The organism is Ruegeria sp. HKCCA4812, assembly GCF_013034245.1.
Taxonomy (GTDB): Bacteria; Pseudomonadota; Alphaproteobacteria; order Rhodobacterales; family Rhodobacteraceae; genus Ruegeria.
On sequence record NZ_WQFQ01000006.1, the window covers coordinates 173,014 to 229,902 of the forward strand.

Annotated in this window: 53 protein-coding genes and 1 pseudogene (1 of these 54 only partly in view); 32 read left to right on the forward strand and 22 right to left on the reverse strand. The window is 58.9% G+C overall.

Going from position 1 to position 56,889, the window contains the following annotated elements:
* Positions 1–1,257 carry the 5' portion of an FAD-dependent oxidoreductase gene (locus GOW04_RS16570; protein WP_171233303.1) on the reverse strand. It extends 777 nt beyond the left edge of the window, so only the first 1,257 of its 2,034 coding nucleotides appear in the window; the start codon lies at positions 1,255–1,257; its stop codon lies beyond the left edge, outside the window.
* A gap of 103 nt (positions 1,258–1,360) precedes the next feature.
* Here GOW04_RS16570 and paaG point away from each other — a divergent pair, with 103 nt between their 5' ends.
* From paaG to GOW04_RS16590, 4 genes are read left to right on the forward strand one after another with little or no spacing between them, the layout of a single operon-like run.
* The gene (gene paaG / locus GOW04_RS16575; RefSeq protein ID WP_152460574.1) at positions 1,361–2,146 is read left to right on the forward strand and encodes a 2-(1,2-epoxy-1,2-dihydrophenyl)acetyl-CoA isomerase PaaG; all 786 of its coding nucleotides are present in this window, start codon (positions 1,361–1,363) and stop codon (positions 2,144–2,146) included.
* Positions 2,147–2,148: 2 nt separating this feature from the next.
* Entirely contained in the window at positions 2,149–2,574 is a 426-nt protein-coding gene (paaI, locus tag GOW04_RS16580) for a hydroxyphenylacetyl-CoA thioesterase PaaI (RefSeq protein WP_171170296.1), read from the forward strand.
* 24 nt (positions 2,575–2,598) lie between these two features.
* Positions 2,599–3,909, forward strand: coding sequence for a phenylacetate--CoA ligase PaaK (gene paaK, locus GOW04_RS16585; RefSeq protein WP_152460575.1), 1,311 nt, complete (start codon positions 2,599–2,601; stop codon positions 3,907–3,909).
* A 3-nt stretch (positions 3,910–3,912) separates the two neighbouring features.
* Positions 3,913–4,509, forward strand: a complete 597-nt coding sequence (locus tag GOW04_RS16590; protein WP_152460576.1) for a TetR/AcrR family transcriptional regulator — start codon at positions 3,913–3,915, stop codon at positions 4,507–4,509.
* A gap of 99 nt (positions 4,510–4,608) precedes the next feature.
* Here the strand turns inward: GOW04_RS16590 and GOW04_RS16595 are convergent, their stop codons facing one another.
* The 7 genes from GOW04_RS16595 to GOW04_RS16625 are packed head-to-tail and all read right to left on the reverse strand — an operon-like array spanning position 4,609 to position 11,587.
* A complete protein-coding gene (locus GOW04_RS16595) occupies positions 4,609–5,664 on the reverse strand; it encodes an aldolase/citrate lyase family protein (protein WP_171233304.1) in 1,056 nt (351 codons plus the stop codon).
* A gap of 11 nt (positions 5,665–5,675) precedes the next feature.
* The gene (gene hpaH, locus GOW04_RS16600) at positions 5,676–6,476 is read right to left on the reverse strand and encodes a 2-oxo-hept-4-ene-1,7-dioate hydratase (protein ID WP_171233305.1); all 801 of its coding nucleotides are present in this window, start codon (positions 6,474–6,476) and stop codon (positions 5,676–5,678) included.
* Positions 6,473–7,327, reverse strand: coding sequence for a fumarylacetoacetate hydrolase family protein (locus tag GOW04_RS16605; RefSeq protein WP_171233306.1), 855 nt, complete (start codon positions 7,325–7,327; stop codon positions 6,473–6,475). Before GOW04_RS16605 ends, hpaH begins: the two co-directional genes overlap by 4 nt.
* Positions 7,324–8,721 (reverse strand): pyridoxal-dependent decarboxylase, encoded by a 1,398-nt coding sequence (locus GOW04_RS16610; RefSeq protein WP_171233307.1) that lies wholly within the window; start codon positions 8,719–8,721, stop codon positions 7,324–7,326. The genes GOW04_RS16605 and GOW04_RS16610 overlap by 4 nt, the downstream gene beginning before the upstream one ends.
* Positions 8,722–8,779: 58 nt before the next feature.
* Positions 8,780–9,622: a 3,4-dihydroxyphenylacetate 2,3-dioxygenase gene (gene hpaD, locus GOW04_RS16615; RefSeq protein WP_171118157.1), complete on the reverse strand. Its 843-nt coding sequence runs from the start codon at positions 9,620–9,622 to the stop codon at positions 8,780–8,782.
* A 54-nt stretch (positions 9,623–9,676) separates the two neighbouring features.
* A complete protein-coding gene (hpaE, locus tag GOW04_RS16620; RefSeq protein ID WP_171233308.1) occupies positions 9,677–11,185 on the reverse strand; it encodes a 5-carboxymethyl-2-hydroxymuconate semialdehyde dehydrogenase in 1,509 nt (502 codons plus the stop codon).
* Between the two features lie 3 nt (positions 11,186–11,188).
* Positions 11,189–11,587, reverse strand: coding sequence for a 5-carboxymethyl-2-hydroxymuconate Delta-isomerase (locus GOW04_RS16625; protein WP_171229363.1), 399 nt, complete (start codon positions 11,585–11,587; stop codon positions 11,189–11,191).
* Positions 11,588–11,692: 105 nt separating this feature from the next.
* On the opposite strand from GOW04_RS16625, the gene hpaR reads away from it, so the two are divergent.
* The gene (gene hpaR / locus GOW04_RS16630; RefSeq protein WP_171233309.1) at positions 11,693–12,133 is read left to right on the forward strand and encodes a homoprotocatechuate degradation operon regulator HpaR; all 441 of its coding nucleotides are present in this window, start codon (positions 11,693–11,695) and stop codon (positions 12,131–12,133) included.
* A 33-nt stretch (positions 12,134–12,166) separates the two neighbouring features.
* Here hpaR and GOW04_RS16635 read toward each other — a convergent pair whose 3' ends face one another.
* Complete coding sequence (locus GOW04_RS16635; RefSeq protein ID WP_152460585.1) at positions 12,167–13,519, reverse strand: aminotransferase class III-fold pyridoxal phosphate-dependent enzyme; 1,353 nt, start codon at positions 13,517–13,519, stop codon at positions 12,167–12,169.
* Positions 13,520–13,553: 34 nt separating this feature from the next.
* The gene (locus GOW04_RS16640) at positions 13,554–14,333 is read right to left on the reverse strand and encodes an IclR family transcriptional regulator (protein ID WP_171233310.1); all 780 of its coding nucleotides are present in this window, start codon (positions 14,331–14,333) and stop codon (positions 13,554–13,556) included.
* A 108-nt stretch (positions 14,334–14,441) separates the two neighbouring features.
* Here GOW04_RS16640 and GOW04_RS16645 point away from each other — a divergent pair, with 108 nt between their 5' ends.
* From GOW04_RS16645 to GOW04_RS16675, 7 genes are all read left to right on the forward strand, one after another.
* On the forward strand, positions 14,442–15,371 hold the full coding sequence (locus tag GOW04_RS16645) for a tripartite tricarboxylate transporter substrate binding protein (RefSeq protein ID WP_152460587.1): 930 nt from the start codon (positions 14,442–14,444) through the stop codon (positions 15,369–15,371).
* A 63-nt stretch (positions 15,372–15,434) separates the two neighbouring features.
* Positions 15,435–15,971 carry a tripartite tricarboxylate transporter TctB family protein gene (locus GOW04_RS16650; protein WP_171170060.1) on the forward strand — a complete coding sequence of 179 codons (537 nt, stop codon included), beginning with the start codon at positions 15,435–15,437 and terminating at the stop codon, positions 15,969–15,971.
* 7 nt (positions 15,972–15,978) lie between these two features.
* The gene (locus GOW04_RS16655) at positions 15,979–17,499 is read left to right on the forward strand and encodes a tripartite tricarboxylate transporter permease (RefSeq protein WP_152460589.1); all 1,521 of its coding nucleotides are present in this window, start codon (positions 15,979–15,981) and stop codon (positions 17,497–17,499) included.
* Between the two features lie 4 nt (positions 17,500–17,503).
* A complete protein-coding gene (locus GOW04_RS16660) occupies positions 17,504–18,988 on the forward strand; it encodes an aldehyde dehydrogenase (RefSeq protein WP_171233311.1) in 1,485 nt (494 codons plus the stop codon).
* Positions 18,989–19,003: 15 nt separating this feature from the next.
* Positions 19,004–20,299, forward strand: coding sequence for an aspartate aminotransferase family protein (locus GOW04_RS16665; RefSeq protein ID WP_171233312.1), 1,296 nt, complete (start codon positions 19,004–19,006; stop codon positions 20,297–20,299).
* Positions 20,296–21,237, forward strand: a complete 942-nt coding sequence (locus GOW04_RS16670; protein WP_171233313.1) for a phosphotransferase enzyme family protein — start codon at positions 20,296–20,298, stop codon at positions 21,235–21,237. The genes GOW04_RS16665 and GOW04_RS16670 overlap by 4 nt, the downstream gene beginning before the upstream one ends.
* 13 nt (positions 21,238–21,250) lie before the next feature.
* The gene (locus tag GOW04_RS16675) at positions 21,251–22,477 is read left to right on the forward strand and encodes a Tm-1-like ATP-binding domain-containing protein (protein WP_171233314.1); all 1,227 of its coding nucleotides are present in this window, start codon (positions 21,251–21,253) and stop codon (positions 22,475–22,477) included.
* Between the two features lie 57 nt (positions 22,478–22,534).
* On the opposite strand, the gene GOW04_RS16680 is transcribed toward GOW04_RS16675, so the two are convergent.
* Complete coding sequence (locus GOW04_RS16680) at positions 22,535–22,810, reverse strand: hypothetical protein (RefSeq protein ID WP_171233315.1); 276 nt, start codon at positions 22,808–22,810, stop codon at positions 22,535–22,537.
* Positions 22,811–22,917: 107 nt separating this feature from the next.
* Here GOW04_RS16680 and GOW04_RS16685 point away from each other — a divergent pair, with 107 nt between their 5' ends.
* The 13 genes from GOW04_RS16685 (at position 22,918) to GOW04_RS16745 (ending at position 35,543) form a co-directional block, all read left to right on the forward strand.
* Positions 22,918–23,718 (forward strand): transporter substrate-binding domain-containing protein, encoded by an 801-nt coding sequence (locus GOW04_RS16685; protein WP_152460594.1) that lies wholly within the window; start codon positions 22,918–22,920, stop codon positions 23,716–23,718.
* 70 nt (positions 23,719–23,788) lie between these two features.
* Positions 23,789–24,451, forward strand: coding sequence for an amino acid ABC transporter permease (locus tag GOW04_RS16690; RefSeq protein ID WP_171233316.1), 663 nt, complete (start codon positions 23,789–23,791; stop codon positions 24,449–24,451).
* A gap of 11 nt (positions 24,452–24,462) precedes the next feature.
* The gene (locus tag GOW04_RS16695) at positions 24,463–25,125 is read left to right on the forward strand and encodes an amino acid ABC transporter permease (RefSeq protein ID WP_171233317.1); all 663 of its coding nucleotides are present in this window, start codon (positions 24,463–24,465) and stop codon (positions 25,123–25,125) included.
* Positions 25,122–25,844, forward strand: a complete 723-nt coding sequence (locus tag GOW04_RS16700; RefSeq protein WP_152460597.1) for an amino acid ABC transporter ATP-binding protein — start codon at positions 25,122–25,124, stop codon at positions 25,842–25,844. Before GOW04_RS16695 ends, GOW04_RS16700 begins: the two co-directional genes overlap by 4 nt.
* 39 nt (positions 25,845–25,883) lie before the next feature.
* Entirely contained in the window at positions 25,884–26,843 is a 960-nt protein-coding gene (locus GOW04_RS16705; protein ID WP_171118193.1) for a dihydrodipicolinate synthase family protein, read from the forward strand.
* On the forward strand, positions 26,834–27,766 hold the full coding sequence (locus tag GOW04_RS16710; protein ID WP_152460599.1) for a proline racemase family protein: 933 nt from the start codon (positions 26,834–26,836) through the stop codon (positions 27,764–27,766). The genes GOW04_RS16705 and GOW04_RS16710 overlap by 10 nt, the downstream gene beginning before the upstream one ends.
* Before the next feature lie 66 nt (positions 27,767–27,832).
* On the forward strand, positions 27,833–29,083 hold the full coding sequence (locus GOW04_RS16715) for an FAD-binding oxidoreductase (protein WP_171233318.1): 1,251 nt from the start codon (positions 27,833–27,835) through the stop codon (positions 29,081–29,083).
* 15 nt (positions 29,084–29,098) lie between these two features.
* Positions 29,099–30,202, forward strand: coding sequence for a cis-3-hydroxy-L-proline dehydratase (locus GOW04_RS16720; protein WP_171233319.1), 1,104 nt, complete (start codon positions 29,099–29,101; stop codon positions 30,200–30,202).
* A 7-nt stretch (positions 30,203–30,209) separates the two neighbouring features.
* Positions 30,210–31,235: a proline racemase family protein gene (locus GOW04_RS16725; protein WP_171233320.1), complete on the forward strand. Its 1,026-nt coding sequence runs from the start codon at positions 30,210–30,212 to the stop codon at positions 31,233–31,235.
* A gap of 190 nt (positions 31,236–31,425) precedes the next feature.
* A complete protein-coding gene (locus GOW04_RS16730) occupies positions 31,426–32,106 on the forward strand; it encodes a GntR family transcriptional regulator (RefSeq protein ID WP_171233321.1) in 681 nt (226 codons plus the stop codon).
* 72 nt (positions 32,107–32,178) lie between these two features.
* Positions 32,179–33,693, forward strand: a complete 1,515-nt coding sequence (locus tag GOW04_RS16735; protein WP_171233322.1) for an aldehyde dehydrogenase (NADP(+)) — start codon at positions 32,179–32,181, stop codon at positions 33,691–33,693.
* A gap of 84 nt (positions 33,694–33,777) precedes the next feature.
* Complete coding sequence (locus GOW04_RS22290) at positions 33,778–34,020, forward strand: hypothetical protein (RefSeq protein WP_171233323.1); 243 nt, start codon at positions 33,778–33,780, stop codon at positions 34,018–34,020.
* A 5-nt stretch (positions 34,021–34,025) separates the two neighbouring features.
* Positions 34,026–35,543, forward strand: a complete 1,518-nt coding sequence (locus GOW04_RS16745; RefSeq protein ID WP_171233324.1) for a malonyl-CoA synthase — start codon at positions 34,026–34,028, stop codon at positions 35,541–35,543.
* 84 nt (positions 35,544–35,627) lie between these two features.
* Here the strand turns inward: GOW04_RS16745 and katG are convergent, their stop codons facing one another.
* A complete protein-coding gene (gene katG, locus GOW04_RS16750; protein ID WP_171233325.1) occupies positions 35,628–37,808 on the reverse strand; it encodes a catalase/peroxidase HPI in 2,181 nt (726 codons plus the stop codon).
* Positions 37,809–37,915: 107 nt separating this feature from the next.
* Between katG and GOW04_RS16755 the strand changes: the two genes are divergently transcribed.
* Positions 37,916–38,848, forward strand: coding sequence for a hydrogen peroxide-inducible genes activator (locus GOW04_RS16755; RefSeq protein ID WP_171233326.1), 933 nt, complete (start codon positions 37,916–37,918; stop codon positions 38,846–38,848).
* A gap of 51 nt (positions 38,849–38,899) precedes the next feature.
* Here the strand turns inward: GOW04_RS16755 and GOW04_RS16760 are convergent, their stop codons facing one another.
* On the reverse strand, positions 38,900–39,481 hold the full coding sequence (locus tag GOW04_RS16760) for a carboxymuconolactone decarboxylase family protein (protein WP_171233327.1): 582 nt from the start codon (positions 39,479–39,481) through the stop codon (positions 38,900–38,902).
* 154 nt (positions 39,482–39,635) lie between these two features.
* On the opposite strand from GOW04_RS16760, the gene GOW04_RS16765 reads away from it, so the two are divergent.
* Complete coding sequence (locus tag GOW04_RS16765) at positions 39,636–40,739, forward strand: hypothetical protein (RefSeq protein WP_171233328.1); 1,104 nt, start codon at positions 39,636–39,638, stop codon at positions 40,737–40,739.
* A gap of 3 nt (positions 40,740–40,742) precedes the next feature.
* Here the strand turns inward: GOW04_RS16765 and GOW04_RS16770 are convergent, their stop codons facing one another.
* The 4 genes from GOW04_RS16770 to GOW04_RS16785 are packed head-to-tail and all read right to left on the reverse strand — an operon-like array spanning position 40,743 to position 43,653.
* Positions 40,743–41,792, reverse strand: a complete 1,050-nt coding sequence (locus GOW04_RS16770; protein WP_171233329.1) for an aromatic ring-hydroxylating dioxygenase subunit alpha — start codon at positions 41,790–41,792, stop codon at positions 40,743–40,745.
* A gap of 5 nt (positions 41,793–41,797) precedes the next feature.
* Positions 41,798–42,133: a carboxymuconolactone decarboxylase family protein gene (locus tag GOW04_RS16775; RefSeq protein ID WP_171233330.1), complete on the reverse strand. Its 336-nt coding sequence runs from the start codon at positions 42,131–42,133 to the stop codon at positions 41,798–41,800.
* Positions 42,134–42,144: 11 nt separating this feature from the next.
* Complete coding sequence (locus GOW04_RS16780; RefSeq protein ID WP_171118222.1) at positions 42,145–42,903, reverse strand: amino acid ABC transporter permease; 759 nt, start codon at positions 42,901–42,903, stop codon at positions 42,145–42,147.
* A gap of 9 nt (positions 42,904–42,912) precedes the next feature.
* On the reverse strand, positions 42,913–43,653 hold the full coding sequence (locus GOW04_RS16785; protein WP_171118224.1) for an amino acid ABC transporter ATP-binding protein: 741 nt from the start codon (positions 43,651–43,653) through the stop codon (positions 42,913–42,915).
* A 121-nt stretch (positions 43,654–43,774) separates the two neighbouring features.
* Between GOW04_RS16785 and GOW04_RS16790 the strand changes: the two genes are divergently transcribed.
* Complete coding sequence (locus GOW04_RS16790) at positions 43,775–44,545, forward strand: transporter substrate-binding domain-containing protein (RefSeq protein WP_170345137.1); 771 nt, start codon at positions 43,775–43,777, stop codon at positions 44,543–44,545.
* 54 nt (positions 44,546–44,599) lie between these two features.
* Here the strand turns inward: GOW04_RS16790 and GOW04_RS16795 are convergent, their stop codons facing one another.
* The 3 genes from GOW04_RS16795 to GOW04_RS22015 all read right to left on the reverse strand — a co-directional run bounded on the left by GOW04_RS16795 (position 44,600) and on the right by GOW04_RS22015 (position 46,964).
* Positions 44,600–45,208, reverse strand: a complete 609-nt coding sequence (locus GOW04_RS16795) for a helix-turn-helix domain-containing protein (RefSeq protein ID WP_171233331.1) — start codon at positions 45,206–45,208, stop codon at positions 44,600–44,602.
* 78 nt (positions 45,209–45,286) lie between these two features.
* Complete coding sequence (locus GOW04_RS16800) at positions 45,287–46,426, reverse strand: aminotransferase class I/II-fold pyridoxal phosphate-dependent enzyme (RefSeq protein WP_171233332.1); 1,140 nt, start codon at positions 46,424–46,426, stop codon at positions 45,287–45,289.
* A gap of 40 nt (positions 46,427–46,466) precedes the next feature.
* Entirely contained in the window at positions 46,467–46,964 is a 498-nt protein-coding gene (locus GOW04_RS22015; protein ID WP_371814413.1) for a DnaA N-terminal domain-containing protein, read from the reverse strand.
* A gap of 669 nt (positions 46,965–47,633) precedes the next feature.
* On the opposite strand from GOW04_RS22015, the gene GOW04_RS16810 reads away from it, so the two are divergent.
* The 3 genes and pseudogenes from GOW04_RS16810 to GOW04_RS16820 all read left to right on the forward strand — a co-directional run.
* Positions 47,634–48,941, forward strand: coding sequence for an AAA family ATPase (locus GOW04_RS16810; RefSeq protein WP_171118234.1), 1,308 nt, complete (start codon positions 47,634–47,636; stop codon positions 48,939–48,941).
* On the forward strand, positions 48,938–50,047 hold the full coding sequence (locus tag GOW04_RS16815; RefSeq protein WP_171233333.1) for a ParB N-terminal domain-containing protein: 1,110 nt from the start codon (positions 48,938–48,940) through the stop codon (positions 50,045–50,047). Before GOW04_RS16810 ends, GOW04_RS16815 begins: the two co-directional genes overlap by 4 nt.
* A 619-nt stretch (positions 50,048–50,666) precedes the next feature.
* Positions 50,667–50,892: pseudogene (locus tag GOW04_RS16820) on the forward strand (IS6 family transposase); the annotation flags it as partial.
* Here GOW04_RS16820 and GOW04_RS16825 read toward each other — a convergent pair.
* Together GOW04_RS16825 and GOW04_RS16830 are read right to left on the reverse strand one after the other, a co-directional pair.
* Positions 50,864–55,330: a protein kinase gene (locus GOW04_RS16825; protein WP_171233334.1), complete on the reverse strand. Its 4,467-nt coding sequence runs from the start codon at positions 55,328–55,330 to the stop codon at positions 50,864–50,866. The pseudogene GOW04_RS16820 and the gene GOW04_RS16825 sit on opposite strands and share 29 nt — an antisense overlap.
* 13 nt (positions 55,331–55,343) lie before the next feature.
* Positions 55,344–55,799, reverse strand: a complete 456-nt coding sequence (locus GOW04_RS16830; RefSeq protein ID WP_171233335.1) for a hypothetical protein — start codon at positions 55,797–55,799, stop codon at positions 55,344–55,346.
* A gap of 126 nt (positions 55,800–55,925) precedes the next feature.
* Here GOW04_RS16830 and GOW04_RS16835 point away from each other — a divergent pair, with 126 nt between their 5' ends.
* Positions 55,926–56,816 carry an adenylate/guanylate cyclase domain-containing protein gene (locus GOW04_RS16835; protein WP_171233336.1) on the forward strand — a complete coding sequence of 297 codons (891 nt, stop codon included), beginning with the start codon at positions 55,926–55,928 and terminating at the stop codon, positions 56,814–56,816.
* The last annotated feature ends 73 nt before the right edge of the window (positions 56,817–56,889 follow it).

Genomic DNA, 56,889 nt, shown 5'->3' on the forward strand with positions numbered 1-56,889 from the left:
GATGCATCGGGCCTGATTGCCGACGCCCGCGAAAATCTCGCGCGGGTCCAGGTAGGATGTGTTCGTTGCCAAAATCGCATCGCTGCTCATATGTCTGACCAGCTCGTCAAATACCTGCTGCTTGACGGACAGGTCTTCAAAGACGGCCTCGATCGCCAGTTCGGCATCCGCAGCGTCTGCATAACTGTTCACCGCACGAAACGCAGCAAGGCGATCCCGAAGCTGCGCCTCGGACATCTTGCCTCTCTTGACCGCGCCTTGCAGCAGACCCTCGACCCGATTGCGCGCTGCGGCCGCGGCGTCGGCGTCTCGCTCGATCAACGTCACGGACAGCCCGCCGTTCAGGGCCGCAGTTGCGATCCCTGCCCCCATCAACCCACCTCCGACAACGGCGATCCGTGTTATGTCACGGGCGGCCACGTCTTTGATCAACGAAGGTTTGGACACGGCACGTTCAGCAAAAAAAGCGTAGCGCAAAGCGCGGCTTTCCGGGCTTTGGCGCAACTCCAGATGGCGCGCGCGCTCTTTCGGTTGTGCGGTGGCAAATGGCTCAACCGACCAACCAAGCGCCGTCAGGTTTTCCAACGGCGATTTCTGACCCTTGGCGCGTTTTTTCAAAGCCTCGCGGCTCGCCTCCAACAGATCCGGCGCAAACTCCGCCACAGCACGCTGGCTGACAGGTATTGGGCGTTCGGGAAGGTCGGCAACCAATTCCAGGACAGCAGCCCTGGGGTCTTCGGCGACGCGGTCGACGCCGCCAAGCTCGGCCAGTGTCTCTGCCTTGAGAATTTTGCCCGAACAAGCCATGTCAATTGCAGCCTGCATCCCGACTAGACGCGGCAATCGTTGTGTGCCGCCTGCCCCGGGGATCAAACCCACATTGACTTCCGGCAGGCCAAAACCCGTTCCCGGCGCCGCGATCCGCCACGCACAGGCCATGGCGATTTCGAACCCGCCGCCCAGCACGTTGCCATGCATGCAGGCAATGAACGGAACCTCGCTGTCTTCGATTTTCTGAACCACGTCGGGCAAGTGCGGCTCGACCGGCGGCGCATCGAACTCGGACATGTCGCCGCCTGCGACAAAGGTTTTTCCAGCGCAACACAGCACCGCCACGCGCGCGCCCTTGACCGCATCAACCGCGTCAGACAGCCCTTGCCGAACACCTGTCGACGTCGCGTTTACCGGCGGGTTGTCAATGGTGACCCACGCCACGTCGCCCTCAAATTCAACGCTCACCAGCGACGACTGCGACATTTGCAATCCCTTTGATCGGTTCAGATTCGGTTTGGGTTTATATATTGACCAACCGTTCGGTTAATGCAATGATTAAGTTGAAACGAGACCAGATGAGACAGTCATGAGCGATACGATTCTTGTACAAGACAACGGGAACTGGGCCGAAATCACCCTGAACCGCCCGGACAAGCTGAACTCGTTCAATGAAGAAATGCACCTGGCGCTTCAGGATGCGCTGAAAGCCGCGCGCGACGGCGGGGCCCGCGCGATATTGCTGACCGGTGCCGGACGAGGCTTTTGTGCCGGTCAGGACCTCGGCGATCGCGACCCGTCGAAAATGGATGGCCCGCCGGATCTAAGCAAAACGGTACGCAGGTTCTATGCCCCTCTTGTCCGGTTGATCCGGTCGATGAATATCCCGGTGATCTGCGCCGTGAACGGAGTGGCCGCCGGGGCGGGTGCAAATCTGGCGCTGGCCTGTGATATGGTTCTGGCCGCGGAAAGTGCGAAATTCATTCAGAGCTTTTCCAAGGTGGGTCTGATTCCCGACACGGGCGGCAGTTGGCACTTGCCGCGCCTGTTGGGCGAGGCGCGCGCCAAGGGGCTGGCCCTGACAGCCCAACCCCTTCCGGCCAAGCAAGCCGAAGATTGGGGGCTGATCTGGAAGGCGGTGGCCGATGATCAATTGATGACCGAAGCGCGCGCACTTGCCGCGCAATTGGCAAACGGCCCCACCCTCGGGCTCGGGCTGACAAAACAGTGCATTCAAACGGCTGCCACCACGTCGCTCTCGGATCAGCTCGAGATCGAAGCAGACGCAATGAAGACCTGCGGGGAAAGCGCGGATTACGCCGAGGGCGTATCCAGTTTTCTTGAAAAGCGGGCACCGAATTTCCAGGGACGCTGATGATGACACCCAAAGAACGTGCCACGAAATCCGCTGAAGCGATGTGGGCGAATGACCAAGCCAGCAAATGGTTCGGGATGGATCTGGTCGAAGTCGACGAAGGCCGTGCAGTTCTGACCCTGACAGTCGGGGACCATCACTGCAACGGGCACGGCATTTGCCACGGGGGCGTCACTCATGCCCTGGCCGACAGCGCCTTTGCCTTCGCCTGTAACAGCCGCAACGTGGCAACCGTCGGCCAGCATACGATGATGAGCTACCTCGCGCCCGGAAAAAAAGGGGACCATCTGACCGCAATCGCGTCAGAGGTTGCCGTCACCGGCCGCAGTGGCATCTATGACGTCCGCGTCACCAACCAAGACAACACCCTGATCGCCGAGTTTCGCGGAATGTCCCGCGCGGTCGGCGGGCAGAATTTTCAGGAATAGCTTCGCGACTGGAGGAGTGACGCGATGGAAGACCTTTCCCCAAACAAAGCGGATCTGGACCCGATCGAGATCGCCTCAATCGACGAAATCCGCGCGACGCAGCTTGAACGCCTCAAATGGTCCGTTCGCCACGCCTATGAGAACGTTCCGATGTACAAGCAACGGTTTGACGAATCCGGTGTGCATCCCGACGATCTTCAGCAGCTTTCGGATCTGGCGAAGTTTCCGTTCACGTACAAGAATGATCTGCGTGACAACTATCCCTTCGGCCTGTTCGCCGTTCCACGCAGCCAGATCATTCGCCTGCACGCCTCGTCCGGTACGACGGGCAAGCCGACGGTGGTGGGCTACACGAAAAACGACATCGACAATTGGGCGGATCTGGGCGCAAGGTCCCTGCGCGCATCGGGGTTGCGCAAAGGTGACATGGTGCACAATGCCTATGGTTACGGGTTGTTCACCGGCGGTCTTGGTGCACATTACGGGATCGAGCGGCTTGGCGCGACCGTCGTCCCCATGTCCGGTGGGCAAACCGAAAAGCAAGTCAACCTGATCAACGATTTCCGGCCCGACGGGATCATGGTTACGCCTTCCTATATGCTCAATATCCTTGAACAGTTCCACAAGGCGGGGCTCGACCCGCGTGAAAGCTCGCTGAAGGTTGGCGTGTTCGGTGCCGAGCCCTGGACAGACGCCATGCGCGCCGAAGTCGAGGATGCGTTTGATATGCATGCGGTCGACATCTATGGCCTGTCCGAAATCATGGGGCCCGGGGTGGCCAATGAATGCGTTGAAACCAAGGATGGCCCGGTGATCTGGGAAGATCACTTCCTGCCTGAAATCATTGATCCCGCGACCGGAGAGGTCCTGCCCGATGGCGAAACTGGCGAGTTGGTGTTCACGACCCTGACCAAGGAAGGTTTGCCGATGATCCGCTATCGCACGCGCGATCTTACCTGCCTGTTGCCGGGGACAGCACGGTCCATGCGCCGGATGGCCAAGATCACCGGTCGCAGCGACGACATGATGATCCTGCGCGGCGTCAACGTCTTTCCCAGCCAGATCGAAGAACAGGTCATGGCGACGGGGGGCCTTGCCCCTTATTATCAGATCGAGCTGTACAAATCCGGCCGCATGGACGCCATGCGGGTTTATGTTGAATCGTCCCCGGATTCCACCGACGAACTGTCCAAGACGGCCGCGGCACGGATGCTGACCAAGCGGATCAAGGACGTCGTTGGCGTCTCAACGGAAATTGTTGTAGGTGACCCCGGCGACGTCGAACGCTCTCAGGGCAAGGCGAAGCGCGTCGTCGACAATCGCGATAAGGAATAAGCCGTGGCCCGTACAATCGCCAAAGATCACGACCAGAAGCGGAAGCAAATCCTGAAAACGGCCGCCAAAGTGTTCGCCGACCAAGGGTTTGATCGCGCCTCGATGACCCTGTTGGCAAAAGAGTGCGGGATTTCCAAGGCAAACATATACCACTATTATGACAGCAAGGATGCCATCTTGTATGACATCCTTGAAACCTACCTGCGCGAGCTTCGCGACCGTATCTGCAATGTGGATCTGAACGGTCTTACGTCTGAACATAAGCTGCGGAAAGCGGTGCGCGAAATCCTGTTTGCCTACCAAGGCGCAGATGATGAACACCGGGTGCAGATCAGCGGCATGAGCGCCTTGACCGAGGAACAGCAGAAGCTTCTGCGCGGGTATCAGCTGGAATTGGTGAATTTTGTGCGCGACATCCTGAAAGAGCTGGCGCCGACAGCCTTCAACAATGACAAGGACAAGCTGCGCGGCACCACGATGTCAGTTTTTGGGATGCTGAACTGGTATTACATGTGGAACAGCGGAGCAGGGCCCAAGGCCCGCGAAGACTATGCCGATCTGGTCAGCACTCTGACCGTCCATGGTATCCAAAAGCTCTAACTGAGGCCTTTCGGGCAAAACCGTTCCAAGTCCAACACAGGGGTGCCTGCCCTTGACCCGTTGCCACAGTGGCAGGTTCAGGGCCGCAACGTGTTTTCCTCATCCTGACCAATTAATGCGGAACTCTTCCCGAAACGCAAAACGCGCCAGATGAGCCTCGATGACCTGTTGCCATCGGGCCAGATCACCGCGCGCCCGGGTGGCGGCGGTTACGGTCAGGCTGGTGTCGCCTGCCGAAAGGGTGACGCGGTTCCCGTCCGGAAAGCTCACGCTGCCTTGCGTTTCATCGAACGTTACCTGAGCCTTGCGCGACCAGTGTTTGCAAAGCTGTTGCAGGTATTTCGACGCCGCGCCTGTCTGCGCGATTCCCGAAGCCACCTGATCGGGCAGCAGGTTGAGCCCATCAGCCGCAGCGGCCCGGATTGCCTTGGCGAACAAAGTCACATCGATGTCCGTGGCCACGAATGTTGCCCCCAGATCCAGGCATTTTCGCTGCATGACCGGGTCCAGCGACAATATCCCTGCCGGCTTGCCTGCCGCAACGATGCGCCGGATCGCATCAAGAACGGCCTCGATCACGTCCGGGTGCCCGGCATCGCCGATATGGCCCATATCTGCGGCCAGATCCGACGGGCCGACGAACACCCCATCGACGTCGGTCGCCAGGATGTCGTCCAGCGCCTCCAGCCCAAGCCTGTTTTCGACCTGCACCAAAAGACAGATCTGCTCGTCCGCCGTTTTCAGATAATCCGGGATAGCCGCAAAACGCGAGGCCCGCGCCAAAGCGGAACCTACGCCCCGAACGCCACGGGGTGGATACTGCACGGCCCGCACCAGTTCGCGCGCCTGATCGCCGCTTTCGACCATCGGCACCAGAATGTTCTGCACACCGGCATCAAGATATTGCTTGATCATCCAGGTCTCGCCAATCGGCAGGCGTGCGACAGGGGTACTGCCAGATCCTTCAATCACCCTCACCTGCTCGAGGATCGAGCGCAGATCGTTTGGCGCATGCTCACCGTCGACCAGCAGCCAGTCAAACTGCGCGGTTGCGGCGATCTCGGCGGTGTAGGCATTGGCCAAGCCGATCCAACACCCGATCAAAGGGGTTCCAGACGTCAGCGCGGCCTTGAACGAATTGATTGGCGCAGGCATTGGCGCTCCTTTCAGGCGAAATTGATATCGACTGAGCCGAACGGCCCGAAATCCGCGTGGATTTCTGTTCCCGGGGGGCATTCGACCGGGCGGATAAAGCTGCCGGACAGAACAACCTGGCCCGGCGCGATGCTCTGACCGTATTGCGCCATGCGACGCGCCAGCCACACGACGCTTTCGACCGGATCGTTCAGCACCCCCGCGCCCAGACCGGTTTCCTCGATCTCGCCATTGCGGAAGGTCAGCGCGCCAACCCATCGCAGATCAAAGGCATCCACCCTGTGGCGATCGTTGCCCAAAACGATACCGGCATTGGCGGCATTGTCACTGATCGTGTCAAAAACAGTGCGGGCCTTGCCGGTTTCGGGATCCACCCGTTGAATCCGCGTATCCAGAATTTCGATGGACGGCGCGACGTAATCCGTCGCCGCGATGATATCTGCGCGGGACACGTTTTCCCCGCCTATGGCCGATTTCATGACAAAGGCAATTTCGGCCTCGATCCGGGGCTGGATGAAGCGCCCGGCCGGAACGGTGGCACCCTGTGCAAACACCATGTCGTCAAACAGAATTCCACTGTCAGGAATGTCGATGTTCAACGCGTATTGCATGGCTTTCGAAGTCAGGCCGATCTTCCACCCGATCACCTTGCGCCCTTCGGACAGTTTCTGGCGACAGATGGCGTTCTGCACCTCGTAAGCGTCATCCATGCGCATCTCGGGGTGGCGCAGGCTGAGCAGGCCAATCTGCTGATGCGTTCGTTCCGCCTGCAACAGGTCAGCGGCCGCGCGCACATGGTCTTCGGGCGTCATACTTTTTCATCCTCAACCGTGTTTCGCAAAGTACCGATACCGTCGACCGAGACCTCTACCACGTCACCGGGTGCCAGGTATTTCGGCGGATCGAACCGCGCGCCCGCCCCGGTCGGTGTACCGGTCACAATGATATCGCCGGGCTGAAGCGTCATGAAAGTCGAGATATATTCGATCTCGCGCCGGATCGGGAACATCATGCGGTTCAGCGTATCATCCTGCCGCAGCTCGCCATTCACACGGGTTTGAAGACGCGCCTCATCCAGCTGAGCCGCATCCGTGAACGGAACCAGCCACGGGCCGATCGCCCCGGACTTGTCCCAGTTCTTGCCTTGTGTGACATTGAACTTGGCGTGCCGAACCCAGTCGCGAATGGTTCCCTCATTGCACAACGTCAGCGCGGCGATGTGATCATACGCGTCCTGCTGCGGAATGCGGCGGCCCGCCTTGCCAATCACGATGGCCACTTCGCCTTCGTAATCCAGCGTGTGGTTTTCCGGCGGGCGGATCAGAGGCCGGTCATGGCCGGTAAAGCCACTGGCGAAACGCGGGAACAGGGACATGTGTTCGGGCTGCGCGCTGCCATCTTTGTATTCTGCGTTCCGGTCAGGAAAGTTCACCCCGACGCAAAGGATACGTCGCGCATCCGGCATTACCATGTCATAGGCGAAATCAGGATGGGTGACAGGTTTGCCCTCGGCCGCCTCTGCCAGCTGATCAAACGCCCCGGCCGCGATCACCTCATAAAGGCTGTCGTGTTCCGGGAATTCCTGGTTCAAGGCAATGGCACCACCGTCGGTGATTGCCCCGAAGAAACGTTCTTCGCCCGAAACGAAAGTGGCAAACTTCATTTCATGGTCTCCCACACGTCCCGGATCACGTCCGCCGCCATCAGCACGTCATCGCGGGTGGTATCGAACTGCCCGACCTGAAAGCGGATGATCTTGCGGCCGTCGAACATGCCCTGCGTCAGGTAAATCCGGCCGTCGTCATTCAGCGCGTCCACCAGACGCTGCTGCTGAGCATCGTCCCCCGGGCAGCGGAAGGAAAACAGGCTGAGGATCGGGCCGGTTGTAATCTCGAACCCCTCGATCGCACCAATCTTTTTCGCCAGTTCGCCGGCCCATGCCACATGGTTGCGGATGCGTTCGCGCAATCCCTCCAACCCATACGACCGCAACAGGAACCAGATTTTCAACGCCCGGAACCTGCGGCCCAGCGGGATGGTCCACTCCGAGTAATTCGTCACCTCGGCTCCGGTCGTCTTGAGGTATTCCGGTTCGATTTTCAGCGTATCAAGCTGCGGCGTGGCGTCCCTCAGGAACTGGATCGCACAATCGAATTGCGCGCCCATCCACTTATGCGGGTTGAAGACGATGCTGTCATAGCGGTCGGCGCCCTGCCACAGAGCCCTGCGGAATTCGGGGCAGATCATGGCCGAACCAGCCCAGGCGGCGTCAAGATGGGTGTAGAGGTCGTATTTTTGCGCAATATCAGCCACGGCCATCAGATCATCGCAGGCCCCCACACCTGTGCCACCGGTAACCGCAACGATCCCGGCCGGGACATGTCCGGCGGCGATGTCATTCTGAATGGCGGCCTCAAGCGCCGAGGGGACAATTCCGAAATTCGGCCCCTGCGTGGGCAACTTGACCAGATTGTCCTGACCGATCCCGGCAACCCAGCATGCCCGGTCAATCGACGAATGCACCTGATCGGAACAATAGATCCGCAACGCTCCCTTCGCGTTCAGGCCCTCCCGGTTGCCGGTAAAGCCGGTGGCCCGTTCCCGCATGGTCAGTACCGCCGACAAGGTGGCCGAAGAGGCGCTGTCCTGTATGACGCCGGTCATACCCTCGGGCAATCCGAGGGCCTGCCGCAGCCAGTCGACCATGACGCCCTCGACCTCGGTCGCGGCAGGCGAGGTCTGCCACAACATGCATTGGGCCGCGATGGTCGTCACCAGCATCTCGGCCAACATGGACGGGGGCGCAGCGTTGGCCGGGAAATACGCAAAAAAACGCGGATGCTGCCAATGGGTGATGCCCGGCATCACGATCCGTTCGAAATCGGCCATGATGGCGTCCATCGGCTCGCCTGTCTCGGGTGGCGTTGCAACAAGCTGTGCCGCGATTTCCCCCGGCGCGGTCTGGGCCCGCACGGGACGTTCAGCAAGTGTCCTGTGATAATCCGCCGCCCATTTCGAGATGTGCTGACCCCAATACGAAAACGTGTCCCAGTTCATCTACTGACTTTCCTTTGTGACAGGATCACCGCCAAACCCTTTTGTTCCGTTGCGTGCGTCACACCGAAAAGCTGACATTGGCCTGACCGGTGCCAGAGCTGCCGAAATACGGGGTGTAAATGTCGATCTCACCCTTGTAGCTTCCCCACCCCAACGCACCAAACAGCAAAGCGGTGTCATTCATGGCGCATTCACCGGTGCATTTTTTTGCATAGTCCGGCAGCATTTCCAGAAACTCTTCAAATCGGCCCTGCTGCCACAGCTCCAGAACGCGCATGTCCATCTGGCGGTTGAACTCGCCATTCACGGCATTCAGCCCGTCGACCGAGCGTTCATTCGGCGTAAAGTCGTGGCTGAGCGAGCCGGACGCCAGAATGGATACATTGCGGTCCGAACGTCGGATACCCTCGGCAATGGCCTCGCCCCAGGCCCGGTTTTCCGCAATCGACGAGAATTGATTGACCGCCACCGGCAAAACCCGGGCATTCACGCCATCATTGATGAAATGCATCGGCAGGAGGGTGCCGTATTCCATGCCCATATCGGGGTGCGAATGGCCCAGCGCCCGCTCTCCCCGTTCGCGCAGAACGTCAAGGATGGTTTCCCCAAGTTCATGATCGCCGCGATAGTCGAACTCCATATCCGCCAACATATGCGGCAATTCGTGACTTATGAACCGGCCCTTGTGATGTTCCTTCGTGTTCAGGTGAAACCCTTGATTGGTGATCCAATGGGTGTCGAAAACGATGAACGTCTCGACCCCGCGGTCGATCGCGTCCTGACGCAGGCGTGCATATCCATCAATGGCGGATTGCCGGATGCCTTTGTACTTTGGCATCGTGTGGGACATCCAGATGCTGGGTACATGCGTGATCTTTGCGGCCTGTACTATCTTTCCCATGGCAATTCCTCCTCGTGTAATGGGCTTGCCCCGGCCGGGGTCGGCCTGCGTAATCTATTTACCCAACTGCATGATGTCGTGCTGACCGGTGGCAAAGCCGATATGTTTCTGTTCCATATAGAATTCAAAGCTCCAGTCGCCGCCATCCCGGCCGATGCCGGACGCCTTGACCCCACCGAACGGCGTGGGCAGGTGACGCACGTTCTCGGAATTCACCCAGATCATTCCAGCCTCCAGCCTGTCTGTAAACCGAAGCGCGCGGGTCAGATCATTGGTCCAGACATAGCCGGTCAGGCCATATGGCGTGTCGTTGGCGATCTCCAGCGCCTCATCCTCGGTCGAGAACGGGATCGAGGTCAGGACAGGGCCAAATATCTCCTCACGCGCGATGCGCATCTGGTTGGTGGCATTGGTGAACAGGGTCGGCCGGACGAAATAGCCCGCATCCCCCACCGTGACGCCGCCAGCGGCGACAGTTGCGCCATCTTCCTTGGCGATGTCGAAATAGCTCGTAACCTTGTTGTAGTGTTCTTCGGTCACCAACGGCCCGATCTCGGTCTCGGGGTCCAAGGGGTGGCCCACCTTGATGTTGTTGACGCGTTCAACCAGTCTGGCTTCGAAGTCTTCCTTGATCGTGTCCTGCACCAAAAGCCGCGAAGACGAGGTGCAGCGCTCGCCATTGATCGAATAGATCATGAAGATCACGGCATCCAAAGCACGCTCCAGATCCGCATCATCAAACACGACAACCGGGTTTTTTCCACCCAGTTCCAGATGGTTGCGCTTATGGGTATCTGCGCCTTGCTTGACGATCAGACTGCCGGTACGGCTTTCGCCCACAAAGGCAATGGCCTTGATCAGCGCATGCTCGCACAAAGCCTTGCCAGCGTCGGGTCCAAACCCGTTGACCGTGTTCAGCACACCTTTGGGCAGCCCTGCCTGTTCGGCGATTTCCACCAGAAGGCGGGCCGTCAGAGGGGAATCCTCGGCGGGTTTGTGAACCACCGTGCAACCCGCAGCCAGGGCCGGCGCGATCTTCCAGGTCGACAGCATGAACGGCGTGTTCCATGGGGTGATCACGCCGACCGGGCCAATCGGCACACGGGTCGTCAGATTCATCAGCGTCGGAGACTTCAGGTGCTGCCCATCCCGCGCCTGAATCACCTGATCCGCGAAATACCGGAAGTTCTCTGCCCCGCGCAAAGCTGCCTTTGACATGAAGCGCAGGGTCTGCCCCGTGTCCCAACACTCGCACAGTGCGATTTCCTCGGCGCGCGCTTCAATGGCATCAGCCACATTCAACAAGATGCGACGGCGTTGGGTGGCGGGCATGTCTCTCCACTCTGCAAAGGCTGCGTAGGCGGCCTTGGCTGCCGCGTCGATGTCATCGGCCGTGCCATGGGCAACATCACAGATCACGGATTTATCGACGGGCGAGACCGACTGAAACACACCGGCAGATCCGTCCCGGTCTTCACCCGCGATACGGTTGCGGATGCCCGTTTCCCGGAACCGGCCCAGAAAGCCGTTCAGCTTTTCGATGTTTGTGTCCAGTGCGCTCATGCGTCAGGTCTCCTGCGTGGTCGCCGACAGGTGGTCGCGGATCGTACCGGCCTTGGGCGACAGCTTGGGGTCGATGTCACGCATCTCAAGCGAGAGCGCGATGGAATGCTGTGAAAAAACCGGCGCCAGGTATGTTTTGACCGCCTCGAATATGCGCTGTGTCGCATCTTCTTTGACATCCGCGGATCGGCCCGCCCGCAGGCGGATCGAGATATCAATGAACCCGTGCGCCGGGTTGCCGTCCGCTATGGCGTAATGATCGACCCGTGTCGCGCGCACACGAATACCGGGCATGGGAAAGGTCTCGATTCCAGCCGCCGTTGACCGAATGCACTCGCACAGGCCATCCATGTCGATCCTGTCTTCAAGATTGCCGGAATATTCGACATGGAAGTGAGGCATGGTCTCTCCTTTATTAGTTAACATGTTTAGTTTTTAATGCACCCCCTGTCAAGAGATTGCTTTGTTAATCTTTGCAATTCACGGAACGGCGTTCTAGAAGGCCGCATGAACACTCAAAGCCATTCCAAAAGCACTGCCCGGTCCCTTCCGATCGCGTTGTTGCGTGCCCGTGAAACCGTCATGGCTCCGATCCGGGATATGCTGCAAGGCATCCAACTGACCGAGCAGAAATGGCGCATCCTGCGCGTTCTGGACGAGTTGGGCGAAGTGGAGCAAAGCACCATCGCGCACGAGGCGTGCCTGCTGCTGCCCAGCGTGACCCGCATTTTGCGCACGATGGAGGCCGACGGCCAGATCACCCGCCGTCAGGACAGCAACGACAAACGCCGCACCATGGTCAAGATCACCGAAGCAGGAAGCGCCATCCTCAGGGAAAACCTGGCCACTTCACTTGCGATCTCCAGCAATATCGAAGCGCAGATGGGCAAGGAGAAGCTGGATCAGCTGCTGGATCTGCTCGAGGAGCTGCAAGCCATCAAAGTCTGACCCCGCCAGGTTCCGACGGGGTCGGTTGACCGCCTACAAAGTGGCAAGACCGGTATCCAGCGCCGACAGAATTTTGGCCACATCTTCCGAAGTGACGATCAGCGGCGGCGACAGAATGATGTTGTTGCCAGACACACGCACCATCACGCCATCTTCATATGCGGCTTTCTGAACCTGAAGCGGCAGGTGTTTTGCGACAGGCGCCTTGGTCGCCCGGTCCGAAACCAGTTCCAATGCACACATCAGTCCCTCGCCGCCCCGCACGTCCCCGATCGCGTCATGCTTGTCGGCCAGCTTTTGCAACCCGGCAAACAACTCGTCCCCGCGCGCAGCAGCATTTTCCCAGATCCTCAGCCGGTTGATCTCGGACAGGGCGGCCAAGGCCGCGGCCGCCCCGACCGGATGGCCAGAATAGGTGTACCCCTGATCCACGGACGCCAGGCCCGTGGTGTCACTTTCAAACACCTCTGCGACCGCACCGGAAATCATGGCCGCGCCAAAAGGGAAATACCCGTTGGTGATCGCCTTGGCCGTCGTCATGATGTCGGGCTGAACACCCCAGTGCCGCGCACCGCTCTCGCTGCCGGTACGACCAAAGGCGGTGATGATCTCGTCCGAGATCAGCAGGATGCCGTGTTTCGAACAGACCTCGCGCACCATGGGCATGAAGCTCTTGTGCGGCGGGATCACCCCCCCGGCCCCCAGCACCGGCTCCATGATGAAGGCCGCCACAGTGTTTGCACCCTGAAAAGCGATCTCGGCCTCAAGCGCCTTGACGCAAAGCTGCGCCAGACGCTCGGGGTCGGTTTCGTCAAACGGGTTGCGATAGGTCCACGGCGCAGGCACGTGAAAACAGCCGGGCATCATCGGCTCATACACCGCGCGGAATTTCTGGTTGCCGTTGACCGAGGCGGCAGCAAAATGGGTGCCGTGATAACCCTGCTTCAGGCTGATGAACTTGGTGCGCCCTGCTTCACCCCGGACCTTGTGATATTGACGCGCAAGCTTCAGCGCAATTTCGACCGAATCCGACCCGCCCGACGTAAAGAATGAACGGGTCAGCCCGTCGGCCTCGAAGAACTGGGCCAGCTCATAGGACAGCTCGATCGCCTTGTCGTTGCTGGTGCCGCGAAAGGTCGAGTAATAGGGCAACGCGTTCAGCTGATCCGCTATGGCCTGTTTCACCGGTTCACAGGAATAGCCCAGATTGACGTTCCACAACCCCCCCACGGCGTCCAGCGCCGTGTGGCCATCGACATCAGTGATGTTGACCCCTTCACCACCGCTGAGAATGGTCGGTGGGTTCTTCCGGCTGTCGGCAGGGTGCGCCATCGGGTGCCAGAAGTACCGGGCGTTGTTTTCCTTCAGAAAGTTGGAGTCTTTCATGTCGCGAGTCTCCGAGTGTTGAATCCGCCCCGGGTCACGGGTGGAATCCGGTTGGAAAGGAGTCGGGCAACTGGCCGCCAAAACCAGCAGTCAGATCAGCCGAAAGTGAATGCAACGTGGACAGTATTGCCGGAAGGCGGTCGCCGGTTGCCCGGGTTTCCGGGACAGCTATCGCGATGGTACCCAATGCGACCTGATCGATGCCGAAGATCGGCGCGGCATATCCAAAAACACCTTCTTCGTAACTGCCACGGCTGTCGGCCCAGCCTGAAACTCTGATCTTTGCGACCCGCTCCTTGATAAGCTTCGGATCAGTAAGCGTGGCTTGTGTAAACCGTGCCTGCGCGTGCTGATCCAACTGCTCCAAGAGGTGAGCCGGCCCGAAACTGAGCATGCAAAGACCTGATGCCGTCGCATTGAGCGGAAGCATCTCGCTGGGATCCAGGCTGACACGGACACTGTGCAGCGTTGTTTCCACCACAAGCGCCGTCTGCAACCCCGATTTCTCCAGCAAAGACAGATGCAGGGATTCGCCGACCACCTGCATGGCGGCCTGCATCTTTTGGCGCGCGCCCTCGATGCCGGGCCTGGCTATCTCTCGCAGCGCGGCCAAACGCAAAGCCGCCGGCCCGATCGCATAGGATTTCGTCATCGGATTCTGTTCGATCAACCCGAACTCCTCGAGCGCGCGCAGGTGACGCAATGCCGTTGCTTTGTTCAGCCCGGACAACCGCGCAAGGTGACTCAGCCCGATCTCTGGGCGGGCATTGGAAAAGTAGTCCAGCATTTTTAGGGCGTTAAGGGCTGTACCCATGTGCGTGTGGTCCTCTTGCTCAGGTAATACTTGACAGAACTAACTTAACAAAGCAACATTATTATTGTTAACGCGGTTCAAATAATGAACCACTATCGGGAGGTGTCAATGAAGAAATTTCTAACAGCCGCCGCTTTTGCGGCTTCGGCCACTGCCGCACTGGCTGAATACCCTGAAAAGCCGGTAAGTTTTGTCGTCCCCTGGCCTCCGGGTGATCTGGAAGATGTCCTTACCCGGATGATCGCCGACGAATTCCAGGCCATGTATGGTGTGCCTGCCGCTGTGGTGAACAAACCCGGCGGCGGAGGCGGCCCATTCCCCGGCGCGGTCGAGGTGGCAACCGCTCCGGCGGATGGCTACACCATCGGCTCATTCGTCATCGGCGTACCTGTCATCGGTCCCGAAATCGGAATTCCCGAACTCAACCCGAATCCTTTTGATCCAATTGGCATCTTCCTGACCTATCCCTTCGTCATCGCGGCCAGCAAAGACGCGCCGTTTTCAAATTGGGAAGAACTGGCCGACTACGGCAAGGAAAATGACGTGGCGCTTGGCCATTTCGGATCGGTTCTGCCCCCCACTCAGGTCACATTTGCGGCTGCGGTCAGCAGCGGGTTCGACTTTGCCAGCGAAGCGGCTTTCGACGCCCTGGATTGCAACACGCTGGCCTCAGGCGACGTGGATGTCATCAATACGACGCTACAGCTTATCCTTCCCTGCCTTGATCAGGTGAACGTCCTTGCCAGCATCGGCGGCGAGCGGATTTCACTGGTTCCGGATACGCCGACGATCGTGGAGCTCAATCCGGATCTGCCATTGGCCCTTTGGAACGGGCTGTTCGTGCACAAGGACACGCCTGCCGACGCGCGTGAAAAGATCTCGGCTGCCGCGCAGAAAGCGTTGTCCTCGGACAAGGCCAAGAAGCTGGCTGAGGAAACCGGCGCCCTGATCTACTGGCAGGACCCGGACGCTTCGAATGCTCAGATCGAGCAGGACAAAGCCTCTTTCGCCAAGATCGAAGAGATTCTGGGCGAATAATCCGAAACAGGCCCGGCCAGATCGAACAACGCCGGGTCTGTTTGATTCAAACAGGAGGCCAAAATGATAGCAAAGACGCTGCAAGACATGTTCCGACGGTATCGACGTCCTGGCGATATTGTCTTTGCTTTCCTTTTCTTCGGCTTCTCCCTGTTCCTTCTCAGCCAGATCGGCGCTGAGACTCAAGCCGTCAAACGAACCAAGTGGTTTGCGCAACCCGCCCTGTGGCCCAAGATCGCGATCTGGGGCATGGTTTTGTTCAGCGGCCTCCACTTGCTGGGCTCCTTCCTGTCCCCACGCATTCCCGGACGGCTGCGAGAGGTGACGTTCTGGCTGATGTCCCTCGAATACGTTGCCTATTTTCTGATCTATGTCGTGGCGGTTCCGTGGCTTGGATACCTGCCATCGACCATGCTTTTTGCAGCCCTGCTGACGATACGATTGGGGTTTCGATTGCCTGGGGCTTTTTGCGTTGCACTTGCCTTCGGCGCGGTCGTTGCAGTCGTTTTCCGCGCGTTGCTTCAGGTGAACATTCCTGCCGGTCGGATATACGAATACCTGCCCGACGGGCTGCGCGCCTTTGCGCTGACCTACTTGTGAGGCCAAGATGGACAATCTGATTTCCGGCTTTGCAATTCTGGCGCAGTGGCAGGTCGTCGTGGCACTGGTCATCGGATCGGTGGGCGGGGTCATCATCGGCGCATTGCCCGGCGTCGGCGCTGCTGTCGCAATTGCCATCCTGCTGCCCGCCACCTTCGCGTTCGAGCCCATCGTCGGCCTGACCCTTCTGTTGGGCATCTACGGGTCGTCCATGTATGGCGGCGCAATCCCCGCCATCCTGATCAACACGCCCGGTACCGCCGTCAATGCACTGACCACCTATGACGGCTATCCCATGACCAAGCGCGGCGAGGGCCACCGGGCCCTGTCGCTGGCCTATTCGGCGTCGTTTTTCGGCGGCATTTTCTCGATCCTCTGTCTGATCATCCTGTCACCCGTATTGGCCTGGGTTGCCCCGCATTTCGGCAGCCGCGAGATTTTTCTGGCCGCACTCATGGGCATCCTTCTGGTGATCCTGGCCCATCGCGGGCAAACCTTCTCGGCCGCGATGCTGGCATTCTTCGGCATCTTCCTCAGCACCGTCGGTCTGGAACCCGTCAAATACACCAAACGTTTCACCTTTGACCAAACCTGGCTTTCGTCAGGTGTCGATCTGATCGTGGTGGTTCTTGGACTGTTCGCCATCAGTCAGGCGCTGCTGTTGCTGGTCGACAAAGAACACGCGCCGGGCGAAGCCCATGTGCGCGGCAGCATTTTCGCGGGCCTCAAAGAGCTGCTGGGACTGAAACGCATCGCGACGGTTTCGTCATCGCTGGGTGTGCTCATGGGCATGATACCGGGTACAGGCGAATTCACATCACAGTTCCTGTCATACACATACGCACAGAAAACCTCTGAGGACCCGGACAAATTCGGCGATGGGTCACCCGAAGGTCTGGTGGCGTCCGAGGCGGCCAACAATGCCGTTCCCGGGGCTGCGATGATTCCACTGCTGGCGCTGGGTATTCCGGGCGAGGCGCTGACCGCGATGATGCTGTCGGTCTTCTATGTTCACAATGTGATCCCCGGACCGCAGCTTTTCGCCGATCAGATGGATTTTGTCATGGCGCTGTACATGTCGCTGATCCTGCTCAACGTGATCGTTCTGGTCTTTCTTTTGTTCTCGACCAACCTGCTGCTGAAGATCATTCAGATCCCGACGCGCTTTCTGGGGATCATGATCCTGACGCTGTCCTTTGTCGGTGTATTCAGCCTGCGCAACTCAGTCACGGACTGCGCCATTGCCGCCGGGTTCGGCGTGTTCGGGCTGATCCTGAAGCGCCTGAACCTGCCCATTGTTCCGATCATTCTGGGCATGGTTCTGGGCGGGATCATGGAAGTCAAACTGCGCAGCGCCATGGCGCGGGTGAAGTCACCACTTGATTTCATCGACCGACCGATTGCCGCAATTCTTTTCATCATGATCCTCGGGATCCTTCTGCTGCACGTTCGCTCGCTGATCAAGGAACACAAGGAACGTATCAGACCGCAGCCGGTTCTCGACGAAGACTCAACTCAGCAAGGATAACCCCATGGACCAATCCTCGATTGATGCGCTGCGTGCGCAGGACATTGCTCCGCGCGGGCATTTCATAAACGGCCACAGTCAGGATGGCGAAACCGGGGCCCGGCATCAGGTTCTGTCTCCGATCAACGGCCAACCTCTGGCGCTGATCGCCGAAGGCACACCGGCCGATGTCGACATGGCCGTGCGCGCGGCGCGCGATGCTTTCGAGGACGGGCGATGGTCGCGCATGGCCCCTGCCGGCCACAAGAAAGTGCTGTTGAAGCTGGCTGATCTGATTGAAGGCCGCGCGCTTGAACTGGCCGTGTTGGGCGTGCGCGACAACGGAACCGAGATCACCATGGCCTACAAGGCCGAGGCGCTCTCGGCGGCGGCCACTTTCCGGTATTATGCCGAGGCGATCGACAAGATCTACGGGCAAATCGCCCCGACAAGCGGTGACTTTCTGGGTCTTGTGCATCACGCTCCGGTCGGGGTTGTGGGGGCCATCGTGCCCTGGAACTTTCCACTGATGATCGGCAGCTGGAAAATTGCACCGGCACTGGCCGCAGGCAATTCCGTCGTGCTGAAACCTGCCGAAAGCGCCTCACTCAGCCTGCTCAAGATTGCCGAACTGGCCGCAGAAGCCGGAGTGCCCGATGGGGTGTTCAACGTCGTGACCGGGCGTGGCTCGGTCGTGGGTGAGGCGCTGGCCCTGTCGATGGATGTCGACATCATGGTGTTTACCGGGTCGGGCACGACCGGGCGGCGGCTGCTGGAGTATTCGGCGCGGTCGAACCTGAAACGCTGCTATCTTGAACTGGGCGGCAAATCCCCGAACATCGTTTTTGCCGACGCCCCTGATCTGGCCGAAGCGGCCAAGGTTTCCGCGGCGGGCATCTTCCGCAACTCTGGTCAGGTCTGCGTCGCCGGATCGCGCCTGTTGGTCCAGCAAGAGATCTACGAGGACTTCGTCGCCGAGATCAGCCGCCACGCCGAAGGCTTTCGCGTCGGCGACCCGCTGGATCTCAACAACCAGATCGGTGCGGTCCACAGCCTGCCAGAGCTTCAGGCCAATCTGGATTTCGTCACCAAGGCCGAGGCCGAAGGCGCCGAGCGCCGGACCGGCGGAAACCGCATCCTGACAGAGACCGGAGGCTATTACATGGCGCCGACCGTGATGGCCAACGTGAAAGAGACCGACACCCTGTTCCAGAATGAGGTCTTTGGCCCTGTTCTGGCCGTCACGCCCTTTGCCGACGAAGACGAAGCGCTGCGCCTTGCCAACGCCACGGTTTACGGGCTGGCCGGTGGTGTCTGGACCTCGAACCTCAGCCGCGCGCATCGCATGGTGGCAGGCATTCGCGCCGGCGTTGTGCATGTCAATACATATGGCGGTGCCGACCTGACCGTTCCGCTGGGCGGCGTTCGCCAATCCGGCAACGGGCACGACAAATCGCTGCACGCGATCGAGAAATACTTCGATCTGAAAACCGCCTGGATAAAACTCTGAAAAAAGGCCGCCCGCATGACCCTTCCAGCAAAATCCGCGGAACTCATTGAACGCAGGGCCCGGTTGCTGGGGCCCAATGTATCGACCTTCTATGACGAACCCGTTCATTTCGTGAAAGGTGAAGGCGTCTGGCTGTGGGATGCGGACGGGCGCAAGTATCTGGATTGCTACAACAACGTGCCTCATGTGGGGCATTGCAACCCGCGCGTGGTCGAGGCGATCTGTCGTCAGGCGCGCACGCTCAACACGCACACCCGGTATCTGCATGACGGGATTCTGGACTATGTGGAAAAACTGACCGGAACGATGGACGAATCCCTGGATACGGCCATCCTCACCTGTACCGGTTCCGAGGCAAATGACATTGCTCTGCGAATGGCCGAGGCGATGACCGGAAAACGAGGGATCATTGCCACCGACGCCACCTATCACGGCAATACCGCGCTGGTCAGCCAGTTGAGCAAATCGAACATCCCGACGGTCGGCTTCGGTCTGGGCCGGTATTTCCGCTTTGTCAGCGCGCCCGACAGCTATCGCAATCCCGACCCGGACGGGTCAAAATTCGCCGATGCCGTGGCGGAACAGATTGCGGAACACGAAAAGGCCGGCACCGGTTTTGCCGCATTGATCCTCTGCCCTTATTTTCTGAACGAGGGGTTTCCCGACAACCCGGACGGTTGGCTGGCACCCACGGCCAAGGTCGTACGCCAGGCCGGGGGCCTGTTGATCTGCGACGAGGTGCAATCAGGCTTTGGCCGAACCGGCACCCACATGTGGGCGCATCAGAAGTTGGGCGTTGTGCCGGATGTCATGACCTTGGGCAAACCCATGGCCAACGGCCATCCAGTAGGCGGCGTGGTCACAGGTTCCGAGATCATTTCGGCATTCCGCAAGGGATATCGGTACTTCAACACGTTTGGCGGAAACCCTGTTTCCTGTGCTGCCGCGATGGCGGTTTTGGAAGAGATCGAAGACCAGAGCCTGGTCGCACACGCCAGATCCGTTGGCGACCACGCGCGAAAACGGCTGAACCTTTTGAAAGAAAAATATGACGTCATCGGAGACATACGCGGCTCGGGGCTGATATTCGGGGCTGAAATGGTTCTTGATCGCAACAGCAAGGAACCCGCCGGTGAATTCACTGACCGTATCATCAACGCCATGCGCCAGCGCGGGATCATTCACTCCAAGCTTGGGCGTCACAAGAATACTCTGAAAATTCGCCCGCCCATGCCATTCTCTGTCGAAAACGCGGACCTTCTTTTCGACACGCTGGACGACGTGTTGGCGGAAACGCCGCTGGTGGCATGAAGCAGATCGTGGAACATGCGCTGTCCCTTTGGGGGCTGGCTGATGGCCAGGCGTCTCTCGTGGCGGCTCGGGAAAACCGCGTCTATCGCGTTCAGGCAGGCCAGACCGCCTATGCCCTGAGACTGCATCGCAAGGACTTGCGAACGGATGCCGAACTCCGGTCAGAGCTACAGTGGATGGCTGTTCTCGGCAAAAACGGGGTCCGGGTTCCAACGCCCGTCGCGGCCTCAGATGGGCGCTATCTGCATCTGGTGGAGGGCATTCAGGTCGACATGCTCGACTGGTTGCCGGGCCGCCCTTTGGGTGCGACAGGAAAGGCTTTGACGCATCAGGACAGGACAGGCGTCTTTTGCTCAGTCGGCCGGGAAATGGCACGGCTGCACCACATCAGCGACCGATGGGCACCTCCTCAGGACTTCGTGCGTTGGTCATGGGATCGCAGCGGGCTGCTTGGAGACGCCCCTGTCTGGGGTCGTTTCTGGGAAAACCCAACGCTTGGAAAAACGGACCGGGCCCTTTTCCTGGCGTTCCGGGATATCGCAGATCGTGACCTTCGGCGCGCGGAAAATCAGTTGGATTACGGCCTGATCCACGCCGATCTTGTCCGCGAAAACGTCATGGTTGACGGGGACAAACTGTGGCTGATTGATTTCGACGATGCCGGGTTCGGTTTTCGCCTGTTTGATATCGCAACGACGCTTCTCAAGAACCTGCACGAACCTGATTTCAACCAGCTGCGCGGTGCTTTGCTGGCGGGGTATCGATCTGAACGACCGATCTGCACCCGCCAACTCGACCTGTTCATGGCACTGCGCGCCGTAACCTACGTGGGATGGGTTGCATCCCGACTGAACGAAGATGGATCGGGCATACGCAATGAGCGGTTCATTGAAACCGCCCGGGCGTTGATGTCCCAATACCTTCAACAGCACACCTAGACAGGAGGCACCAATGGCCCAAAAGACAATCCTGCTGATTGGTACGTATGATACCAAAGAGCCCGAAATGCGGTTCATCGAAAAGGCGGTCAGAGCGCAGGGCGCTGACGTGCTGACCATGGATGTATCGGTTCTGGGTGATGCGTCCGAACCGACGGATATCTCGAAACACGACGTTGCCGCTGCCGGTGGCATGACAATAGAACAGGTCATCGCGCAAGGAGACGAGAACAAAGCCTTTCGCGTGATGTCCGCAGGGGCCGCAAAAGTTGTTGCGCGGGCCTATTCAGAAGGTCGATTTGACGGGATGCTGGCCACGGGCGGGACCATGGGTACAGACCTTGCGCTGGATTGTGCACAGGCTTTGCCGATGGGCGTTCCCAAATATATCGTGTCAACGGTCAGCTTCTCGCCTCTGATCCCTCCGCACCGGTTGGCGCCGGATGTTCAGATGATCCTGTGGGCCGGCGGCCTGTATGGCATGAATTCGATCTGCAAATCGTCGCTCAGCCAGGCTGCCGGGGCCGTCGTGGGCGCAGCCAGGGCAGCGACCGCACCCGATCGCAGCAAACCTCTGATCGGGATGACCAGCCTTGGTTCGTCCTGCCTGCGCTACATGAAAATTCTGAAACCGGCACTGGAAGACCGCGGGTTTGAAGTGGCGGTGTTCCACTCCACCGGCATGGGCGGCATGGCCTATGAAAAACTGGCGGGCGAAGGCGCGTTTGCCTGCGTGATGGACTTCTGCATGCAGGAATTCGGCAACCTGATGGCGGGTTCCGTTGTCTCCAGCGGCGATGACCGGGTCACCAATGCCGGGCGCGTAGGAACGCCCCAGATGGTGGCGCCCGGTGCGCTGGATCTATTGGATTTTGCGGGTTGGCAGGACATCCCCGAACAATATGCCGATCGCCCGTTCCACGAACACAACCGCCTGATCAAAAGCTCGGTCTTCAACGGCGCCGAACGGCGCGCCTGGATTCGGGAACTCGCCAACCGGCTGGAAGCCGCAACCGGGCCGGTGCATTTCTTTTTGCCCGTTCAGGGCGTCGAGGCCTGGGACAGGGAAGGCGAAGAGGCGCATGATCCAGAGGCTCTGGCAGAAATGGTGGACGAGGCGCGCAAGGTCATGCCCGGCCGGGTGCCGATGACCGAGCTGGATGTTCACATCAACGACGCGGCTTTCTGCGAAGCTGTTCTGTCGCGATTTGACACGTGGGTGGAAACCGGCGTCATCTGAACAGACTGAACGCCATTGGCAGCATCGGGAAAGGGAAAAACAACCCTGCGCGTTGTCTTACAGCGAATGGGGGCACCTGTCCGGGTTGTGCAGGTCGGTTCCGTGACCCTCGGGCACCCAGTCCTCAGGCGGACGGTTCCAGAACGTGTTGGGGTTTTCTACGTCCATCCCGGCCCGTTGCAAGCTGCGCAACGCGGACCGGATCAGAATGACCGGTCCTTCATTGGATGTTGCGCCAAAAGCGTCTCCACAACGTTTTGAACGATTGGATGATCGGCTTGCCCCCCCAAGACGATCAATCAGCGAAGGGCGTTTCTTGAACAATTGATCCATCCTGTAGCCGGGTACGGGCCCGTTTCTGTTGCCGGTGGAAATTTTTTATGGATGTTGGATCCAATATCCTTTATTCGTGATCGCATCTTTGATTCAGGGAGGATCACATGCTCAAGAAACTCGTCGCTTTGGCGGCCTTCACCACTTTCACAACAGGTCCTGCGATGGCGGACACGCTCGACGATGTCGTGGATCGCGGGACTCTTCGCTGCGGCGTTGTTCTGGACTTTCCGCCGATCGGGTATCGCGACGCCAACAACGAACCGGCGGGTTTTGACGTGGATTACTGCAATGATCTGGCCGCAGCGCTTGAAGTTGAGGCGGAAATCCTGCCTTTGACCTGGGCCGAACGCCTGCCGGTCATCGTGACCGGGCGCGCCGACGTCGTGTTCGGCGCAACCTCGGACAGCCTTGAACGGGCGCGGACCGTGGGCTTCAGCATTCCCTATGCAATCTACTATGCGCAGGGCGTCGTGAACGCGGACAGCGGGATCGAAACCTTCGAAGACATCCGCGGCAAACGCGTCGCCGCCGCGATTGGCACCGTGCCAGAACAGGAATGGCTGAAGATTGCCGCCGAATGGGGTGAGGAAGGCAATTATCAGGGCTATCAGTCGGAAAACGAGGTGTTTCTGGCGGTCGCGCAGGGCAAGGCCGATATCGGCATCACCACCAACACCGCCGTTCTGCCGATCACCCAGCAGTATGAAACCGTGGTGGCCGGCCCCCGTATGCCCTGGACCACCGACTACACCTCGGTCGTGGGCAAACGACAGGACGTCACCTGGCTGAATTTCCTGAACCTGTTTGTCACGCATCAGGTGCGTTCGGGCCGGTATCAGGAACTGTGGGGCAAATATGTCGGAGGCGAAGCACCCGAGCTGCGCATCCCCGGCGTGATGTACTGATTTCACCCCCCAAGTGCTCTTTCGTCTGGTTTCGGCCGGGCGAAAGAGCCGGTCAATTCGGAAAAAACCTGTGTTCGATTACAACTTCCACTGGCGCCCGGTCATGAAAAGCCTGCCGGACTTGCTTGAGGCATCGCTGCTGACCTTGCAAGTCGCGGTTCTGGCGATGATCCTTGGCATCCTCATCGGCCTGTGTCTTGCGCTGACGCGGTTGCACCTGAAGGGGCCGCTGTACTGGTTCGCCTCGGCCTGGGTCGAACTGGCCCGAAACACGCCCGCCCTGTTTCAGCTGTTCTTTTTCGGCTTCGGGCTTGGCGCATTCGGCCTGCACCTGTCGCCTTATTTCATCGTGCTGGCGGGTTTGACCTTCAATTGCGTCGGCTATCTGGCCGAAAACTTTCGCGGCGGTTTCCAGGCCGTCCCCGAGACGCAGTTGCGGGCCTCTCGTTCCCTGGGCATGACCGCGTGGCAGGCTTACACACGCGTGGTGATCCCGCAGGTGTTTCGCATCGTCTATCACCCGATCACCAATCAGATGGTCTGGGCCGTGCTCATGTCCTCGCTGGGCATGCTGGTCGGCTTCCGGGAACTGTCAGGTGAAACGCAGTTCTTTGCCTCGCGCACCTTCCGCATCTTCGAATACTTCGCCGTCACCGCGATCATCTACTACGTGATCGTCAAAATCATTCTCGGAGCCTCACGCCTGCTGGCGACCCGGCTCTTTCGCTACTGAAGGACGCTCGGATGGAACCCACTGTCAGCTTTTTCAGCGGCTTCACCATCAATGATCTGTGGTTTCTGGGCGAAGCTGCCCTGCGGACACTCTGGATTTCGGTTCTGTCGATATCCATCGGAACACTTCTTGGCGTGGTATGCGGGTGGATCCTGTACGAAGGCAAGTTGCTTGCAACCCTGACACTGGCCCCGTTTCTGGATGTTTTCCGTTCCGTCCCGCTGATCATCCAACTGGTGCTGTTCTACAACTTTGCGCCCATTGTCGGGCTCAATCTGGACCCGTTCGCCTCGGGCGTGGTGATCCTGTCGATCTACACGGCCGCCTTGGTTGCGAATGTCGCACGCGGCGGGATCGAGGCCGTCGGTGCGCCGATGCGCCGTGCCTCGCGCAGTCTGGGCATGACCTATTGGCAGGATCTGCGCTATGTCGTCTTCCCGATTGGCGGGCGCGCGGTGTTCCCGGCCTGGGTCGGTGTCGCATTGGGAGTGATGAAGGACAGCGCGTTGGTTTCGGTGCTGGGCTATGTCGAACTGCTTAAGGCCAGTCAGATCCTGATCACCCGGACGCAGGAACCTTTCCTGATCCTGACAATCGCGGGCGCGTTCTATTTCGCGCTCAGCTATCCGATTTCGCGCTATTCCGCGTCTCTTGAAAAAAGGTGGGCCCAATGATCGAAATTCGCGACCTGCACAAGTATTTCGGCGCGCTGCATGTGCTGAAGGGCATCGATCTGGATGTGCAGAAAGGAGAGGTCCTGTCGGTGATCGGCGCATCGGGCTCCGGCAAATCGACCCTGCTGTATTGCATCAACGGGCTGGAACCGATCCAGCAAGGCTCGGTCAGGGTGGATGGCACTGATGTTCATGCCAAGGGCACCGACATCAACAAGCTGCGCACAAAGCTGGGAATGGTGTTTCAGCAATGGAACAGCTTTCCCCACCTGACCGCATTGGAAAACGTCGCGCTGGCCCCCAAGATCGTCAAGGGACTGTCAAAATCAGAAGCCCGCGACATCGCCGCCCGCCAACTGACCCATGTTGGCCTGGGCGAAAAGCTGGGCGTCTACCCATCTGCCCTTTCGGGTGGCCAGCAACAGCGTCTGGCCATCGCCCGCGCGCTGGCGATGGAGCCGGAATACATGCTGTTTGATGAGGCGACGTCAGCGTTGGATCCCGAACTGGTGGGCGAGGTTCTCGACACGATGCGCCTTTTGGCCGAAGAAGGGATGACCATGATCTGTGTCACGCACGAGATGGGTTTCGCACGCGATGTGTCGGACCGGGTTGCTTTCTTCCATCAGGGCGTGATGGAAGAGATCGGTCCGCCCGGGCAGATATTCGGTGATGCGCAATCCGAACACACCCGTAAATTCCTGGCCAACGTGCGCTGAGTGCACTGGCCCCCTGAAACAACGAGGAAGATCACCTTCATGTCCAAGAATATCTTTACCGGCACCATGCCAGCCCTGATGACCCCGTGCAAAGCCGACCGGACCCCGGATTTCGATGCCCTGGTGAAAAAGGGCAAGGAAATGATCGAGGCCGGCATGTCGGCCGTGGTGTATTGCGGCTCGATGGGCGACTGGCCGTTGCTGTCGGATGCCGAACGCATGCAAGGTGTCGAACGCCTGATCGACGCCGGCCTTCCTGTCGTCGTCGGCACCGGTGCGATAAACTCGAAATCTGCCGTGGCGCTAGCTGCACATGCGCAAAAGGTCGGCGCGGCAGGGCTTATGGTCATCCCACGTGTGCTGTCGCGCGGATCGTCCATCCCGGCACAGCGCAACCACTTCAAGGCGATACTGTCAGCCGCGCCGGATATCCCGGCCATCATATACAACAGCCCCGTCTACGGCTTCGCCACCCGCGCTGATTTGTTCCTGGAATTGCGTGCAGATCATCCGAACCTTGTCGGGTTCAAGGAATTCGGAGGCAAAGGCGACCTGCGCTACGCCGCGGAACACATCACCTCGAAAGATGATCAGGTCACGCTGATGGTGGGCGTGGACACCGAGGTTTATCATGGCTTCGTCAACTGCGGCGCCACGGGTTCGATTACCGGTATCGGCACCGCCCTGCCCAAAGAGGCACTGCTGCTGGCCGCCCTGTGCCAGAAAGCGGCGGCGGGCCATGCCGAAGCGCGCCTGCGCGCGCGCGAGCTTGAAGAAGCCTTTGGCGTGCTGGCCAGCTTTGACGAAGGCACCGATCTGGTGCTGTACTACAAGCACCTGCTGGTCCTGAACGGTGAAGAGGAATACCGCTTGCACTTCAACGAAACCGACGAGCTGACGGATGCCCAGCGCAATTATTGCGAACAGCAATACAAACTGTTCCGCACCTGGTTTGCCGACTGGTCCAGCCAGGGCGGGGTCATCGCTGAATGCATGTGATCGACAGCCATACCGGAGGCATGCCCACGCGGGTCATCCTGAACGGCGGCCCCGATCTGGGGTCGGGCCCGCTGGCCGAGCGCGCGCAACGCCTGGCCACCGAGCACAAGGATTTCTACAAATCGGTCCTTCTGGAACCACGCGGTCAACCCGGCATGGTCGGGGCGCTTCTGGTGGCCCCGGAAACGTCTGGCTGCGAAACCGGCGTGATCTATTTCGATGCCGACGCCGTTCTGGGCATGTGCGGTCATGGCACCATCGGCCTTGGGGTCACTCTGGCCCATCTGGGCCGGATCGGTCCGGGGACGCACAGGGTCGAAACGCCGGCCGGCGTCATCTCGGTTGACCTGTTGGACGCCAATACGGTGCGCGTCACCAATATCGAAAGCCGCCGGGTCAGGGCTTCGGTGTCGGTAGACGTCGAAGGCCATGGAAAAGTGACAGGCGATCTGGCCTATGGTGGCAACTGGTTCTTCATTGTCGATCCCAGCCCGATGGACGTGACGCCCGGCAACATCCGTGCCCTCACCGATCTGACCATTGCAATTCGCAAAGCCTGCATCGACCAGAACGTGCGTGGCGAAAACGGGGAACCGGTGGACCACGTGATCTTGCAGGACAAATCCCCGGACAACGACGTTCACAGCAGGAATTTCGTCCTGTGCCCGGACGATCAATATGACCGATCCCCGTGCGGGACCGGCAGTTCTGCGCGTCTGGCCTGTCTGGCCGCGGATGGGGTTCTGGTTCCGGGGCAAGAGATCGTGCAGGAAAGCGTGATCGGCAGCTCTTACCGGCTGAGCTTTCAGCCCGGTCCCAATGGCGGCATCATTCCGACCCTGACCGGGCAGGCGCATATCATGGCCGAAGGCAGATTGATTTTCGCGCAAAACGATCCGTTCCGCGGTGGGATCCTTCTTTGACAAAATTTTCGGGGACTGGCGCAATCCAGCCCCCGGAACCAAGCCACAGTTTGAGAAGATCTGGCCATGCTGCAAGACAACCCGACGGATATCGTTGTGATCGGTGCCGGTATCATCGGCATCAGCACCGCACTTGAATTGCAAAAACGCGGCCGGCGCGTGCTGGTGCTGGATCGCGAAGGCGTAGGAGCCGGCGCCTCGAAGGGCAATGCCGGAGCCTTTGCCTTTACCGACATCGTGCCATTGGCCACCCCCGGGATCATGCGTAAAGCTCCGAAATGGCTGTTTGATCCGCTGGGTCCGCTTTCAATTCCTCCCTCCTACGCTTTGAACATCGCGCCGTGGATGCTGCGGTTCTGGCGGGCCAGTTGGCAGGATCGCTATGCTGCGGCCTTGTCTGCGCAGGCTGCTTTGATGGATCACAGCCGCGCGGCGCTGGAACGCCAGATCGCGGATGTCGACGGCGAAGCGCTGATGCAACGCGACGGCCAGTTGCAGGTGTTCGAGGGTGAAGCAGAATTCCGCGCCAGTCTGCCCACATGGGACAGGCGCAAGGATCACGGCATCCCCTTTGACCTGCTGGACAGCCCCGACGCGATTGCGGAAATCCAGCCCGGGCTTGACAGACGATTTACCCATGCGGGTTTTACGCCCACCTGGATGAACACGGTCGATCCGGCCAGCTGGACAAGACATTTGGCCACCCGGTTCACCGCCCGTGGCGGTCAGGTTGAAATCGCGACAATCAGCGCGCTCACACCCATGGATGCGGGCGTTCGCCTGACGACTTCGATCGGTGAAATTGATGCAAGACAGGTGATCGTGGCTGCCGGGGCGTGGTCTCATCACCTGGCGCAAACCCTGGGCGATCGCATCCCTCTGGAAACCGAGCGCGGGTACAACACGACCCTGCCCCAAGGGGCCTTTGATCTGCGCACCCATCTGACATTCGGTGGCCACGGTTTTGTGGTGACGCGGATCAACGGCGGTGTGCGCATCGGTGGCGCGGTCGAGTTGGGCGGGCTGAAGCTGCCGCCCAATTACAAACGCGCCGACGCGCTTCTGGCAAAGGCCGGGCGCTTCATGCCTGGCCTGAATTTGGAAGGCGGCACGCAATGGATGGGCTTCCGGCCGTCGCTGCCCGACAGTTTGCCGCTGATCGACCGTTCGGCGCGTGCACCACAGGTGTTTTACGCCTTCGGACATGGCCATCTGGGTTTGACGCAATCCGCAGGCACGGCGGAACTGGTCGCGGATCTGGTCACGGACACCAAGCCGGCGCTCGACATGAAGCCTTACGCATCCACACGCTTCTGATCAGGAGAACACCTCATGAAAATCACTGCACTGAACGTATATCAGGTGGATCTGCCGCTGAAGGAAGGCCGCTACAACTGGTCCAATGGCAACTATGTCGAAGTCTTCGACAGCACCGTTCTCGAGATCATCACGGATGAAGGTCTCAAGGGGTATGCCGAATGCTGCCCGCTGGGATCGGCTTATCTTCCGTCCTTTGCCCTGGGCGTCAGGGCCGGGCTGGCGGAATTGTCGCCACATCTGATCGGGCAGGATCCGCTGAAAATCGGCCAGATCAATCGCACCATGGATGCCGCCCTGCGTGGCCACCCTTATGCCAAGGCGCCTGTTGATATCGCCTGCTGGGATCTGCTGGGCAAGGCGACCGGGCAACCCCTTTACACCCTGTTGGGCGGCGACGCGCAACAGGACGTGGTGCTGTATCGCGCGATCAGCCAGGAAGCACCGGACATCATGGCGCAAAAGATCGAAGGTTATGCGGCCGAAGGCTATACGAAGTTTCAACTGAAAGTGGGCGGCGACGCCAATGACGACATCGACCGCATTCACGCCACCCGCGCGGTTCTGAAAAAGACCGACCTGCTGGTGGCGGATGCCAACACTGGCTGGACCCGGCACGAGGCCGCGCGTGTCGTAGGCGCCATCGCGGGCATGGATGTCTATGTGGAACAACCCTGTTTGACTTATGAGGAATGCGTGTCGATCCGCCGGCGCACCGCGCTGCCCTTCGTGATGGATGAGGTCATCGACACGCCCAACACATTGGTCCGCGGCATTGCCGACGACGCCATGGACGTGATCAACCTGAAAATCTCAAAGGTAGGAGGTTTGAGCAAGGCAAGGCTGATGCGCGATCTTTGCGTCGCACATGGTATCCCGATGACCATCGAAGACACCTGGGGGGGCGATATCACCACCGCCGCCATCGCTCATTTGGCGCGGTCGACACCGTCCGAGTTCACGTTCTCGGCCACCGATTTCAATTCCTATGGTACCGTGGACATCGCCGAGGGCGCGCCAAAGCGAGTCAATGGCCGGATGACCGCAGCAGATCGCCCCGGTCTGGGCGTCACACCGATCTTCGACGCGCTGGGTGCCCCCGTCGCGCAATATAGCTGAGGTAAACATGCGCAGCAGCAAAACCGTACATGTGATCTCGGCCCATGCCGAAGGTGAGGTTGGGGATGTCATCGTCGGGGGTGTCGCCCCACCGCCGGGCGACAGTCTCTGGGAACAGCGAAGCTTCATTGCGCGGGACCAGACCCTGCGCAACTTTGTTCTGAACGAACCACGCGGCGGTGTGTTCCGGCATGTCAACCTTCTGGTTCCGCCAAAACACCCCGAGGCGGACGCCGCCTGGATCATCATGGAACCCGAAGACACGCCGCCCATGTCGGGGTCCAACTCGATCTGTGTCTCAACCGTGTTGCTGGATGGCGGGATCATTCCAATGCACGAGCCGGAAACCCATATGTTGCTCGAGGCACCGGGCGGGCTGGTCCGGGTACGTGCGGAATGCCGCGATGGCAAGGCACAACGCATCTTTGTCCAGAACCTGCCCAGTTTCGCCGACAAGCTGTCCGTCCCGCTCGAGGTATCCGGACTGGGCACGATAACGGTAGACACCGCTTATGGCGGCGACAGTTTCGTGGTCGTCGATGCGCAGGCGCTTGGGTTCGCAATCGTCGACCACGAGGCCCGCGACATTGCCCGGCTGGGGGTTAAGATCACAAACGCCGCCAATGAGCAGCTTGGATTCTCGCATCCCGAGAACCCGGACTGGGATCATATATCGTTCTGCGCCTTTTGCGGCCCGTTGAATGAAACGGAAACCGGCCTGAGCGGCAAGTCCGCCGTGGCGATCCAGCCGGGTAAGGTCGACCGTTCGCCGACGGGCACCGCTGTATCCGCGCGCATGGCGCTGATGGCGGCCAAGGGGGTGATGAAACCCGGCCAGACCTTCGAGGCTGTCTCGATCATCGGATCGCGATTCACCGGGCGGATCATTGACACTGCGCAGGTCGGTGGCCGCGCGGCGATCGTTCCTGAAATCAGCGGTCGCGGTTGGATCACCGGAATTCATCAGCACATGTTGGACCCTGACGATCCATGGCCCAGTGGATATCGCCTGTCTGACACCTGGGGCGTTTGATGTCAGCAGGCACGGTTTTCGAAAACGGAAAAGTCTGAAGATACGCGGCCTCGTTGCGGTTTCATCATCAGATTCAGGCCTTTTTTCAAATCTCGGGCAGGGGTTGAACATGGGTCGAAATCCAAGTTCGGCTTGGAAAAGTCCGTGATTGCGGGTAATTGTATCCAAAAACCGTGGCGGGATATTGGAAATGGCAGGAAAACGCGCGATCACGAAACAAAGCCTACCGGACGTCATCGCAAATGATCTGCGTGAACGTATCCTCAGCGGCGAACTCGCCGAGGGTGAGACGATCCGGCAGGAAGCACTGGCCGAGGAATATGATGTCTCTCGCATGCCGATCCGCGAGGCGCTGAAGCGCCTGAATGCCGAAGGTCTGGTGCAATGGGCCAACAATCGCGGCGGCTCGGTGACCAAGCATTCCCTCGACGAAATCGGTGAAATTTTCGATCTTCGCATCCTGATCGAAGTCGATCTGTTCCGCCGAGCCATCCCGAATATGGACCCAGGGGAATTTGCGCGTTGCGACGAAATCCTCAAGCAGATGGAAGCGTCGTATGATGAAAATGACGTCGGCAAGTGGGGGATATTGAACTATCAGTATCACTCGGCGCTTTATGCGGCGTCACAGCGGAAGCTGACCAACGAATTGCTGGACCGCGTCAACCTGCAATCGGATCGCTATGTCAGGATGCATCTGAGCGTGATGAAACAGCGCGAACCCGCAAAAAAGGAGCATCGTGATCTGTTGCGGCTGGCCCGGGAAGGCAATGTGGACAAAGCCTGCGAGGTTTTGGCCCAGCATATTCGCCGGACCAAGGAACAGCTTCTGGAAATGATCGCCTCGAAGCGCGGGACAGACGAACCCTAGGGCGGTCTTGCATGTCCTGTCATTTTGGATACATTATCCATTAATCTGGACATCCCGAAACACGAGGCCCAAATGACCTTTACTCCGCATGGCAAGCATCTGATCGCCGGCAACTGGCTTGCTGGTGACGACTTCTTTGCATCACAACCCGCACATGGGCCATCGCATGACTTTTCGAAAGGTCGGATTTCAGACGTCGACGCCGCTGCGCAGGCCGCGGAAGAGGCGTTTTGGAGTTATGGCTATTCCACTCGGGAAGAACGCGCCGCCTTTCTGAACGCCATTGCCGACGAGATCGAAGCGCGCGCCGATGCAATCACCGAGATTGGCACTCAGGAAACCAGCCTGCCCGAGGCTCGGCTGCAAGGTGAGCGGGGCCGCACGTCGGGGCAGCTGAGGCTGTTCGCAACGCATATCCTCAGCGGCGATTATCTGGACCGGCGCCACGACAGCGCGCTGCCGGACCGTGCACCCCTGCCCCGGCCCGATCTGAAAATGATCCAGCGCCCGATCGGCCCGGTCGCGGTGTTCGGCGCATCAAATTTCCCGCTGGCATTTTCCACCGCCGGGGGGGACACCGCCGCCGCACTGGCTGCCGGCTGCCCGGTTGTCGTCAAAGGCCACGGCGCCCATCCGGGCACCGGCGAAATCATCGCCGAAGCCATCCTTGCGGCCATCCGCCGTTGCAACATTCATCCCGGCGTTTTCAGTCTGATCCAAGACGGCGGACCGGCTGTGGGTTCAGCCTTGGTGCAGCACCCTCTGATCAAGGCGGTCGGGTTCACCGGATCGCTTGCGGGCGGTCGCGCCCTGTTCGACCTGTGCGCCGCGCGCCCCGAACCGATTCCGTTTTTTGGCGAGCTTGGATCGGTCAATCCCATGTTCATTTTGGATGCGGCACTGGCAAACCGGGGTGAAGATATCGCCAAAGGCTGGGCCGGCTCGCTTACGATGGGCGCTGGTCAGTTCTGCACCAACCCGGGCGTCGTCGTGATGCCAGCAGGTGAAGCAACGGACCGTTTCGCCGAGATCGCGCAGGCCGCATTGACCGAAGTTCCGGCGCAGACCATGCTGACCGACGGCATCGCCAAAGCCTATCGCAACGGTCAGGCCCGTGTTGCTGAAACCGCTGGCGTTCACGAGGTTCTGGCTTCGACATGCGATCAGCGCAATGCGACCCCTTTCCTTTACCGAACAAGCGCCGCAACCTGGCTGGCCAACACATCCCTCGCGGAAGAGGTGTTCGGCCCACTGGGCATCATCGTGACTGCCGAGACACCCGACGAAATGCACAACGTCGCGCGCGGATTGCACGGGCAGCTGACCTGCACCCTGCATATGGACGAGGCCGACATGGGCATGGCGCAGTCCCTGTTGCCGATCCTTGAACGCAAAGCCGGGCGCGTGTTGGCCAATGGCTTCCCCACAGGGGTCGAGGTATGTGACAGCATGGTCCATGGCGGCCCCTACCCGGCTTCGACCAATTTCGGTGCCACATCCGTGGGCACATTGTCGATCCGACGTTTCTTGCGTCCTGTCTGCTATCAGAATCTGCCGGATGCATTGCTGCCGGAACACTTCTCATAGGGAAATCAGTCGACACCCACCGATACTCTGAAAGCACGTTGCACAGCAGGGTGTCGGCGGTTGCAACTGCGTCGTGTCAGGGGAATGAAGCACACACCCCTGGATCCAATTGCACAGTTTCATTTGGGTAACAGTGCTTTTGTTCATTCGGTTCACGGCAACGCAATCCCGGCCCCATCCGTTGGCACTTTGGTGAACTACCTGTATGAAATGACCCGTGTTGCCCAGCACCACAACCAATTCGCCACGACCCATGAGATGATCGCCCCATTCGAGATCAATTTCCTCGCTGCATCCACCTCTCTTTTCATATCTCAAGAAAGGTAAACCTGATGGCTAACCCTCTGTATGATGGCCTGTTCGGCATCCACGCCGGCAAAGGCACACCTTTTTTGCAGCTGCTGGACGGGACAACGATCTCTCACCAGGATTTCCTCGGCAAAGCGGCGCAGATTGCGCATGTGGCCACGCAGCTGGGCCTGAACCCCGGTGACCGCGTTGCGGCGCAGGTTGAAAAAAACCCCGAGGCGCTGGCGCTTTATGCTGCCTGCGCCCAGGCCGGACTGGTGTTCCTGCCGCTGAACACCGCCTACACGGTCGATGAATTGACCTATTTCATCGAAAACAGCGGGGCCTCGCTGATTATCTGCGACACCGAAAGAGAAGGAAAACTCACCCCTGTCGGCGCTCAGCTGGGCGCCCGGGTAGAGACGCTGAACGCGGATGGCACCGGGTCTCTGACAGATTTGGCCGCGACCATGCCGACACGTTTCGAAACCGTCGCCCGCGATGGCGAGGATCTGGCAGCATTCCTTTACACGTCGGGAACCACAGGCCGGTCCAAGGGCGCCATGCTGACCCAGAACAATCTGCTGTCGAACGCACGGACACTGGTCAAGGAATGGCGCTTCACCTCGCAGGATGTGCTGCTGCATGCCCTGCCGATCTTTCACACGCACGGGCTGTTCGTCGCGACCAATATCATGCTGGCCGCAGGTGGATGCATGATCTGGCTGCCCAAATTCGATCTGGACCAGATCATCGACAAATTGCCCTGTGCCACGTCGATGATGGGCGTCCCAACCTTCTATACGCGCCTGTTGGACGACCCGCGTTTTACCAGGGAACTGGCCACCCATATGCGCCTGTTCGTTTCCGGGTCGGCACCGCTGCGGGCGGAAACCCATGTGCAGTTCGAAGAACGAACGGGTCATCGCATCCTTGAACGCTATGGCATGACTGAAACCAACATGAACACGTCAAACCCATATGACGGCGAGCGGCGCGCCGGAACGGTCGGGCACCCACTGCCCGGGGTCGAACTGAAGATCTGTGATTCAGACGGCAATACCCTGCCTGCGGGCGAGATCGGCATAATTGAAGTGCGCGGGCCCAACGTCTTCAAAGGGTATTGGCAGATGCCTGAAAAAACCGCTGCCGAACTGCGCGACAACGGCTTTTTTATCACCGGTGATCTGGGCCGCATCGACGAGGATGGGTACGTCCATATCGTTGGTCGCAACAAGGATCTGATCATTTCGGGCGGCTACAACATCTACCCAAAAGAGATCGAGATGGTTCTCGATGATCAACCCGGTGTTCTGGAAAGCGCCGTGATCGGCGTGCCACATCCCGATTTCGGTGAAACGGTTGTTGGTGTCATCGTGGCAGAGCCCGGCCAGACCCCTGATCCGGTGGCGATAACGGGCGCGGTCCGCGAAGGTCTGGCCCGGTTCAAGCATCCGCGCAAGCTGATCGTTCTGGATGAGCTGCCCCGCAACACGATGGGCAAGGTTCAAAAGAACATTCTGCGTGACCGATACAAAGATCTCTTCAGATTGTGTGAGTGAGTCTCGGCAAAGCGGGGATCAGCGGATGCAGCCCCCTGAAAAGAAAATCAGGCGAGGGTGTCCCCGCCTGATTTATTACATGATTCAGGCAACCAGATCGAACCGGTCGTTGTTCATGATCTTGGTCCATGCCGCCACAAAGTCGCGCACGAACTTCTCGGCATTGTCGTCCTGAGCGTAGACCTCAGCGTAGCTGCGCAGGATCGAGTTCGATCCGAAGACCAGATCAGCGCTGGTTGCGGTGAACTTGACCTCACCCGAGGCGCGGTCGCGCAGTTCATAGGTGCCTCCGTCAACCGGATGCCAGCTCAGCGACATATCCGTCAGGTTGACGAAAAAGTCGGTTGTCAGCTGGCCCACCCGGTCGGTGAAGACGCCATGCGGCGATCCGCCATGGTTGGCACCCAACACACGCAGACCACCGACCAGAACGGTCATCTCGGCCGCGGTCAGACCCAGCAGTTGCGCGCGATCCAGCATCATCGCCTCTGGCGACACTGCGTATTCCTTCAGCTGCCAGTTGCGGAATCCGTCCGCCAGCGGCTCAAGTACCGAGAAGCTGTCCACATCGGTCTGCTCGATCGACGCGTCGCCGCGACCGGCCGAGAACGGAACCGCCACGTCAAAGCCTGCGGCCTTGATCGCCTGCTCCAGGCCGACATTGCCCGCCAGAACGATCACGTCGGCAACCGAGGCGCCGGTTTCGGCCGCGATCGGCTCCAGCACACCCAGCACTTTCGCCAGACGTTCGGGTTCGTTGCCCGCCCAGTCCTTTTGCGGCGCCAGTCGGATGCGCGCCCCATTTGCGCCGCCACGCTTGTCCGAACCGCGGAAGGTTCGGGCACTGTCCCAGGCGGTGGTGATCATCTCGGCGATGGTCAGGCCACTGTCTGCGATCTTGGCCTTTACGGCACCTATGTCGTAATCTGTCGAACCGGCCGGGATCGGATCCTGCCAGATCAGATCTTCCGACGGCACGTCCGGGCCATAATAGTTGACGCGCGGACCCATGTCGCGGTGAGTCAACTTGAACCAGGCACGTGCAAATGTATCGGCAAAATAGTCCGGATCCGCCATGAATTTCTGACAGATCGCGTTGTAGGTCGGGTCGACCTTCATCGCCATATCCGCATCGGTCATCATCGGCATGCGACGAACAGAGGGGTCGGTCGGGTCAACCGGCCTTTCGTCTTCGGGCATGTCGACGGGCTGCCACTGATGGGCACCGGCGGGTGATTTGCCCAGTTCCCACTCGTAGCCGAACAGATAGTCGAAATAGCCCATGTCAAATTTCAACGGCTCTTTCGTCCACGCCCCTTCGATCCCCGAGGTAAAGGCGTTGGCCGCTTTGCCGTTCTGATCAGGGTTTTCCCATCCCAGCCCCTGGCTGGACACCGGGCAGGCTTCGGGCTCGGCGCCGATATTGTCGCCGGGCATCGCACCATGGGCTTTGCCGACGGTATGCCCCCCGCAGGTCAATGCCGCGGTCTCTTCGTCATTCATCGCCATACGCGCAAAGGTTTCACGGATATGCAGCGCAGTTTTGGCCGGATCCGGATTGCCGTTCACGCCTTCGGGGTTCACATAGATCAGGCCCATATGCACCGCACCCAGAGGGTTTTCCAGCGTGCGGGGGGTTTCCAGATCGCCATAGCGGTTCTCGGACGGGGCCAGCCACTGGTTTTCAGAACCCCAGTAAACATCTTTCTCGGGGCCCCAGATGTCTTCGCGACCAAAACCGAAACCAAAGGTCTTCAATCCCATGGATTCATAGGCCACCGTGCCCGACAGAACGATCAGATCAGCCCAGGACAGCGCGTTGCCGTATTTCTTTTTCACCGGCCACAGCAGACGGCGGGCTTTGTCCAGGCTTGCATTGTCCGGCCATGAATTCAGCGGCGCGAACCGGATATTGCCCGAACCGGCGCCACCTCGACCGTCCCCCAGACGGTAAGACCCGGCCGAGTGCCACGCCAGACGGATCATCAGCCCGCCATAGTGACCCCAGTCAGCCGGCCACCAGTCCTGGCTGTCGGTCAGCAACGCCTCGACATCGGCACGAACCGCCTTGAAGTCCAGCCCCTGGACCGCTTCTCGGTGATTGTAATCCGCATCCATCGGGTTGGTGCGCGTGTCGTGCTGGCTCAGAATGTCCAGGTTCAGCGCATCCGGCCACCACTTGGTGACGGAATTGCCCGTACCAGTATTGCCGCCATGCATGACAGGGCAGCCGCCGGATTGGTGATTGTGGGGGGTACCGTCCATTGTAAATCTCCTGAGTATTTACCTAGGGGTTCAGATAACTTGACTCGTACCCCACGGCTTCGATAATTGGAAATTTGTAATTACTATCGTTGTGATTAATTTTTCATATGAAAGCACTCACCCTCAAACACCTGCGCTATTTCGAGGCGCTCGCCACGCACGGCCACTTTGGCAAGGCCGCCGCGGCCAGTGCGATATCGCAGCCCGCGCTTTCCATACAAATCAAAGAGCTGGAGGCAATCATGGGGGGGCCGCTGGTCGAACGCGCGGCCCGGCAAACCCGCCTGACAGCACTTGGCGAAGACGTGCTGAAACATGGCCGCGAAATCCTGACCCGGGTCGAGGATTTGGGGAAATTGGTGCAATCTCCCTCGGGCCCCCTGTCCGGCCGCATCAGAATCGGGGTCATTCCCACGGTCGCACCCTATCTGCTGCCCTCGATCATCAAAGCTTTGTCGCGGCGTTTCCCACAACTGACCATCGAACCCAAGGAAACGATAACCAAGACGTTGATCGGTGAAATACTGGATTCGAAACTGGATTTCGGTGTCGTTGCCCTGCCCGTCTCGGAACCCAACCTCCGAGAGTTCTCGCTGTTCAACGAAGATTTTCTGCTGGTTCGCCCGGCGCAGGATGCCAACCTGCCGATGCCAAGTTCCTCGCAGCTGAGAACCATGCGCATGCTGTTGCTGGAAGAGGGGCATTGCTTCAGGGATCAGGCCCTGTCCTTCTGTTCGATCCGCAACATCGAACCGCAACACATAATGGAGGGCAGTTCGCTTTCCACACTGGTTCAGATGGTCGGCGCCGGCATCGGTGTGACCCTGATACCGGAAATGGCGGTCGGGCTGGAAACCCGATCCGCGGATGTGTCCATTGCCCGGTTTCAGGACACGCCGCCGACACGGACGATTGGCCTGATCTGGCGCAAGACCAACCCGCTCAGCGAAAACCTGTTGAAGATCGGCGCGATCATCCGCAAAACAGCCGAGGAAAACACGTGGGGCGTGAAACCGCCTCAGCCTGAAACAACAGGCTGACCCGCCCGAAACAATGTTCCTCGGCACGGGGTCCAGACCCGGCGCAACCCGTCAGTCGTCACCGGTGTAATAGCCGATCACATCATTCTCGGTCGTTGCACCCAACCCGTTCAGCAACCGGTTTGAATAGTTGAAATAGGCGCAGACCTGATTGACCTCCAGGATCTCGCCATCCTCACAGCCTACAATCTTGAGCGCTTCGAAGTCGGACTTGACCATTTTGCCAACATCCGTCGTCAGCTTGGCGGCATAGCGCAGCAGCGCCAGTTCCTTGCCCTCGAATTCATCCTCGGGCCGATGCGCCTTGAGCGCGACGAAGATCCGGTCACTGCGCGGCTGGTCCTTCAGCAGGTTGCGCACGTTCATGAAGTGATGGGTCAGTGAATAGGTGCAATCGTTCAGGATCGAGGTATAGCTGGCGACAACCTCGAGAAACCAGAATGGCAACTGGTTGTCGTCGGAATGCAGGACCGAACGGTACAGCGTCACATGCCCGTTCATCGTTTCGGGCCGCAATGAATGCACACGCATGACCGTGTCCACGGTGCCATGAGGGGTGCGGGCCTTGTCCAGCAGCTCTTTCAGGCGGCCCTCGGCCTTGTCGTCCGAGACCATCTCGATCCAAGCGCTCATTGCTGTGTCTCCTGTCTTGTTCGGGCTCAGCTTATGTACAAAGCCCACAGGCATGTCAGTTAATTTTTTTCTTAAGGTGAAATTTTTTCTGGATCACGGAAACGTGAAAGATGTAAAATACCAGCGCGGGGGATTTTGTTGAGGATCAACGCGAATGCACAGTCCAGAGCTTATGGCGGGTGCCGAAAACCTGTTGTTCAGATGCGGCGGCCTGACGGCGGGCGACCAGTTGCTTGTGGTCTGCGAAGATGCGGCCAACGGGTATTACGATGCCGATATCACCGAGGCTATCGTGGACTGCGCGCGACAGAACCGGATCAAGACCGCAGTTCAAACCCTCGCATTCGATCCCATGGGTTCATCGCTGCCAGCGGATCTGAAAACGGCGATGGAAGCGGCGGATCGCACCTTGTTTCTGTCCCGCTCCGGCGATCAGATTCGTTTCGACGCGGGAATGAGGGACGTTCGGCCCATCATGTCATATGCGCTGGACGCCGGAATGCTGGCCTCGGGTTTCGGGCGCGCCAACTACACCGGGTTCGTTGAATTGAAAAACGCGGTTAACCGGCTGCTGGCCAATGCCGGGCACATCCACGTAACCTGCCCATTGGGCACCGACTTCGCCGGCCCCGGCGCCGCCTTCCCCCCAGCAGGTGCCGCGGATGTCAGCGTGGCGCGTTTTCCGATGTCGGTCTTTGCCCCGGTTCCCGCGCAGGGGTTTTCCGGAGTACTGGTTCAGGACGGGTTTCTGGTTGGCACCGGTTCGAAATTCTACGAACCATACGGCTGTGACCTGCGCGAACCACTGACCATACGGTTCGAAAACAACCGCCTGACCGGCTTTGACGGCCATCCCATGGATGTGCATTGCGCGCAGATGCATTACGAAAAGGTCGGCAGGATGTTCGATCTTGACCCCCTGACCATGCATTCCTGGCACGCAGGCATCCACCCGGGCTGCGCCTACACGACCCCGGCCCGAAGCAATTTTGAACGTTGGAGCGGGTCGGCCTTTGGCAATCCACGCCTGCTGCACTTTCACACATGCGGGCATTATGCGCCGGGTGAGATTTCGCTGAACGTGCTGGACCCGACGATCCGCGTGGATGGTGTTTCGATCTGGGATGCCGGTGTTCTCCGGGCCGATCTGTTGCCCGGTGGGGCTGAAATTCTCGACCGGTATCCCTGCATCAAAGCGGTGTTCGACGCCCCGGCCCGACACGTGGGCCAAGGCGCGAACGGGCGCTTGTCGGCCTGATGATCAGCCGGCCTGCTGCGCGATCAGCTTTGCAACCCGTGCGCGGAACCGCATCGCGCCCGCGTCCAGCCCGAGGTTGATATAGCCGGTCTTGCGCCGCGCCATGCCGGTTTGAACGTGTTCCAGAACCTCTTTGTCCTCGTTGAAGGCCATGACCGCGCCTTCGAACATGCGCTGCGACATGGCTGTGTCATCCGCGTGCATGTTGCGGTGCTGGAACCAGAAATACCGCGATGTTTCCGCATCGACCGGTGTGATGAAGTTGTACGAAATATTGACAAAGGCATTGGGCGACATCGGCCGATCCGCCCCGCCTTCTCCGGCCGGAGTGTAAACGGACATGTTGATCGCAGTGGACGGCAGACGGCATTCGTAATGCTGCTTGCGGTCGCAGCTTGGCCCAAACGGCAGTATCGGCGCATAGTAGGGCGGCGCGGGTTCATCCGCGATCCAGCGCGAAACAATGACGCCGGTTTCGGTTTCTTCAAGATCCAGCGGGCGGTTGTCGGTTCCCGCCCCGGCAAACGAGGTCAGATGCACCCAGGCCACATGGCTTGGATCCAGCAGGTTGTCGATAATGTAAAGGTAATGGCACGCCATCTCCATCGCACCGGTCCGGGTCTTGCCCCAGGACGGGTTGTCGAAATTGGGGATGTCGATGATATCGTCTATGCTGGCTTTGTCCGGGTCCCCCATCCACAGCCAAAGAAACCCCCAGCGGTCTTCGGCCGGGTATGCATGCACGGCGGCGCGGCGCGGAGGATTGTCCAGCTGTGTCGGGGCGCTGACACATTCACCGCCGCAGCCGAATGTCAGACCGTGATAGCCGCAAACCACATGATCCCCTTCGATCGTGCCCCGAGATAGCGGCAGCTTTCTATGCGGGCAAGCGTCCTCCAACGCGATCGCTTTGCCCGCTGTGTCACGGTAGATCACGATCTCTTCGTCCAGCATTCGTACGGCGCTCAGGCTGCGGCCAAAATCCTCGGACCGTCCGGCGACGTACCAGCTGTTGCGAATAAACCCCTCTGCTCCGGCCAGATCAGGACGCATGTTTCTTACTCCGAAAACTCGTCAAAAGCCTTGAGCGCCTTGGCGCTGTAGGCATAAGACGGCCCGCCGCCCATATAGGTGGCCATGGCCAACGCCTCGCACATCTGAGCGCGGGTGGCGCCCAGCCGAACCAGCGCACGCACGTGGAATCCGATGCAACTGTCGCAGCGGGTCGCGATCGCAATGCCGAGCGCCATGAACTCTTTGGTTTTCTCGCTCAGCGCCCCGTCAGTCTTGGCCGCGTTGCCCATGATGCCAAAGCCGCGCACGGTTTCAGGCACTTCTTTCGAGAGGGTTCCGATATTGGCCTCGGTCTCGGCCATGAAATCTTTCCAGTTCATTTCTTCACTCCTTATCCGCGCTCATCCGCGCCCATGCGACGCTCCAGCCAGCGCACCCCGGCCGAGATGATCAAAACCAGGATCAGGTATTCGAAAATCAGCAGGGTATAGATTTCCAGCGGGCGGTATTCCGTCACCACCAGTTCATTCGCGCGGCGGGTCAGTTCCTGCATCCCGATGACGCTGGCAAAGGCGCTCATCTTGACGATGTAGATGAACTGGTTTGCCAAAGGCGGCAGAATGCGCCGGATCGCCTGCGGCAGGATCACATAGCGCATGGTCTGCACATAGTTCAGCCCGATGGTCTGCGCTGCCTCGCGCTGTCCACGCGCAATGGATTGAATGCCTGCGCGATAGATCTCGGCCGTAAAGGCGCTGTCTGAAATCGCCAACGTTATGATCGCCCCCCAGAAGGGATCGATGGGGATGTTCAGACCCATCGACTGAAACACGATGGGCAAGCCGTAAAACACCCAGAACAGCATCGGCAACAGGGGAATGGCGCGGATGAACTCCACGTAAACCCGGTTCACAACCCGCCAGCCACGTTTTTCGGACAATCCCGGCAGGGCGACCAGCAATCCGATGACGATCGACAGAACGGCGGCGATCAGGGAAATCTGGATCGTCGCGCCCATCCCCGAGATCAGGAATTTCACATTGGTCCAACCCGAGGCCGTCGTCGGATCGATAACGTACCAGCCCCAGGTCTGCGACGACGAACAGCCTGCCAGAAGAAGCAGAGGCAAAATGAGAAGAAGTTTTTTCATCGGCCCCTCTCAGTGTTGCAGGATCTGGGACAGGAATTTGCGACACCGATCGGACTGAGGATTGGTGAAGAAATGTTCGGGCTTGCCTTCTTCGACGATTTCACCGGCATCCATGAAGATCATCTTGTCGGCCACCTTTCGGGCAAACCCCATCTCATGCGTGACAACCACCATGGTCATCCCCTCATTGGCCAACTCGACCATCACGTCCAACACTTCCGAGATCATCTCGGGGTCCAGTGCCGAAGTCGGCTCGTCAAACAGCAGCACACGTGGCTCCATGCACAGCGACCGGGCGATGGCGACGCGTTGCTGCTGACCACCCGACAAATGAATGGGCTTTTTGTCGGCCTGATCTGGAATGTGCACCCGGTCCAAATAGTGGCGCGCTTTTTCCTCTGCCTCTTTGCGGCCGAGACCGCGCGCCTTGATCGGGCCCAAAGTCAGGTTTTCCAATACGGTCAGATGCGGGAACAGGTTGAACTGCTGGAACACCATTCCAACCTCGGACCGGATCCTGGCCACGGATTTCTCGTCATCCGTCAACTCGATCCCATCTACGCGGATGGTGCCTTTCTGATGTTTTTCCAACTGGTTGATACATCGCACAACGGTGGATTTTCCTGACCCGGAAGGCCCGCAAATCACCACCTTTTCGCCGCTGTTGACCGTCAGATTGATGTCCTTGAGAACGTGAAACGTGTCGAACCACTTGTTCACGCCCACAAGTTCGATTGCGGCGTCTGGCATAAGATGAACTGCCCCTGTTTTAGTCCCAGTATAATATTTTCTTGAGGTTATCTTTCCCTTTGGGCTTAAATCAATGAAGAATACGGCCACAAGGTCGAAACGCCACCAACGGGAGAAACCGATGAACACTTTTTGGAAAGCTGCGGCAGCCGCTGCGCTTGGACTTGTCTTGTCAGGCGCTGCGCAGGCGCAATCTGCACTGAACGAGGTGCTAGATTCCGGCGTGCTCAAGGTGGGCACCACGGGCGATTGGAATCCCATGTCGCTCCGCGACCCTGCAACCAACAGCTACAAAGGGTACGACATCGACATCATGAACGAGCTGGCCGCCGATCTGGGGGTTGAGGTCGAATATGTCCCCACCGACTGGAAAACACTGGTCAACGGTGTGGTGGCAGGCAAGTATCACCTGACCGGATCGGCATCGATTTCGCCGCCGCGCATGAAGGTCGCAGGTTTTTCCGACAGCTATATTTCGGTGGAACTCTTCCCCTATACGACCAAGGACAAGGCCGACAAGTTCGACGGTTATGACTCGATCAACCAGCCCGGAGTAAAAGTCGCGACCACCCTGGGCACAACATTCGAAAAGCGTGTCCGCGAATGGTTCCCGAACGCAGATATCAAGGTGGTCGAGGCCCCGGCCCGCGGTTTTCAGGAAGTAATCGCAGGACGCGCGGATGTCTTCATCACTTCGAACATCGAAGGCTCGACCCTCGAGGCGAAATTTCCGGTGGTACGCGTGAAGAACGCTGGCCCGCGTTCGCCGTCACCCATCGCGATGATCCTGCCACAGGCCGATCAGGTGTGGATCAACTATGTAAACAACTGGATCGAAGTCAAAAAGGCGCAAGGGTTCTTCGAGGAAAATCGCAAGAAATGGGGTCTCTGACTCTTCTCGGATCACCTTGATTCCCAAACGCCCGGCCCGGTCGCCGGGCGTTTTTCAATTGTCGCCCGACACGGCCTTGGCAACCACGGTGACAAAGCTGACCGTGTCAGTTTTCAACTCCAACGGCCCATGAGTGGCGTTTGAATCAAAACTCAGACTGTCGCCCGGCCGCATGTGATAAGCGGCTTTACCGCAGCCATAGACCATTTCGCCGGCGGTGACGTGGATGAATTCGACACCCTGATGTTGGTAAAGCGGGCGTTCGTCCAACGGACCTTCCAATGTAACGCTGAAACTCTCGAAACTGACATGTTTCGCTTCCGCCCGACCGATCAGCTTGTAACTGTGCCCGAAACCGGTGCCCAACCGTTGCACGGTTACACCTTCGCCCGCAGCCACAAATGATACATCCGTGCGTTCGACCGTGCCGGCAAAGAAGTTGATCAACGGAACGCCGATTCCGCCGGCCAGAGCCTCAAGCGTCGCCAGTGAGGCTGACACCTGACCGCGCTCGATCTTGGAAATCATCGCCGTGGACACGCCGGACCGCTGAGACAATTCGGCCAGAGTCAACCCGGCCAGCGCGCGATGCGTTTTCACCGCGGACCCGACAAGGTGATCCAGCGGCGGTTTTTCGGCGGAAAGCACAGGTGAATCTTCCATTTGCGAAGCCTATCGACACGTATGAAAAAGGCAAAAGAAATGTCACCGAACCAGTCGCACCAATTCGGCGGCAAACTCTCAGCTTCCGTTCAGGATGTCTCCTGTAAGATCATTCAACTTTGCCAACCCGTTGCGCAGATGATCTTCGGGCAGGGCCGAGCTGAACCGAAAATGGTTCTCGACCCCGAACCGCGACCCCGGAATGACCAGCACGTCTTTTTCGCGCAACAGGCGCATGCTGAACGCCTCGGATGCGATCGGTAGATTGAACCGCACGAACGACATGGCCGACGCCTGAGGTGGTACAACTGAAAACACCCCCTGATGCCGCGCCAGTTCTTCCGTCAGAACGTCAAACCCCGTGCGGATCAGACGGCGCGCGCGGGCCTTCAACTTGGACCGTGCAGGTTCGGCAAGCGCCTTGTCCGCCAGTTCCATCGACAACATGGATGCCGCGATCGAGGCATATTCGTGCCGCCGCCAGCAGTGCTGAATGATGTCTTCGGGCCCAACCAGCCATCCCAGCCTCAGCCCCGGAAGCCCATAGGCCTTGGACATGGAGTTCACCACAAGAACCCTGTCCGTACTTCCCCAGAACGAAGGCGTTTCGGTGTCACCTTCCCGCTCGGTTCCGGCATAAACCTCGTCTGAAACGATCCAGGCGCCAACGCGCTCGGCAGCCGATACGATACGGGCGCGATCCGCTTCGGTCAGAATACGGCCCGTTGGATTGTTCGGGTTCACTACATGGATGATGCGGGTTCTGTCATCGACCGCCCTCTCCAGCGCCTCTGCGTCTATGCCCCACCCTGCGGATTCGATCAGATCGACCCAACGCACTTCGTTGCCCAGATTGGCGGCGTTTCCTGAAATCTGTTCATAGGTCGGTCGGAAACACACAGCATTGTCGCCGGGCTCCAACAAGGTGTTGGCCACCAGCGTGTTCGCTTCGGTTGCCCCGACCGTGACCAATACCCCATCTGCCGAGGCCCCCGGATACAAGCCTGCGATGGTGTCGCGCAGGGATTGCTTTCCATTGACTTGCGGATAGTCGATCATCGTTGTCAGCAGAGCGTCGAGATCAATCCCGGCCAGCTCTACCAATCCCTGCAACGACATAGGATGAACGCCGCTTTCCGAGAAATTGAAGACCACCCCGTGTTCCGTTTCGGACAGGAACTGTTCGACCCGAAATGGTTGAAAATTTCGGTTGATCATGATGCATCCTTTGCTCGGCCGTACTGCGTACCTTACAGCCTCAATCGGCTGCGTTTACATGAACCGTTCTGATACTGGGATCGACGCGGCTGTAGGCGGCCAGCAATCGTGCCGTCCATTTCTGTGCAATGTAATCCGCCATGAACCGCGAGGGTGCAACCAGAATGACGCGCCCCCCTGCCCTTTCCGACTCGGACAGATGCTGGAACCAACTCGCCCACAGCTCGGGATCGCGCCCGTGAAGGATTGACTGCACCTGCGACCAGACATCCTCGGGCTTGGCTTCGGGGGTGTTGATTTCAGGCCCCGGGGATTTTGCCGCGAAAGGCACGACATTTGTAACGGGCTCGGAATCCTCGCTCATCCGGGCCTGGAAATCGGAGCCTATGATCGGCCAGACCTCCTGCGTATCGATCATGATCTGTTTGAGGTCGATTTCATAGACCGCGACCCGGCCCCGTGCAGCAGGCCGTTTGACCGTTACCCAACCTAATGCGCGAAATCTGGCCATTTCGCGCTTTACAGTCCTTTCGTTCACTGACCAAAGGCGCGAAATTTCTTCGCGTCCAATCGATAATTCGTTGTTTCGCCAGTTATATCGTGTCGTAATCAATGAGATGACACGCAGTACGCTGCGTTGCCGATGCTTGTCGCCTGACAACGCATATATGGTGAGTGCAGAAAGTATATCATATTTCAAGGCCGCCGCATTTCGCCCGACCGGTTTAGCCAGCTGCATACCCGTTCTCACCGCTCTATCTGCCTCAGACGGGTGTGTCCCGCCGATCTCGCGCTGTTTGCCAACGCTTTTCGTCACCCTGGCCTAATTAGCGTCCAAAGCTTCGATTCTGTCAAGAAGAGTCTGAAACAGGTCAGAAAATTGCGCCAATCCAGATCAAAGAATAAAAGAAATCTGGTGAAGTATTGGTGAAGGGGGACGTTCTGGATGACCCCTTATTGGCTTGTTATGTCCCCCCATATATCGCCTGTGCAGTAAGAATGCCCCCCTAAATACGGTTGAGGGCGTGTTGCGAATCGTCACCCTTCATCTTCTGCGCTGCCGAATCGGCGATGGCCTTGCAGGGCCTTGTTTTCTTACCCGTGGGTAAGATTTGAGTTTCATCATATTTTCTTTTGCGTAAAGCGCAAATCGGGCGTAAAAAAGAAACGAACAGAAATTTACGTTCCAAACAAAGAGACATGAGGCATGTACACGCACGAAGACCTGAATGCATTGCGCAATCAATCTCTCAAACTCCAGGGGTGGATTCGTCAGCAGACCTTTAGCCCCGAGATGGAGAAGACACTCCGCCGGTTTTCGAGCTGGGAAGTGTCCGAGCTGATCTTCCGGGTCAACCAGTCAACCTTTCGCGGAAAGCTGGCCGCTGATCCGTCTCTGCCCGGAGGCGAGGTTGAGCCCGAGGGGCGGCAGCGCTGGTTCAGCCTGGAGGAGGTGAATGAGTTGCGGCGGCGGCTCAAGGTGAATCGTAAATCCCTCATGCCACCGCGTCCCGAGGGCAAGCGGGCCATTCGCGCGGCCGTAGCGAACTTCAAGGGCGGGGCGGGCAAGTCAACGGTGGCGTTGCATCTTGCGCATGCTGCCGCGCTTGACGGGTACCGTGTTCTTGTCGTTGACTTCGACCCGCAGGCCACGCTGAGCCATTCAATGGGCCTGACCGATGTCGCCGAGGATTACACTGTCTGGGGGATCATGGCGCGTGACCTGATCCGCGAGACCGAGCGCATGAACAACCGGCCCGCCGCGGCCGAGTCCGGCACCGCCCTGCCCCGCCGGGAACTGCCCCCGGCGATCACGGATATGGGGCTTGGAGATCTGCGGATCAGCGATTTCATCAGGCGGACGTCCTGGTCCACCATCGATGCGATCCCATCCTGTGCGAACGCGGCCTTCGTCGAATTTGCCTCGGCACAGTATCGCCACCTGAACCCTGAATGGTCTTTCTTTGCCGCAGTGTCCCGGTATCTGGATCAAATCCCTGACGACGCCTATGACCTGATCCTATTCGATTGCCCGCCGGCCATTGGGTATCAGTCCATGAACGCGGTGTTCGCGGCGGACATGTTGTACATCCCGTCTGGCCCCGGGTACTGGGAATATGACTCGACCACGTCCTTTATCGGTCAGCTGGCGGAAGCTTTGGAGGACCTGGCCTACGGATTCGACAAAACCTTACCCACGGGTAAGATCGGTCTTCCCAAAACCTTCTGCGAACTGCGGTTCCTGCTTACAAGGTACGAGCCCGGAAACGCGTTGCATCTGGCGATGTTTGACGCGTTCCAGAAAGTCTTCGGAGACCACGTCGCCCAGCACCCTGTTGAAATGACCCGCGCGGTCGAGCAATCCGGCCGCTTTCTGAGCTCGGTGTACGAAATGGATTATCGCGAAATGACCCGCGAAACCTGGCGTCGGGCCCGTTCGACGTTCGACAATGTTTACGAGGAATTCCGAGGTGTGATGCTGTCTGCCTGGGACAAGCTGGAGGATGACGCATGAGCCGCAAGCGCAGAATGTTTGATATCGACCTGCCCGCAATGGATGACATTCCTGTCGGCAAGGTTCCGGACAAGGTTCTTGAAAAGCGGCGGGGCCCGATGGCTGCGGCCATTTCGGAAAATGCCGATGCGCTGCGCGACCAGCAATCGACGGAAGAAACCATTCGCGCCGAAAACGATCGTCTTGCGCATGAACTCGTGCGCCTGCGTTCCGAAGGTCTGGTGACCGAACGTGTAGCATTGGCTGACATTCTGTTCGAAAAGCTGACGCGGGATCGTAAACCTGGGCCGGATCCGGAACTGGACGAGCTAAAAGCGTCAATTCAGGAAATCGGATTGTCCAACCCCATCCGACTTGAGCGACGCTCAGATGGACGATTTGAACTGATCCAGGGGATGCGGCGCCTGTCTGCCTATCGGGCCTTGTATGAGGAAACGGGCGATGAGGCTTATGCCAGAATTCCAGCGGGTATTTCAGAGGCGGGCGATCTTGACAGCAGCTACCGGCGCATGGTGGATGAGAACCTGATCCGCAAGGATATCTCGTTTGCGGAAATGGGTGCTCTGGCGCGCGCGTATGCCGAAGACCCGGCAAATGATTGCTCGGATGTAGACAAGGCGGTTTCCACGCTGTTCAAATCCGCCAGTTACACAAAGCGGAGCTACATCAGGTCATTTGCCAGTTTGCTGATGATGTTGGACAAGGTTCTGAAACATCCGAACGACATTCCGCGCAACGTAGGCGTAGAGCTGAAGCGCAAGCTGGATGCAACGCCCGGTTTGGTGCGCCAGGTGAGTGCCGCGGTCATGAGCGAGCCGGACCGTGACGGAGCGCGTGAGGTTGCTATCCTCAGGTCATTTCTGGGCGCGCCGGAAACCAGCGTGGTAAAGAAGGCTCCTGTAGAAAGCGCCGGTAAACCACGACGTGCAAAGACCACGTTTCAGGTATCTGGGCGGGCAGGGATCGCCAAGTGCTCGGCATCCAGTGGTCGAATTGAGTTGAGATATGATTTGGACTTTACGCGTGTTGATCGCAGCAAACTTGAGGCGGCAATTGCTGCTTTCATCGATGCTCTTCCCGAAGAGGACGATCTTACCCACGGGTAAGGTTTGGTTTGAAGGTCCGAGAAAAGGCGCCGGTCGAATCCGGCGCCTTTGTCTTGTCGCTAATGCCTGGACGTTCTCAGCAAGGGATTACTGCCCGTAAGTTGTTTTGCCTTGAATTCGTGTCCCGTGATCGATGCTACCGCAGCTTGAGACGGGGCTTGTGGCTTCAGTCATCGACGTTGGTTCAGGAACGGTCATTTTCACGGAGTGTTGTCGGGGCCTAAAACCACGGCGTCTTCTTCGGGTTCCTACGTTCAGATCACGGAAGGGCGCCTGATACCTGCTTGAGATTTCGGCATGCAACATGTGACACGTGAATAAGGTGATATGACGGCTACTCACTGCACACAATCTCGGCTAGAGCAATTATATATGATAAGGGATACTTATCAAATGTGAATGAAGTTAAACAACGCACTAAAAGTAACGATCAAAAAGCCTTGTTTATGCGCGTAAATCGAGTGGAAGTTTTGCTCTGTAACAGAAATCACGCAGGCGAGGGGAGCCAGTTAACGCCTAAACTGCAACAGAGCCGGCTCTGTTTCAAACTTTTAGCAATTGACCTTTGTGGCGTCAGCGCCTGTGTGGTGAACGGCATTATCAAGTTGAAGGTTGGTCCTTGATTTCTTTTAAAGGCGAACAGTATCCGAAAGACGTGACCTTGTTCGCAGTCTTCTATTACGTACGCCCGCTACGGCGTTTCTTATCGAGACCCAGAAGAAATCATGGCCGAGCGCGGTGTTTCGGTAGACCACACCACACCGAACCGATGGGTAACACGGTATTCGGCTTGCAAGAAACTTTGCAAGACAACCCTCAGTCGCGTGTCTGAAGTCGCCCGCAGATATCATCGTTGTGTGCTGCGCCCAGATACTGCTCCCGCTGTTGCGGTCCAAGAACGCCGCTACTCAGCTTGCAAGCGGCCTCTGTGCTCAAGACTTCCCAGATCCGCACCACGCCATCATCACCGGAACTCGCGAATGTCTGACCATCGGGATGCGCGGCCAGACGCCAGATGGGTCCGGCATGGGCATCCGAAATACGACCGATCAGCTTTCCAAAGCTGAGGTCCCAGATGTGCAAACTACCGCTTCTGTCGGCAGCCACCAGGCTGGCGCCATCGTCCAGGAAAAGGATATCCGTAGCCCCTCTGGCATGCCCGGAGAAATCTTGTAGTCGCGCCGCGTCGGCAAGGCGCCAAACCGATACCGTTTCATCACTGTCGGCAGCAGCAAGTAAAGATCCATCCGGGCTGAAAGCAACGGACCAGACAAGATTGTCCGAAACCTTCAGTCTTTCTGGGGGAGTATCCTGGTCTGCCGACCATATCAAAACTACGCCCCGGCTGCTCGAAACGGCGATGCGAGAGGAAGCCGAATGCAGGGCAGCGCGCGTTCCTTGGCCGGGATCAACGGGAAACGTGCGCAGCACCGCAGCGCTGTCCACATCAATGAGATAGGCGGCACTTTCTGCGGCTGCCAGCACTGTGGCGCCGTCCGCAGAAAATGCAAGACTCCAAATCGCCTCTCCAAGCGAGGCGAGACTGGTTTGCTCTGCGCCAGAACCCGTGTCGGAAATTACGATCTGCCCCATGCGGTCTGCCGTTGCCAGTCGCTGGCCATCAGGCGACAGCGCTGTTGCCCAAACCTGATGCTGGTGTGACGGACCCGTGAGCATTGCGGAAGCATCAAGCTGTGCACCCGACACGCCCCCATTGGTGTCGCCGAAAAAGACGCGGTCAGTACCAAGTGCGACGCCCTTTGGTTTCGCGCCGTCCTGCGTGGCGAATGTCTTTGCGAGCTGCGCGGGCGGGCCAAGTCGCCAGAACCGAACGTTCTGATCCGCGCCCAGGGTCACCACTGTAGCAAGATCGGCCGATACCGCCATGTCCAGGATGCGCCCCGAATGACCAGTGGGAGATTCCGCAGTCAGTTCACCTGTCAGAACATCCCAGAGCAGCAGGCGGCCGCGGCTATTGCCACCCACCAGCGTCCATCCGACGGGCATGAACTCAATCGAGCTGATCACGTCTTTTGCAGGAAAGGCCCGGCCCAAGTCTTCGCCGGATCCGGATCTGACAATAGCGGAGCTGCCGTCGCTGCTTGCGGTTGCGATCAACGTTCCATCTTCGCTGAAGGACAGCATCCAGACATCGCTGGAATGCACTGTGTCCAGAGTCGGGAACATTTCATTCCCGTCTGGATAGTGCCAGATGCGCAGCTCACCAGATCCATTGCCAGCCGCCAAGGCACGGCCGTCGGGGCTGAACGCGATGCTGGTGAAATCACCGGTCCGGCTTGCCAGAACCCTGGCTTCTGAAGATACGTTTTCCGAAAGCGGCCAGATGGATATCTTTCCATCTTCTCCGGCCGTCGCGAGTACGGGCTCGGAGGGGTGAAAGGCCAGTCGCCATTGAATGTCACTTGCCTCGCCCAGCAGCACCGATTCTGCGGCAAAACCATCACTGAACGGCCAGAAGGCGATGCGTCCGCTGTCACCGACGGCTGCGAACCCGTCTCCTCCGGGGGAAAACGCAATGTCCTGAATCCCGCCGATGCCGCCGGAAAGTGTCTCGCCCACCTGCTGGCGGGATGTGGTGTCCAGAATGCGAACTGTCCCGTCCCGACCGCCGACTACCACCGAACCGGCATCAGGAGAGATTGCGATTGCCAACGCGTCCCCCGCTGCGACCGGAGCGCCTACGGGAACAGGCAGCCCCTTGGCCAAGACGCTGCGCGCTTTGAGAAGCGCAACGCGCGCCTCATAGCTGGTGCTTGGGCCGCGTGACTGGGACACGGATTGCGCCGCGAGGTTCAGCGCAAGCAACGGGTCTTCCATAGCGTATCCCGCTGCCGCAGCGCCAAGGGCGCTGGCGAGGCTGTCCTTCGCCACCCGCGTGGCCGCATCAGCCAGAGCGGCATTTTCCTGAGATTGTCTGGATTCGATGAAGGCGATGACAGACGCCGCGGTCGTGCCAACGGTCAATGCGGCCAGCGCGCAAACCGCCAACACCTGCAGTCGTCTCCGCCTTTGTCGACGTTCATCCTTCTCTTTTTGCCTGGCATTGCGCGCTTCTTCGCTCGCGCGGAGAAATTCCAACTCTTTTGCGCCGACCTTGTCCTTGTTCTTTTCCAACCATTCCAGGATGTAGTCCAGCCGGGCCCCGCTCACGAGCATGTCGGCGTCACGGTCGGAATCAATCCAGTCATCGGCCATTTGAACGATCCGCAGACGCAACCGTAAATCGCCCCGGGACCGGTCGATCCAACGGCTGAGCCGGGGCCAGGATCGCAGCAAGGCTTCGTGTGTGATCTGGACGGTTTCGTCGTCTACCGTGAGAAGCCTCGCTTCGGTCAGGTGTTTCACGACTCGGGCCATTACTTTCGCATCGGGATCATCCTGCAGTTCAGAGCGCGCAAAGATCCTGCGGGTATCGGCGCCACCCTCGCCGGGTGTCACCAGGCTGAGGAGAAGGCGTTCGGCAACTTTGCGTTCCTCATCGGAAAAGTCATTGTCGAAAACCGCATCTGCGGTCTGACGTATCGCGCCCGCCATCCCGCCGCTCCCGCGGTACCCCTCATAGGTCAGCGTTGCGCCCAAACGCCGCTTCCAGGTTTCAACCAGCGCATGCGATATGAGCGGCAGAACACCGGCATCGTTTCCAGCATCCGATACGATCGCGTCGACCAGATGTTGTTCGACATAGAGCCCTACGCGTCGGGCCGGCTCGACGATCGAGCGGCGCAGATCGTTCGCCGACATCGGACCGACGAGCACCTGATTGCGGCTCACAGCTTCGGCCAGCCAGGGGATCGCAGCACATTTTTCGTAAAAGTCGGCGCGGATGGTGACGATGATGCGCACATCGCTGTCCGCTGGATCGGTTATGGCCGCAAGTGCATCCACGAAATCTTGGGCTGTCTGTTTGTCGTTGAGTGTGAAAAGCTCCTCGAACTGGTCAATGGCCAGTAAGACCGGCCTAGGACCGGAATCCTGCACGACTTGACGAGCAATGGAGGGGCGCGAAACGAATTCACCCAGGCGCACGCGCGCTGACCCCTCGGTACCGCGCAGACGATAGAACAGCTCGGACAGGGCATCGCGACCAGGCGTGAAAAGTTCGATCCGCCAGGTTTCGCTGCCCGGCACCAGATCCTGTCGCAATGACGGAATGACGCCCGCCCGGATCAACGAGCTTTTGCCACTGCCGGAGGCGCCTCCGACCACAAGCACTTTCAACGTCCGCAAGCGTTGCAGCAGGTCGGAGACAAGCTCTTCGCGACCAAAGAAGCGGTCGGCATCCTCCGGTTGGAACGCGCTTAACCCGTGATAGGGGCAATCCGCTTCTGATTGTGCCGTGGCGCCAAGCACGTGGCGCGTGCTGGTCGGGTCTGGCGCCTGCGCGGCAATCCGAGCCATGATGTCGTGGGCCGCACTGCTCCACGACTGGATATCTGCGAAGCGTTCGGCCGGGTCAGGCGCCATTCCGCGCAAGAAAAAGTCCCGCCAGGGGCTTTGGGTTCGCTCAACTTCTTGTTCCAGTGTTGATATGTCAGAAGGGCGGCTGCCAGTTATTGCGTACCAAAGCACCGCGGACGCGGAATAGATGTCGACCGCAGAACTGACGGTCTGGTTAACATCGAACTGTTCGGGCGCCATATAGGCGGGCGTGCCGCCAAAAACGACCGAGGATGTGCTGTCTTGCAGCATATCGCTGGCAATCCCCAGATCACCGATCATGATGCGATCGAAGCGGACAGGCTGCAGTGGCGGGACGGGGTTCAATATCGTTTGACCTTCGGACCCGGCACCGCTGACGGCGGTGCCGGTCCGCGCTCCGACGGTCTGGTACAGAATGTTGTCCGGTTTTATATCGCGGTGAACTACGCCTGCCCGGTGAAGCGCCGAGAGCCCTGATGTCATCGCGTCGACCAGTTGCAGCACATCATATTGCGGTAAGCCGCCATCCGCGGAACTTTTGGTTGTCAGCTGCGATGTCAGCGGCCCCAAATCCGCGTAGTCCATCACGAAGTACGGTCGGCCATCCGAAAGCCGACCGATGTCATGCACCCCGACAAGATGGTACGACTGAATCCGGCGCAGCAGCCTCGCTTCTTCAATGAAGCGCTGGTTCAACGCGTCATCATCATGGTGCGCCAGCAAGATCTTGATCGCGACTTCGGCTGCAAGTTCCTCGTCCCAAGACAAGGCCACCAGGGCAAAACCGCCGCTCGCGATTTCCCGGCGAACAACGTATCGTCCGATGTATGCCGGTAATTCCATCTATGTCCCTTCGTCAGAAGTTCGCTGACACGTCGACGCAGTGAAGAGCCTCGGGATCAATGATGTCGTGGTTGCGGTCTGCGGCAGAGATGCACAGCGAAACTGCATCACCGCGTTGCGAGACCGATGTCACACCGCTTGTTGTATAATTTGGATAGGCGTCGGTCGGGTGCCAGTCACCCTGCGCGACGTTGTGAACGGTTTCAGCGTTGTTGCTTACCTGCTTCACGTCATAAAGCTCGCCCCACCAGATATGAAAATGGTTCTTCGAGATGTCAGGCTCGAAATTCGCGCTAAGCTCGACGGCAAGTTCACCTCCCTCGCTTGTGACGGATACGATCTCGACGACGCACCCGTCCACCGGGCAGGCATTGGAATCCTGGGCAAATGCAGGCGCGGACAGGCAGGCAGTCACCGTCAATGCGCCTGCAGCAGTCTTTCCGAAAAATATATTTCTTTTAAATGTCATGGCCCTCAAGCCCCCTTTTTCACAAAAATTGCTCTGACTGGGATTGTGTGAGAGTATCACAAGTCCCGAAATTTCCCTAACCGCGCCAGGCGATCCGGGTTGGGGTAACGACATGGAGCGGAACGCATGAAGGTTGTCGGCGCTGCGTTGGTGGCAGATGTGTCCAACAGCACCCCGCTTTTCGAAGAGCTGGGAGAGCAGGCCGCGTTACGCGAAATCAACCACTGCCTGCAAGAAATGCGCACTCAGATCCAGTATCTGGGAGGCGCATTCCTGCATTCCAAGGGCGACGACGTTTTGGCGTTCTTCGAAGATGCGAACGCTGCACTGGAGGTGGCCCAGACCGCAACGCAAAATATCGATGCAGGAGCGCTCCAAGTGCACGCGGGATTGAGTTGGGGAAGTATGCTGCGCCTTCCAAATGATCTGTATGGCACCCCGGTGAACATCGCGTCGCGTCTTGCTTCGCTGGCCAAACCCCGCGAAGTGCTTGTCTGTGAGCCGTTTCTTGGTGAACTGAGTACTGCGTCACGTGGGACGCTGCGCGAAGTCGATGTTCTGAGCCTGAAAGGCGTAAGCGACCGGTTGAAAGTACATTCCTACGTCGCCGAAGATCCTGTCGATCTAACAATGAAATTCGCCAGCCACTCGGCCGCATCTGAAGGATCGCTGAGTGTTGTACTTAAATATGAAGCGGCTATCAGGGAATTGTCCGAAGGTAGTGAAGTCTCTCTGGGACGTGCCGAAGATGCTGATTTGGTAGTGCCGCAGCCTTGGGTATCACGGAAACATGCCACCGTGTCGGTCATGAACGGCATCGTTGTCTTGCGCGATCACAGCACCCTGGGCAGTTTTGTTCGCATGGATGAAGGCCGGGAAATCGTCGCACGCCGCGGCAGCGTCACGTTGATCGGCAATGGCGCGGTGTCCTTGGGGGCGCCATTCGCACAATCGTCCGAGTCTGTCGTCAGATATTCACAGACTCGATCTTTCAAGGAATCCGCTCAAGGTCAATAGACCCGTTTTCGTAATCCAGGACTAAGGAACACCTCTGATGACTGGACCAGACCAATTGACAGGCGAGACACTT

Excerpts from the sequence above, each read along its gene's own strand:
- paaG (WP_152460574.1), top strand. The coding sequence starts at position 1,361 with ATGAGCGATACGATTCTTGTACAAGACAACGGGAACTGGGCCGAAATC.
- paaI (WP_171170296.1), top strand. The coding sequence starts at position 2,149 with ATGACACCCAAAGAACGTGCCACGAAATCCGCTGAAGCGATGTGGGCG.
- paaK (WP_152460575.1), top strand. The coding sequence starts at position 2,599 with ATGGAAGACCTTTCCCCAAACAAAGCGGATCTGGACCCGATCGAGATC.
- GOW04_RS16595 (WP_171233304.1), bottom strand. The coding sequence starts at position 5,664 with ATGCCTGCGCCAATCAATTCGTTCAAGGCCGCGCTGACGTCTGGAACC.
- hpaH (WP_171233305.1), bottom strand. The coding sequence starts at position 6,476 with ATGACGCCCGAAGACCATGTGCGCGCGGCCGCTGACCTGTTGCAGGCG.
- GOW04_RS16605 (WP_171233306.1), bottom strand. The coding sequence starts at position 7,327 with ATGAAGTTTGCCACTTTCGTTTCGGGCGAAGAACGTTTCTTCGGGGCA.
- GOW04_RS16610 (WP_171233307.1), bottom strand. The coding sequence starts at position 8,721 with ATGAACTGGGACACGTTTTCGTATTGGGGTCAGCACATCTCGAAATGG.
- hpaD (WP_171118157.1), bottom strand. The coding sequence starts at position 9,622 with ATGGGAAAGATAGTACAGGCCGCAAAGATCACGCATGTACCCAGCATC.
- hpaE (WP_171233308.1), bottom strand. The coding sequence starts at position 11,185 with ATGAGCGCACTGGACACAAACATCGAAAAGCTGAACGGCTTTCTGGGC.
- GOW04_RS16625 (WP_171229363.1), bottom strand. The coding sequence starts at position 11,587 with ATGCCTCACTTCCATGTCGAATATTCCGGCAATCTTGAAGACAGGATC.
- hpaR (WP_171233309.1), top strand. The coding sequence starts at position 11,693 with ATGAACACTCAAAGCCATTCCAAAAGCACTGCCCGGTCCCTTCCGATC.
- GOW04_RS16635 (WP_152460585.1), bottom strand. The coding sequence starts at position 13,519 with ATGAAAGACTCCAACTTTCTGAAGGAAAACAACGCCCGGTACTTCTGG.
- GOW04_RS16640 (WP_171233310.1), bottom strand. The coding sequence starts at position 14,333 with ATGGGTACAGCCCTTAACGCCCTAAAAATGCTGGACTACTTTTCCAAT.
- GOW04_RS16645 (WP_152460587.1), top strand. The coding sequence starts at position 14,442 with ATGAAGAAATTTCTAACAGCCGCCGCTTTTGCGGCTTCGGCCACTGCC.
- GOW04_RS16650 (WP_171170060.1), top strand. The coding sequence starts at position 15,435 with ATGATAGCAAAGACGCTGCAAGACATGTTCCGACGGTATCGACGTCCT.
- GOW04_RS16655 (WP_152460589.1), top strand. The coding sequence starts at position 15,979 with ATGGACAATCTGATTTCCGGCTTTGCAATTCTGGCGCAGTGGCAGGTC.
- GOW04_RS16660 (WP_171233311.1), top strand. The coding sequence starts at position 17,504 with ATGGACCAATCCTCGATTGATGCGCTGCGTGCGCAGGACATTGCTCCG.
- GOW04_RS16665 (WP_171233312.1), top strand. The coding sequence starts at position 19,004 with ATGACCCTTCCAGCAAAATCCGCGGAACTCATTGAACGCAGGGCCCGG.
- GOW04_RS16670 (WP_171233313.1), top strand. The coding sequence starts at position 20,296 with ATGAAGCAGATCGTGGAACATGCGCTGTCCCTTTGGGGGCTGGCTGAT.
- GOW04_RS16675 (WP_171233314.1), top strand. The coding sequence starts at position 21,251 with ATGGCCCAAAAGACAATCCTGCTGATTGGTACGTATGATACCAAAGAG.
- GOW04_RS16680 (WP_171233315.1), bottom strand. The coding sequence starts at position 22,810 with ATGGATCAATTGTTCAAGAAACGCCCTTCGCTGATTGATCGTCTTGGG.
- GOW04_RS16685 (WP_152460594.1), top strand. The coding sequence starts at position 22,918 with ATGCTCAAGAAACTCGTCGCTTTGGCGGCCTTCACCACTTTCACAACA.
- GOW04_RS16695 (WP_171233317.1), top strand. The coding sequence starts at position 24,463 with ATGGAACCCACTGTCAGCTTTTTCAGCGGCTTCACCATCAATGATCTG.
- GOW04_RS16700 (WP_152460597.1), top strand. The coding sequence starts at position 25,122 with ATGATCGAAATTCGCGACCTGCACAAGTATTTCGGCGCGCTGCATGTG.
- GOW04_RS16705 (WP_171118193.1), top strand. The coding sequence starts at position 25,884 with ATGTCCAAGAATATCTTTACCGGCACCATGCCAGCCCTGATGACCCCG.
- GOW04_RS16710 (WP_152460599.1), top strand. The coding sequence starts at position 26,834 with ATGCATGTGATCGACAGCCATACCGGAGGCATGCCCACGCGGGTCATC.
- GOW04_RS16715 (WP_171233318.1), top strand. The coding sequence starts at position 27,833 with ATGCTGCAAGACAACCCGACGGATATCGTTGTGATCGGTGCCGGTATC.
- GOW04_RS16720 (WP_171233319.1), top strand. The coding sequence starts at position 29,099 with ATGAAAATCACTGCACTGAACGTATATCAGGTGGATCTGCCGCTGAAG.
- GOW04_RS16725 (WP_171233320.1), top strand. The coding sequence starts at position 30,210 with ATGCGCAGCAGCAAAACCGTACATGTGATCTCGGCCCATGCCGAAGGT.
- GOW04_RS16730 (WP_171233321.1), top strand. The coding sequence starts at position 31,426 with ATGGCAGGAAAACGCGCGATCACGAAACAAAGCCTACCGGACGTCATC.
- GOW04_RS16735 (WP_171233322.1), top strand. The coding sequence starts at position 32,179 with ATGACCTTTACTCCGCATGGCAAGCATCTGATCGCCGGCAACTGGCTT.
- GOW04_RS22290 (WP_171233323.1), top strand. The coding sequence starts at position 33,778 with ATGAAGCACACACCCCTGGATCCAATTGCACAGTTTCATTTGGGTAAC.
- GOW04_RS16745 (WP_171233324.1), top strand. The coding sequence starts at position 34,026 with ATGGCTAACCCTCTGTATGATGGCCTGTTCGGCATCCACGCCGGCAAA.
- katG (WP_171233325.1), bottom strand. The coding sequence starts at position 37,808 with ATGGACGGTACCCCCCACAATCACCAATCCGGCGGCTGCCCTGTCATG.
- GOW04_RS16755 (WP_171233326.1), top strand. The coding sequence starts at position 37,916 with ATGAAAGCACTCACCCTCAAACACCTGCGCTATTTCGAGGCGCTCGCC.
- GOW04_RS16760 (WP_171233327.1), bottom strand. The coding sequence starts at position 39,481 with ATGAGCGCTTGGATCGAGATGGTCTCGGACGACAAGGCCGAGGGCCGC.
- GOW04_RS16765 (WP_171233328.1), top strand. The coding sequence starts at position 39,636 with ATGCACAGTCCAGAGCTTATGGCGGGTGCCGAAAACCTGTTGTTCAGA.
- GOW04_RS16770 (WP_171233329.1), bottom strand. The coding sequence starts at position 41,792 with ATGCGTCCTGATCTGGCCGGAGCAGAGGGGTTTATTCGCAACAGCTGG.
- GOW04_RS16775 (WP_171233330.1), bottom strand. The coding sequence starts at position 42,133 with ATGAACTGGAAAGATTTCATGGCCGAGACCGAGGCCAATATCGGAACC.
- GOW04_RS16780 (WP_171118222.1), bottom strand. The coding sequence starts at position 42,903 with ATGAAAAAACTTCTTCTCATTTTGCCTCTGCTTCTTCTGGCAGGCTGT.
- GOW04_RS16785 (WP_171118224.1), bottom strand. The coding sequence starts at position 43,653 with ATGCCAGACGCCGCAATCGAACTTGTGGGCGTGAACAAGTGGTTCGAC.
- GOW04_RS16790 (WP_170345137.1), top strand. The coding sequence starts at position 43,775 with ATGAACACTTTTTGGAAAGCTGCGGCAGCCGCTGCGCTTGGACTTGTC.
- GOW04_RS16795 (WP_171233331.1), bottom strand. The coding sequence starts at position 45,208 with ATGGAAGATTCACCTGTGCTTTCCGCCGAAAAACCGCCGCTGGATCAC.
- GOW04_RS16800 (WP_171233332.1), bottom strand. The coding sequence starts at position 46,426 with ATGATCAACCGAAATTTTCAACCATTTCGGGTCGAACAGTTCCTGTCC.
- GOW04_RS16810 (WP_171118234.1), top strand. The coding sequence starts at position 47,634 with ATGTACACGCACGAAGACCTGAATGCATTGCGCAATCAATCTCTCAAA.
- GOW04_RS16815 (WP_171233333.1), top strand. The coding sequence starts at position 48,938 with ATGAGCCGCAAGCGCAGAATGTTTGATATCGACCTGCCCGCAATGGAT.
- GOW04_RS16825 (WP_171233334.1), bottom strand. The coding sequence starts at position 55,330 with ATGGAATTACCGGCATACATCGGACGATACGTTGTTCGCCGGGAAATC.
- GOW04_RS16830 (WP_171233335.1), bottom strand. The coding sequence starts at position 55,799 with ATGACATTTAAAAGAAATATATTTTTCGGAAAGACTGCTGCAGGCGCA.
- GOW04_RS16835 (WP_171233336.1), top strand. The coding sequence starts at position 55,926 with ATGAAGGTTGTCGGCGCTGCGTTGGTGGCAGATGTGTCCAACAGCACC.